Origin of the sequence: Bacillus sp. JUb11 (assembly GCF_024807925.1) — a bacterium.
GTDB lineage: Bacteria > Bacillota > Bacilli > Bacillales > Bacillaceae > Bacillus > Bacillus altitudinis.
This window is the reverse complement of the sequence record NZ_JANUEZ010000006.1, coordinates 1-56183: the sequence shown is the minus strand read 5'-3', so window position 1 is coordinate 56183 and position 56183 is coordinate 1. Positions and strand designations below refer to the sequence as shown.

Below are 56183 nucleotides of genomic sequence, written 5' to 3'. Positions count from 1 at the left end.
AGAAAGGGTACATGTTCTGATGTAAATAAGGGAAAAGGTTGCTTACGTGAAAGCAGCCTTTTTCAATTGAATATGAAATACATTCAAAATGGCAATTCACTACAGATTAAACGGTCTTTTGGCTGGTTAGTAAAGGAGAGTGAAGTTCAGTCCATCACCTCATGTTTGGTATAATACATACGAGCAGTAAGGTGAAAGGGGAACGAAATGAAAACGTTTGATCTATCACAAGAAGATATCGAATTAATAGACGAAGCAAAAAAGAAAATTATCAGTCTTTATGAAGATGACAAGCATCATGTAGGGGCAGCGATCCGCATGAAAACAGGAGAAATCATATCAGCTGTCCATATAGAAGCCTATATCGGACGGGTAACTGTTTGTGCAGAAGCCATTGCGATTGGTAGCGCTTTATCGAATGGATACAAAGATTTTGATACAATTGTTGCAGTGAGACACCCTTATTCAGATGAAGAAGATAGAAGAATTAGGGTAGTCAGCCCTTGCGGCATCTGCCGAGAGCTCATTTCAGACTTTGGACCAACGTGTTTTGTCATTCTTGATATGGATGGGAAGCTGGTCAAGGTGAAAATCGAAGAACTCATTCCGCTCAAATATACTCGAAGCTGATGCACCACATAAAGATAAAATAGGAAAAGGGATGTAGCAAACGTTACATGTGATCCTTGCTACATCCAAGATGACTGAAAAAGCGTTCAACAAAAGCGGCCCCATGTATGTTCTCCATATATTTCGTGTTAAAAATATACTGTTCCATTTGTTCAAGCTTCCGCAGACTCCGCACTAGTATTTTCCGATCATGGTCAGACAGAGTAGGATCATCATCTATCTTCTCTAAGGCCTTTTTCACACGTGCAGATACATGTTCAACATATAAATGGTGTTTGGATGCTGGCGGAATACATGCCGCTAGGTCACAGCCTATAAAACGAACACCATCAAGGGTGCAGTTTTCAAAATTGGCGATCAGCTTTTGTTTGCCATTTCCCTCAAACGTTATATCTATTAGCTTACCAGCAAAGGTACAATTGGCGATGTTCGCTGCCTGTAAAACACGGTCATTGAATCTACAATTAGAGAAAGTACAATCGATAAACGTAGCATTCTCCAATGTCATTCCCCTCATATCGCAGGAAGAAAATTCGCAATTGGTGAAGACGGCTTCGTTTTTGCCAATGCCCACAGAGCGCAAGTCTGAATGACTAAAAGTACAATGATCAATCGTACTACCGGCAAAAAATCTCGCATTCGTCAGATCACACGTATCAAATACAAGATGATCCAAGTGACAGCTCCAAAAAATAGGAGAACAAACATTTGAGTTGATGATCGTCGTTCTGCTGATTGTTTCGTTTTCATACCTGGCAACATCAGAAAATGTTTCGTTGTCTACTGATATACCAGACTCAAGTCTTCTCATCGCTATCACCCTATCATTTCTTCAGAATTTTTCACAATCATGATGTCCATTCAGCCAGTTCATTTTCTCTTAGCGCTTGTCTTTGACTCAAGATTATATCACAAAACGATATGCGTTTAATGGACCTTTTGTGATATGAGGAATGTCAGAATTCATATTAAAGATTTTCGCATTGATGTCTATTATGCCAAAGCTAGTGATTCGTTTAGCGTGCATATCGTGATATGTTTCAGCGGTTTCTTTTGTTTTGAATAAGTAGATTCCCTATCGGGGTCAGCTTGTATACATTCTTTGACTGAACACTAAGGTAAATCACAAAAACCTAAACAAAATCCACCGTCATAAACAATGGGTATTTGTTTAGGTTTTTTAGCGATTGAATCGTTTTCGAAGAACTAGGCATGAGACAGCGAATACTGCGAAAGCGCCCGCTGATCCAGCAGCAAACACCAGCTCAAATTGTTCTGGTTTCGGTTTGAATAACAAAGGGACTGAAAGAATGAGCGCAGCACCACTAAAGCTCAATCCTAATATCAACATGGCCAATAATTTATTCATAGAAACACCTCTTACACTTAGAGTGAGAACAATGGAGACCTACTGATCTAAGTATCATTGTTATGATTCGACAACCTTTAACCGTCCTAAATGGAGTGTATCATATGATGGTAGGAGATTGTTTTTTTTCATGAAAACACAATCGTACAACAAACAATTTTAAACGAACACTGTTCTTTACGAACGGTGTTCGTTATAATATAAATGAAATGAAATTTAAAACGCTTTCCACAAAGGGATGAGGAGATGCAGAAGATGACGTCATTATCTAAGAATCAAAAGCAAATCGCTATCATTGGAGGAGGACCTGGGGGACTAACACTTGCCTTAATTTTGCAAAATTACGGTATACAAACAACCATCTATGAACGGGAGATGCATGACAAGAGCCTTGAACGAGGGGGCTCACTGGATATTCACGAAGAAACAGGTCAAAAAACCTTAAAAGAAGCAGGAGTTTATGAGAAATTTCAAAGGAATGCCCGCTATGAAGGGGAAGATTTCCGATTACTTGATAAATCAGGAAGAATTTATTTAGATGAAGAAACGGAATCAGATCAAAAAGGTACTCGCCCGGAAATTGATCGTGGTGTGTTATGTGAACTACTATTAGAACAAATTGATGCTGAAACCATCAAATATGGATATAAACTAGAAAGGTGCGTTTCATTAGAAAGTGGTATGACCGAGCTTCATTTTGAAAACGGGGTTGTCGAAACAGTTGACCTTTTGATTGGGGCTGATGGTGCTTTTTCTCGTGTGCGTCCTCTGTTAACAGATATTGAGATTGAATACTCTGGGCTCACGATGCTAGAACTGAATGTCTTAAGCGTAGAGGAGAACCACCCTGATTTAGCTGAATTTAATAAACGAGGTAAGATGTTTGCTTTGGCAGACCACAAAGGACTGATTGGGCAGTTAAATGGAGATGGCCGAATCAAAGTGTATGCAAGCCTTATGGTAGAACGCAATTGGATCGAGACTTGTGGTATACCATTTCATCAAGCGAAAGAAGCAAAAGAACAATTATTAGCGTTATTTAGTGATTGGGATGATCAGCTGAAAAACTATATTCGTTATGCAGAAGATGCCATCATTCCAAGGCGAATTTATACGCTTCCTACCAGTTTTAAATGGAATCGTCATAAAGGAGTAACGCTTATCGGTGATGCAGCTCACGTCATGTCGCCATTCGCAGGCGAGGGTGTGAACATGGCGATGTTTGATGCAAGGGAGCTAGCACTTGCTATTGTCCGACATCCTCATCATATTGAAAAGGCGATTGAAGAATACGAAGACATGATGTATGAATATTCATCGGAAAAAGCGCATGAATCGGAGAATAGTTTAAAACTGTGTTTTTCAAAAGACGCTGCGGTCAAGCTTGCAGATATGATGAATTCTTTTCAAAAGGATGATGATTGATGCTCAATTTACTATTTTACTTTGACATGTTATAAAGAGAGTATGAACAATTCAAATCGTCGTATGATCAGTCGCCGGTCTCGGCCGGCTAAAGAACCCTTAAGCCGTGAGCTGATTGTGAAAACGGCCTATGAGCTTCTTAAGGAGCAAGGAATAGAGGGCATGAGTATGCGTAAGGTGGCTAAAGCATTGGATACGGGACCTGCATCCTTGTATGTCTACGTGAACAATGTTCAAGAACTCAGTGCTTACGTTTTGGATTATGGTCTCGGACAAATGGTTTATCCAGATTCAGAGGATGGCACATGGAAAGAACAGTTATTCGACATATTGCATACTTATTTCCTACTGCTATTCGAAAAACCGGGTCTCGCTGAAATTTCTCTTTCCACCATTCCACAAGGAACGAACTTTCTTCAGTTGACCGAACGTATTCTGGCTGCATTGCATGAAGGCGGGATCAAATCTACATCCGCAGCATGGGGAGTAGACCTATTGCTGTTATACGTATCTTCTGTAGCTTACGAAAAGGTCTCTTGGAAGAAACAAGGCTCTTCACAGATTTCAGACACAAAAAAAGCATTTCTTCAAGCAGACAAAATGCAGTTTCCTTTCATTCATCGTGTAAAAGAAGAAATGTTTGCAGGTGATACCGTATCAATGGAACGGTTCCGATGGGGAATTGACGTTATTTTGTATGGAATCCAGCAGGAAGACAATTAGAAAGGAGCATTAGCAAAAAGCAGTCAATGGCTGCTTTTTTTTATGTGGTGATTTTCATATTTGTGATCTTGTGAGCATTATAATATATAAATAAATCTATATATTGTTTTTATATATAAAAAATTATATAATCTAGTGGAATAAAAAAATGAGGTGCTTAGGCATGGAACATATTAAAAAGTTATTAGAGAGTTATATTCCTTTAGCAAAATCTACTGCAAAAATGTTTGGACCAAATTGTGAAGTGGTGATTCATGATTTAACGAATCCTCAAGCATCTGTCATGTTTACAGTAAATAACCATGTGACAGGAAGAGAAATCGGCCAATCATTTGATCATCTAGTCAAGACTGTATTACAATCAGAAGATTTTAAAGAAGATTATCTGGCTGGTTATACATTTGTAACAGAAGATAAGCGTACGATTCGTTCTTCGACTTCATTAATACGTGATTCAAAGCAAAAAGTGATCGGTGCTTTCTGTATCAATTTTGATGTTGAAGCACTGAATCAAATGCAGCAATTTATGGATACTTTTCTTACTACACAGGTGGAAGCTCAAGAGAAAGAAACAACATCAAATGATGATCTTGAAAATGTGGAAGAAATAGTAGATCAATTGATTCAACAAATCATTCAAAACAGTGTTCACCCAGTCATGAAACGTCATGAAAAAATTGAACTAATCAAATTTATGGATGAAAAGGGCATTTTTTTAATGAAAGGATCTGTTGAGAAGGTCGCATCTATGTTAGGTATTTCCAAAGTAACCGTCTATAGCTATTTGGATGAAATCAAAAATAAATCGAGGTAAGGAGTGTCAACATGGAAAGCATACTCGAGGTAGGAAATCTAAAATCAAACGGACACTATGCATTCGCAACCATTCATCAAAACACGGTCTATGTGTCGGGACAATTTGCCATCAATCCTGAAACGACAGAAAAAGAGTTCGGCCCCATTGAAAAAGAGACATTACAAGCGCTTAAGAATGTAGAGATGATTGTAGAGGCTGCTGGAAGTCAAAAAGAAAAGATTTTGCGCATGACATTATACATTTCAGATATTGAATTATGGGACAAAGTAGATGCGGTTTATACCGAATTTTTCGGTGAACATAAACCAGCACGTACGATTGTACCAACGAATGAATTACATTTTGGTTTCAAAATTGAAATGGATGCCATTGCATATATTTAGAATATTTTTTTGACCGCCCTATATAAAAAATTATATTTTATATAAAAAATTATTCAAAGGGGTAGATGATGAATGAATCAATTAATTTGTAACCATTGCGGGAAAAAATATGAGATGACACCAACTCTATGGAAATGTGATTGTGGTGGAGTATTAAATCTAGTGAAAGATACCCCGAAAATAGACGTCACAGCTTGGGATCACTATCCAAATTCATTATGGCGTTATGTTGAAACCATGCCATTTCCAAAAGATTCTAAGACGTGGGAAACTGTGACAATGGGCGAGGGCCAATCTCCTTTAATCGTTCTAGATCCTAATGAGCCAAACACTTATGTAAAAGTTGATTATATGATGCCGACACTATCATTTAAAGACCGTGGAGCAGCTGTGTTAATGACAAAAGCTAAGGAATTAGGGGTAACAAAAGTCATTGCTGATAGCAGCGGGAATGCAGGAACGGCAATTGCTGCGTATGCTGCGCGTTGTGGTATTGCCTGTGACATCTATCTAAGTGATCAAACATCACCTAAAAAAGTCGCTCAAATAAAAGCCCACGGAGCAACGATTAAAGAAATTCATGGTACACGAGAGGACATCGCAGCTGCGGCCCAAAAGGCAGTAGACGAGGAAAACGTTTTTTATGCAAGCCATGTCTATAACCCTTATTTTTTCGAAGGTACAAAAACATATGCCTATGAAATCTATGAGCAACTAAAAGGAGCACCGGATGCTTTAATCATTCCGGTTGGAAACGGCACTCTGCTGCTCGGTGCGTATTATGGCTTTAGAGAGTTATTCGAAAATGGTCTCATTCATAAAATACCGAAAATTATTGCCGTACAAGCAAAGAACTGCGCACCACTTGTGAAAGCTTTTCAACAGGCGGAGGAATCAGCAACACCTGTGACAAATAAAGGGACTGTAGCAGAAGGGATCGCTATTGCTGCCCCAGCGCGTTCTAAACAAATTTTAGAAGCTGTATACAAGACGAATGGTACGTTTATTGATATTGAAGAAGAAGAAATTATACATGCACGTTCTAAACTGAGTGAGAAAGGATTTTATGTCGAAGTGACATCTGCCATCAATTTTGCTTGCTACATGAAATATCAAAAGGAATCAGAAGAAACCATTATCATACCTCTTTGTGGGGCAGGGATTAAATCAAAATAACCTTAGGACTCTGGTAGAATAGAGCGTTGCGTGCCTCGTTGTCCTATTATAGGTTCAATCAGGAGTAATATTTGCGAAATGAATTTAGATGATATGGAGGGTTTTGGCGGGGACATACCATTTGAGAACTTTACAGATGACATCATTCCTTTGCTGAATCTTTCGGACTCTGATAGTTACTTAATGCTAGATGTTTGTAGGACCGTTGCAGTTAGATTACGTCAACTGATTCACAATTGGCCTGATGATGATATAGATAAGAAGAACGCTCTCTATCTGGCAGAAGGAATGGAGTTAGCGCATCAACAAAATGAGCAAATGGGATTGATATAAGATGAGAAGAAAGCTACTTTAGAAAGCGTGTTTAAACCGTAGTAGCTTTCTTTCCACTCTACCTAATTATTTTTCATTTGTTCCTCTCCCCAATAACATATCTCATCTAATACAGGCATCAGTGATAAACCCTTTTCAGATAAACTATATTCTACTTTTGGAGGCACTTGGGGATATTCTTTACGATGAATTAAGTGATCCGCTTCAAGCTCTTTTAGTGTATTGGTTAATGTTTTAAAAGAAATCGTTCCGAGCTTACGTTTCAGCTGATTATAGCGAACAGGACCATCGTTTGAATATAAAGCATACAGAACTGGCATTTTATATTTCCCACCAATTAATGACAAAGTATACCCAAAACCAGTATCTTTTAGCTCAGCTTTCGTCTGGAAGGACTCCTCATTCATTTTATACTCTCCTTTGGGTTAGTATCGCACTTTGATTACCGTACTTGTAGTATGTTATAGCACACAATAAAATGAATGTACATCAAAAAATGATGCAAAACTCAGAAAAAGGGTGAATGAATAATGAAAACGATTGTCTATGCACATCCTTGGGATGGAAGTTATAATCATGCCATTTTGACTTCCATAACAGAAAAATTAGAAACAAAGAAAGAACCGTTTCAAGTGATCGATTTATATAAAGATGGATTTAATCCTGTTTTTACAGCTGAAGAATTAAAACATTTTCATAAAGGAGAAACGCCTTATCCATTAGTGAAGGATTATCAAGAAAAATTAAAACAGTCAACAGAATTGGTATTTATATTCCCAGTCTGGTGGTGGGATCTACCTGCTATGTTAAAAGGATTTATTGATAAAGTGATGTTAAGCGGTTTCGCATTCATTGAAGATCAAAACACTGGTACTTTGAAAGGTTTATTGACAAATATAAAAAAAACAACCGTGATCTCAACATCTACAACAGATAAGGATTATATTGAATCGGAAGCTGGAAATGCCATTCAAAGCGTTTTTATTAACAGAACTCTAGCTGATTTGGGATTGAAAAATGAATCCACGAAATGGATTCATTTTTCTAGAGTGAACTTAACAACAGATGAAAAGAGAAAGCAATTTTTAAAAGAAATATCCCAGAATATTTGATTTACAGTACAACAAATAAGGCCCATCTTCTACGACCGATTTAATTTATTGAGAAGGTCGTAGAAGTTTTGAAATTTGAAAGAGGTGAGATTTAGACAAACAAAAGGATAGACTTGTACAAGAAGGTAAATGTAGATCCATTGTATGATCTGATAAACAATAGTCGTATAAGAATCCCACTATTTAAAGTAAAGCTTTATAACTTTAGAGCTACACGTTTCAGCAGACTCTTTATCACCAGTCATTTAAGCAACAACAAATCGTGCCTGCCTAATTGACCTCTTGCAGACAATTGATCATTGCTTTCTCCTCCAAATACCCCACTATTTAAATCCATACCATTTCTGTGTTTTTTTAATATTTCTTTTAGCACTGCCGGCTCAAGCAGATTGTTAACATCATTTTCATTAAAAATAATACTGACTCATACCATTTCTAAAGATAGGCAGGGTCTTAGTCACTAGCTCTTCTGATGAAATAAGTCTTCCATCCTTATTCCATGTGTATGCAGCTCCGTATATGCCCCAACTTAGCATAGTAGATAGGGTTGTTACCAATTGTTTATCCTCTAATTCAATGGTATTTTCAGTTCCTTTTAGCACAAGATCAGCTATTAGTTTCTGTAACTCCTCTTTAATTTTACTTTCTATAATAGTTCCTAAAGAATTATAACCTTTAGGGCATAGGTCGCTAATCTCTTTATGGTGATCACACATGGCTAGAAAAATATTTGCAATGACTTTTTCATTGAATCCATCGTGATCATTGAGTCTTTTTTTCAATTTGTCTGTAAATGTATTGGTGATTGTAGAATGTAACAAATCAAATTTATCGTCAAAGTGCGCATAAAATGTAGCGCGGTTAATAGTAGCCTTTTCTGTGATATCACGTACCGTTATATGGTTGAAATCTTTTTCACTAGCTAACGAAAGAAAAGAGTCTACAATCAACTGTCTTGTTCGAAGTATTCTCGGATCTTTTTTTGGCATAATCATTTTTTCTTCTCCTTTTAGGGTTCATCATCTTGTCTAAAAACGACAATACATATAGAAGTGTTGCGTAAACTACATATTGGCTATTTTGGTTATTGTTTATTATTCTTTTTCATCTTATCATCAATTATACAACGCGCGTTGCTTAAATAACACATGTTATTACGAAAGATTTTTGATCAAGGAAATCATTGTGATCATTCTGAATAACAAAAGGAGATAGACGACCATGAATATCACTATTTTTGGGGCAACTGGTGCAATCGGTCAACTTTTAACACAGTTTGCATTAGAAAACGGAGATTTCGTTACGGTATATGTTAGAAACCCTGAGAAAATCAAGCAAAAGCATTCGAATTTACGCATTGTAACGGGTGAACTAACGAACACATCAGCTATTGAAACGGCAGTTTCAGAAGCTGATGTCGTGATAAGCACCTTAGGTCCCGGCATTGATTTATCTCGAAAACAAAAAGGTACACCGATCGCCGACGGACATAACCGGATTGTCAAAGCGATGAAGAAGTTCACCAAAAAAAGGTTGATTACACTCGCGACGCCAGCCTTGCAATCTGAAGACGATAAGAAAAGCTTATCGACGATATTGCCAAGAATATTGCCTAAACTTCTCATGCCAAATGGTTATGCCGAAATGAAGAAGATAGGAGAACTGATTAAACAATCGAACCTGGATTGGACAGTCGTTCGAATCATTAATCCTAATATCAAATACAACGGGCAATCTTACGGTTATTCATTCGGCGATCAGCCAGCTAAAATGTCCGTATCTAGGGAAAATGTCGCTAAACTCATGTATGACGCTGCTAGGCAACCCCAATTAATCGGAAAAATGCCCATTGTTTATAATCATTAAATGAGCTTTTTGTATGAGGTTGTTGATTCAGCAGAAATTATAGGAATCATTTAGAGTCATACCAAAATATTGCGTGTGCATTCTTTTTATAAGTATTCAAAATCATAATCATAAAGGGGAAATGATCATGTCAAAAGTATTATTTGTTAAAGGAACACCTCAAAGTGAGGAACAATCAAGAAGTACGCAAGTTGCTAGAGCATTTATCAATGAATATAAGGAAGTAAATCCAACAGATGAAATAATAGAAGTAGATGTCTATTATGCAAATGTGCCATTAATCGATGCTGATTTTTTAACTGGACAAAAGAAGTTAAGAAGTGGGGAAGTGCTAACAGATGTTGAAGCACAAAAAATAGAAGCAGTGAATGCATTCACAAAACAATTTATGGAAGCAGATAAATACATCATTCAGTCTTCAATGTGGAATTTAGGAATCCAACCTTTATTAAAAGCCTATTTTGATACAATCATGAGTGCTGGAAAAACGTTTAAATATACATCAGAAGGTCCAGAAGGATTGATGAAAGGGAAAAAAGCAATCCATATTCATGGAATGGGAGGATTTTATTCACAAGCGATTGGAATGGAACATTCTGATTCTTACGTAAGAGGTGCGCTAAAGTTTGTTGGAATTGAAGTGGAACCAACGATTTTTGTTGAAGGTATTGACTATGATCCAACTAAAGAAGAAGAAATTGTTACTTCAACAATTGAAAAAGCAAAAGAGGTAGCACGAACGTTTTAAAAAAAGCATTGGTGGGATTAGTTAAAAAGATTTTAATTAACATCATCCCACCTCGCACGTTTAAAAGCGTAATAAAGAAGAATAGACAAAATACATTCATCAAAATCATAAAGGGGGAACATATGATGAAAGTAGAAATTTGGTCTGATTTTGTTTGCCCGTTTTGTTATATTGGCAAACGTCAATTTGAAATAGGGTTAGAACAGTTTGAACATAAAGAAGAGGTCGAAGTCGTATTTCGACATTTTCAATTAGATCCATATGCGAAAAAAAATACAGGAATGGATATCCATCAAGTATTATCCTCTAAGCATGGTGTCCCATATGAAAAAGCAAAAGTACTGAACAATCAATTGAAACAGAAAGCAAAAGAGGTTGGTTTAGATTATCAATTTGATACAATGATTCCTACGAATTCATATGATGCACTTCGTCTTTCTTATTATGCAAAAGAGAAAGGGAAGATTCGGGAGTTTATGGAGCGTATTTTGAAAGCTCATTTCACAGATTCACTAGATATCGGTGATCACGCAACACTTGCTCAACTTACAAGTGAAATAGGTCTTGATGGCAACGAAGCTTTGGATGTTTTATCAAATGATCAATATAGCGAGAATATCGCAACTGATAGAGCCGAGGGATCTAAAATTGGGATTCAGGGCGTGCCCTTTTACGTTGTGAATGATAAATATGTCATCTCAGGAGCACAACCTAGCGAAGTGTTTTTAGAAACATTACAACAGGTATGGAAAGAAGAGTACGCGAATCGTAAGGTTGAAGAGCATAAATTAGAGTCGTCGCTCGATGATTATTGTTCAGATGGAACATGTAAATTTTAATGGATATTCAAAAAAGATTCAGAAATCACAAAAGAATATTATAGTATATCAAGGCTCAGGTATTGTTGTTCTAATTCTTGCAGTAGTGCCAACATCACTTGACTTGTATTGAACCTAATTTATAGCTGCTTTAAATACCACTTTATTATGAATCATTTACTTCCAAAAAATCAAAGGGGTTTAGCGATATGAAAAATACAATTTTCCAAGGCACAATCGAGCATTCAGGATTTGTAGTACCCGATATCGAAGTAGCAGTTGAATTCTTCACTCATATTTTGGGTTTTGAAGTCTTGTTCCGGCCAGGACGGATGCAGTTTGAGGACGATAGTTTAAAAAGATACTTTGGGGTTCACGAACATTCAGTTGTAGAAGGGGCGGCATTTTTGCAATATGGCGGTAGAAAGATCGAACTGGTTCAATGGTCGACGCCAGATCAACAGAATGTTCACCTAAAACCCAGTGATATCGGTGTAGCCCATCTAGCTATTACAGTCACCGATATAGAAGAGGCTTTGAAATACTTTGCAGAACAGCCTGATGTTAAAGTTAGAGAGCTGAGTCCTCTTGGATTTTTCTATATCACAACTTCATGGGGAATGGAGATTCAAATAATGGAATTACCCCAAAAACCTTTATGACCTATCTAATTTTTACCAAGACAAGAACAAGGGCCCTTTAATTAGTTGAAACAATAACTGTATCTTTATTAATGGACCCTCTTTCTCCTTCTGATCAAAGGACACCAAGAAGGGTCCTTTCCATCTAGTTGACCTCTTGCAGGCAATTGATCATTGTTTTCTCCTCTTAATACCTCACTAATATCCTGCTTTCTTAAAATCCATATCATTTCTGTGCTTTTTGATGTCTCTTTTAGCTTTGGCAGCTCGAGCAAAGTGTTAACAGCAGAATGCCCAATGCCAACTACTGCAACTGTTTAATGCTGAAGAAGAGAAGTGGGCATTTTTCCAAAGGGTAAGAGGTGAAATTGGAGATCGATTGAAACAGTTTGCTGAGACTGGAAAATAGTGCTGCGTTTGAGTTGATTGAATATAAAATCTAATAATAAAGAGGATCAAGTCAAAGATTCTCTTTTTTTCATTAATTAATAGATAAGACATAACCATTGTAATGCCAAATCGAATCATTACAAAGAACGTTTTCTTTGTAATGACTTGGCGAAGAGCTACTAAACACGAGTTGGAAGAGAGATGTTATTTATAATATCAAAACTTAAACTTGATCTCTTTTAGTTTACATAATATATATTCTAGGAAGTTAAACAATAATTGAATTTTCTTTGTCTCATTATTAAGTATACTTATCTTATTGAGATAAAACAAAAAATGAAAATCCAACGGTTGATTCGTCAGAGTTTCATTCCTCTAAATGTTTTAAGATTTTTGCAGGATTCCCGCCAACAATCACATTTGACGGAACATCTTTTGTCACAACGGCTCCTGATGCAATGACAGCATGATCTCCGATTGTCACACCTGGATTGATAATGTCACCACCGCCAATCCATACATGATGTCCAATTGTGACTGGTTTTCCGAATTCAATACCTGTTTGACGTTCTTCTGGATTTAACGGATGTCCAGCTGTATATATATGTACATTCGGACCTAACAAACAATGATCTCCAATTGTAATCTTGCAAACATCTAATAACACTGCATCAAAATTCGCAAAAAAATGCTCACCAACCTCGATATTGTATCCATAATCACATTGTATTCTGCCTTCAAACACCACATCTTCTCCGCAAGCGCCTAAAAGCTCCTTTAAAATGGCCTTTCTCTGTGATGGCTCATTTGTTTGCTGATAGGCAAATGTCAATTGTCGCGCTTTTGCTCGATCTGCCATCAATGTGTGGTCATTTGGATGATAGTATTCTCCCTTGATCATCTTTTCTTTTTCTGTTTTCATGTTCATCTCCCTTTTGTTGAAAATTCATTCATCGTTTGAATGAATGCCTCGGTGAATTGTGTTGTCGTCTCATTTCCTCCTAAATCCTTCGTTTTCAAGTTCTTTTTTAAGGTCTCATCAAGAGTATGTTCGATCAGACTGGCTGTCTGTTTTAATCTTTCATCTTGATATTTCACATGTAGCCAGTTACAAAGCATTACTGTAGAAAGAATCATGCCCATTGGATTGGCGATATTTTGACCAGCTATATCAGGTGCTGAACCATGTGCCGCCTGTGCCATCGCTTGATTTTCGTTGCAATTTAATGAGGGTGCCATTCCTAAACTGCCGACTAGTTCTCCTGCAAGATCAGATAAAATGTCGCCAAACATATTTTCAGTCACAATCACATCAAAATCACCTGCACGTCTCACTAAATGAGCAGCCATCGCATCAATATGAATATCCTCAACCTCCACTTGTGGATATGCTTTCGCTACCTCTTGACATGTTCGTAAAAACAAGCCAGATCCTAATTTGATCACGTTCGCTTTATGAACAATCGTGACTTTCCGCCTCCTCTCCACTGCACGTTGAAAGGCTGCGTGGGCAATACGGGTAATTGCTTTTTTTGTAAACACACCTGTAGATATGGCGACATCTGGTGTAATCATCCACTCTCCTGTCCCCTGATACATATTCCGGTCTGGATAAAAGCCTTCTGTATTTTCTCGAAAAATGACAAGGTCGACACCACTGGCAACGCTTTTCACACCTGGCAACGATTGCGATGGACGAATATTTGCAAATAAATCAAATGTATGACGCAGTTCTCCACTTGGATTTCTTCTTTCTTTCAATTGATCAGGATATGAAGCTGAATCATGAGGTCCTAATATCCAGCCATGGCATTTTTTCAAGGCGGCTATAGTAGACGCTGGCACTGGATCTTGATGAGAATGAATGGCTTCAGCACCGATAGGACACTCTACAAATTCCACAAATGGTTCATTGAACTGTGCCAACGCTGTCTTTAAAATACGCATACTAGAATCAACAATTTCCGGTCCAATTCCGTCTCCCTTTAAAATACCTATTCGATATGACATATGTATCGCCCCTTTTGTCTTTATTCTATCAAAGAATGATGAAGTTGGAATATTTTCTTCATGATGATCCTCCCTCATGTTATTTACGAATCAAGAAGTCTCCTTTATAATCGAGTAGATTTGTTCTGTATGACTACATAGATATGAGGGATTAGATGAAATTAAAGTGGTATAAAGCGATTATTGTTATTTTTACGATGTCTGGGATCTCCATCTCCACTTGGTTTTCAAGAACACCAGAAGTGAGAGATTTATTGCAAGCAGATACAGGCACAATGGGACTCATTTTACTCGGCTTATCTGTAGGTTCCATTGTCGGGCTGATTCTTTCCAATGTATTCGTTCGCAAAAAAGGCGGCCGAGTGGCGATTGTGGTCAGCGCTTTTTTGATGTTTATTGGATTCTCAACCCTTGCAATCGGCGCGGCCATCTCTTCTACGCTGGTTGTCACTGCTGGTCTTTTTCTTTTTGGTTCAGGCTCAGGCATGTGCAATGTAGCCATGAACTTAGAAGGAACGGAGATTGAGTATCAGATCAAGAGAACGATCCTGCCGATTTTGCATGCTTCTTTCAGTATTGGAACGTTAATTGGTGCAGGTGCCGGAATACTCTTTATTTATTTAGGTGTGTCTGTCCTCATTCACCTTCTCACCATTGCACTCCTTTTCTTTCTCAGCATCCTGATTTGTACACGGTTTATTCCGCACGGGACAGGAAAAGATCCGGATAAGACGCAGACAGAATCAGTTGAGGCTTCTCAAACATCATGGCTGAACAAACGGACGATCTCATTAGCGATGATTGCCTTATGTCTCGCATTTGTAGAAGGTTCTGCAAATGATTGGATTCCACTAGCAATGGTTGATGGCTATCAGGTTTCTCATTCAATGAGTACGGTCATCTATGCATTATTTTTGTGCGGGATGATTAGTGGCAGATTACTGAGCGGACGTTTCATTGATCGCTTTGGCAGGGTGCTGTTGCTAAGAGTCGCGATCTTATCTGCTGCCGCCGGACTATTCTTGGTGATTTTAAAGATTTCACTCGTTGTGTGTATGATATCTATCTTTTTATGGGGACTTGGCGCGTCCTTAGGCTTCCCGCTAACCATTTCAGCAGCTGGTGATGATAGCCGCTATGCTGTCAAACGTGTCAGTATCGTCACTTTATCTGGGTATACAGCTTCTCTATCAGGGCCCCCTGTTTTAGGACTGCTCGCCAATCAAGTCGGTCTGCTTCATGCGTTTATTTTTGTTCTGTTTGCCATTTGTATTGCAGGAATCTTTACAAAAGCTGTTGCAAAACCGACATCAATACATTCTTTTTGAAAAGTGCCAGATCTTTGATCTCGGTACTTTTTTTAAATTTAATAAATAAAATTGAAACCTTTCATGAAGTGAAACAGTCCTATAGATGTCTTGATGTTTATCGCTTTTTTAAAGAGGGAAAGTAAAAAAATAAGACTTTTCAAATAACTGAAAACGTGGTAAGATCATGAAAATAAACAGGAAGGGGTGAGAAAAATGAAAAAAAATATGCTGTTAAAATTAGCAGTCTTATTCATAGCACTTGCAAGTTTTCATTTGTTCTCAATGCCTCATTCCGTTCAGGTATACCATCATGCAAAGGTGGTTGCTGATCAAGAATCACATGAAATGAAAATCGTTCAGACAGCAGGCGATGAAAAGAAACAAAAACATGTGAACGCAGTATTTGCGGCATTTACAGCACTGCTAGTCATTGGCAGTATGGCAGCTGGATTTGCACGCATCACTTATACTGATCGATTTGACCGGAAAAAGAAGCATTTACTTGCAGTGTTCTACCAGTCTTCGAATTTCCGAGTAGCTCGTGTTAACCCAACCATTTAAATCAAACAAAAATTGGGAGGTTTTACACGATGTTATTTTTCTTAAGAGTATTCATTCTAGGTCTATTCTCTGTCACTTCACTTTCTCTTTTCGTTTACCAAGGAATTGAAGTAGTGCATGCCATCACAAGCATGTTTGGCAATCACGAGAGTTAAATTGACCTCATCATAAAAAACCCCCTGCCTTACGCAGGGGGTTTTCGATTTGCTTATTTATTGTCATCTTGGTCAGATGCAGCAGGTGATAAAAGAACTTGAGTTACTTCTCCCTGCTCTTCCTCATCTAAAATAAACGATCCATTGCTATAACGATCATTTGCCCTTAGTGTGGAAATATCGAGCGGGATCGTGGCACCCTTTTCCGTATCAATCTCAAGTGTATCGTGCAGTGAAGCAGCAATCACAGCAACAATTCTGTGAGGGTTTTTCTTTAATTCTCTTAGCATGATCACTCCACGTTTTGCTCTTGATGTCTTATCAAATTCAGAGAGGTTCATCCGCTTCACAGCACCTCTTTGTGTCGTGAGAACAAGCACATTATTCTTCGGATCAATGATTTGTCCAGAGACCACCTCGTCTCCGTCCTTCAAATTGATGCCTTTCACACCAGCCGCTCTCGGACCGACCACACTCACTTCTTCTTCATCAAACCATAATCCATAGCCATTTTTCGTTGCAATAAACAATTCTTGCTGACCTGTTGTGACATGAACATCTACAAGTTCATCATCACCTTTTAAATTCAAGGCGACAAGCGGTTTTGAATAACGCTGCGCTTTATATTGGAGAAGCTCTGTTTTCTTCACCATACCGCCTTTTGTAAAGAACAGGAGATACGATGTTTCATCGAATTCTTTAATTGGGATCGCTTTTTGAATGGATTCATCGCGATCAATCGAAATAATATTCGTAATGTGCTGCCCCATGTCTTTCCAGCGTATATCTGGTAACTGATGAACTGGACAGTAAATGTAGCTCCCTTTATTCGTAAAGAGCAGAAGAACATCTGTTGTATTCATTTCAAACTGGTGAATCAGTCGGTCTGTATCCTTCATACCGAAGTCCTTACCGTTTGATGCAGCATATGAACGCTGGCTTGTCCGTTTGATGTATCCATCTTTTGTGACTGTGACGTACACGTCCTCTGATGCGATCATCACTTCAAGGTTAATCTTAATTTCTTCAATTTTTTCCTCAATGACGGATCGTCTTTCATCAGCATACGTCTTTTTCAACTTCTTCAAGTTGTTCGTAATGACTTTAAACAGCTTCTTCTCATTCGCTAAAATGTCTTCAAGCTCTGCAATTCGCACGTCAAGCTCTCTTGCTTCGTCTCTTAGTTGAGTGATATCTGTATTTGTTAAACGATATAACTGGAGAGAAACAATCGCTTCTGATTGAGCTTCTGTAAAATCATATTTCTCCATCAAATTGTTTTTCGCATCACGCTTATCATTAGACGAACGAATCGTCGCAATGACTTCATCTAAAATGGAAAGAGCTTTAATTAATCCATCTACAATATGATGACGTTCTTTTGCTTTTCGAAGCTCGTATGCTGAGCGGTTCGTCACCACTTCTTTTTGATGAGCAATATAAGCGTCTAGTACAGTTGTAAGCGTCATTAAAGTCGGTCTTCTGTTATGTATCGCAACCATATTAAAGTTATATGGGATTTGCAGATCAGAATTTTTATATAAGAAATTCAAGACACCATTCGCATCCGCTTCTTTTTTCAGCTCTACAACAATCCGAAGGCCGGTACGATCCGTCTCATCCCGAACTTCAGAAATTCCTTCTACTTTTCTTTCAATGCGGAACTCGTCCATCTTTTTGACAAGATTGGCCTTATTCACTTCATAAGGAATTTCTGTGATCACGATTTGCTGGCGTCCACCGCGGATGGTTTCAATCTCCGCTTTTCCGCGAATCATAATCTTTCCTTTTCCTGTTTCATATGCCTTCTTAATACCATCCACACCTTGGATGATCCCGCCTGTTGGGAAATCTGGCCCTTTGATGACTGTCATTAAATCTTCAACCGTACAATGCGGCTGTTCAATTCGCTTAATCACGCCATCAATCACTTCTCCTAGGTGGTGCGGCGGAATATCAGTCGCATAACCGGCTGAAATCCCTGTTGACCCGTTCACAAGAAGGTTGGGAAACATCGCTGGTAAGACAACAGGCTCTTTGCTTGTATCATCAAAGTTCGCGACAAATTCGACTGTCTCCTTGTCGAGGTCCTTTAAAAGCTCTGATGCAATTGCAGAAAGCCTTGCTTCCGTATAACGCATGGCAGCAGGAGGATCTCCGTCGATACTCCCGTTATTTCCATGCATCTCAATCAGCACGTTTCGCACTTTCCAATCCTGGCTCATTCTCACCATTGCTTCATAAACAGAAGAATCACCATGCGGATGATAGTTACCAATTACGTTACCGACTGTTTTGGCAGCTTTACGGAAGTTTTTATCTTGTGTATTTCCTTCTGCATACATCGCATATAAAATTCTTCGTTGTACAGGCTTTAATCCATCACGTGCATCTGGAAGTGCACGATCTTGGATAATATATTTACTATAGCGACCAAAACGGTCCCCAATCACTTCTTCTAACGGTAAATCATGAAATCGTTCTTGTTGTGCCATGTTTAAACCTCCTCAGCTAGCGACAAGTTTTCATTTTCAAGAATGTTGCTTTCCTCATCAAGTCCAAAGGCGACATTCTTTTCAATCCATTTACGGCGTGGTTCTACTTTGTCACCCATCAGTGTCGTGACGCGGCGCTCCACCCGTGCAGCATCATCGATCTTCACCCTGACAAGCGTTCTCGACTCTGGATTCATTGTCGTTTCCCATAGCTGGTCGGCATTCATTTCACCTAAACCTTTATAGCGCTGAATCGTATATCCTTTTCCAACTTTCTTTAGTACGTCATCCATTTCTTCATCAGACCAAGCATATTCAATGACTTCTTTCTTCCCTGAGCCTTTGCTAACTTTATATAAAGGCGGAAGAGCAATGAATACTTTGCCATGCTCAATCAGCGGCTTCATATAGCGGTAGAAGAATGTAAGCAATAGAACCTGAATATGCGCGCCATCTGTATCAGCATCTGTCATGATGACAATTTTGTCATAATTGATGTCTTCTACATTAAAATCGACACCAACCCCGCCGCCAATGGCATGGATAATGGTGTTGATTTCTTCGTTTTTGAAAATATCCGCAAGCTTTGCTTTCTCTGTATTAATGACCTTTCCTCGAAGCGGCAGCACCGCTTGGAATTTTCGATCACGTCCTTGCTTGGCTGATCCACCAGCAGAGTCGCCCTCTACTAGATACAGTTCATTTCTTGCCGGGTTTCTAGATTGAGCAGGTGTTAATTTTCCGCTGAGTGTTGCTTCAGATTTTTTCCGTTTCTTGCCGCTCCTTGCTTCTTCTCTTGCTTTTCTAGCCGCTTCTCTTGCCTGCTGCGCTTTAATCGCCTTTTTCACAAGCAGTGTCGCCGTTTCGCGGTTTTCTTCAAGGAAATAAGCCAATTTTTCAGAAATCACGGCATCAACAGCTGACCTTGCCTCACTCGTTCCAAGCTTTCCTTTTGTTTGCCCTTCAAATTGAAGAAGTTCTTCAGGAATTCTGACAGAAATAACAGCTGACAGACCTTCACGAATATCCGTACCTTCTAAATTTTTGTCTTTTTCTTTTAAAAGGGTCACTTTGCGTGCATATTCATTAAAGGCTCTCGTCATGGCCGTTTTTGCACCAGACTCATGCGTACCACCATCTTTGGTTCTTACGTTATTGACGAACGACAAAATATTTTCTGAATATCCGTCGTTAAATTGAAAGGCAAAATCGACTTCAATGGACTGATGTTCGCCTTCAAACGAAACGACTTCACTAAGTACATCCTTTTCCTCGTTTAAATAAGCAACGAACGCTTCAATACCTGTCTCATAATAAAAGGTTTCCTGCACATCATGGCGCTCATCAATCAGCTCTATTTTTAGCCCTTTTAATAAAAAGGCTGATTCTCTTAAACGCTCTGATAATGTATCAAAATTATAGGTGGTGACACTGAACATCGTTGGATCTGGCTTAAAATGAATCAGTGTACCGGTCTTTTTCGTTTTCCCGATTTTTTCAAGTGATGTGACTGGCTTTCCGCCATGTTCAAAGCGCTGGTGATAAATAAATCCATCGCGTTCTATCGTCACGGTGAGCCACTCTGAAAGTGCGTTCACAACGGACGCCCCAACTCCGTGAAGTCCACCACTTGTTTTATAACCGCCTTGACCAAATTTTCCGCCTGCGTGCAGGACCGTTAAAATGATTTCTGGTGTCGGTTTTCCAAGCTTATGCATACCAGTAGGCATTCCGCGCCCTTTATCTTGGACGGAAATGCTGTTATCTTTATGTATTTTGACAATGATATGATCTCCATGGCCCGCGAGCACTTCATCGACAGAGTTGTCTACAATCTCATAGACAAGGTGATGAAGACCGCGTGAATCCGTCGATCCAATATACATCCCTGGGCGTTTACGGACCGCTTCAAGCCCCTCTAGCACCTGAATAGAATCATCGTTATAATCTACTTGCTGCTTTTTAACCAAATGCTTAATCCCCTTTCACTAACAAACATAACCGGCTAATCATCAATGATCTCTCTAGATTTTAATGATGATCATGCTGCTCATTACTGTCCACTTTAATAAGCTGCATCATCACCATGCATGTGTGATTCAGCGATACATGCTCTTTTGCACGGTTATGAGAATGTTCTACATTCTGCAATCAGAACTAGAAGTCCATTATAAACAAGACTGTTTCATAAGCCAAATGCAATCATATGATGGTTTTAGCAAAACAGAACAAATGTTCTATATTTATCTTATCGCTCTTTTTCTCGATATGCAAGGTCACCGATAGGTCCCTGTCGCCTTATTTTATCGCTTTCTTCTAGAATCGCAAATATATTTCTGCAACAAAAAAGCAAAAATCCTTGAAAAACCAAGGATTTTTGACGATTTAATGAGTTTTTGTCATCGCATGAGCCACTTTGATACATAAGTCCATGATGGCGACCTTGCCATTTTCCTCAATCAGCCTTTTTGCCTCTTCATGATATACGCCTTGCTGCGCCCAAAAAACAGGTGCGTCTATTTCAAGAAATTCTTTCGCCACCTCAGGCAAAAACTCAGAACGTCTAAAGACATTGACGATATCAACAGGCTCTTTTATGTCTTTTAAAGAGGCGACCGCTTTTACCCCAAGTGCTTCATCAATCGTTGGATTGACAGGAATGATGTCATAACCGGCATCCTGCATGGCTTTTGAAACCATATATGACGTTCGGTGCGGCTGATCTGACAAACCTACAACTGCAATTCGCTTACTGCTTTTTAATATACGCCCAATTTCTTGTTTTGAAGGATGATTCATCCAGACACTCCTTTTCTTCTATTTTAGCGAATTTCTTGTTAAAAACAAAGCTGAATTCATCGGCCATCGTTTTTTTCAAAAAAAGATCGCCATGTTTTTCATAAGATCATGTTAAAATGTAAGACAAGAGGGAGAATATAAAGGAGTTATGCAGATGTTAATTGCTTTGATGTTTATTTTGGCTTATCTTCTCGGCAGTATTCCATCAGGTCTCATTGTCGGGAAAGCTGCAAAGGGAATCGATATCCGTGAACATGGCAGCGGGAACCTAGGTGCGACGAATGCATTCCGTACACTAGGTGTGAAAGCAGGGTCGATCGTTATCACCGCTGATATTTTAAAGGGGACTCTTGCTTCGGCTTTACCGTTTTTCATGCAACTGGACATTCATCCCTTATTAGCAGGAGTTGCTGCTGTTATCGGTCACAGCTTTCCTGTCTTTGCAAAATTTAAAGGGGGAAAAGCGGTCGCTACATCAGGCGGCGTGCTGTTATTTTATGCCCCGTTCTTATTTATCACGATGATCGCTGCTTTTTTCTTATTTTTATACATTAGTAAATATGTTTCATTATCATCTATGCTGACTGGGATCTACACATTCATTTACAGCATATTCACCCAAGATCTATTTTTAATTATTGTTGTTGCTGTTCTTGCTGGCTTTGTGATCTTCAGACACATCGCCAACCTCAAACGAATTCTCAACAAAACTGAACCGAAAATCAAATGGCTTTAGCCGTTTCATCAATTTAAATATGTGGTAAAAGTAAAGAAAAGCTGTTTTTGCATCCTGCATTTAAAAACAGCATGACTTCAAAAAGGGGCGATCACATTGAAATTAACGATAAAAGATGATGCACTCAATTGGTACAAGAATGAACTAGATTTAGAAAAAGGTGATCATGTTCGCTTTTTTGTCAGATATGGCGGGTGCAGTAATGTACAAAAAGGCTTTTCTCTCGGCGTCGCAAAAGATGAACCTCAAAATGCAGGCGCAACCGCTGAAGTAGAAGGCATTACTTTCTTCGTGGAAGAAAGTGATATTTGGTATTTTGACAACCATGATCTGCATATTGATTATAACGAGTCCGTGAAAGAACCAGAATTCCATTATGAATAAACAAAAAAGATACCTCATCCCTCGGGTATCTTTTTTGTTTATCACTCAATATAAAGTCCATACTCCTGAATGTTTCCTAACGACCGCTCTTTTTGCAAAATTCGTTTTTGCGAATCACCGATGAGATCAAAATGAGGAAAACCTTCGCGAACATGAATCCATTCTTTCTTTAATCCATGCTTTTGTCCCCAAGCGATTAATTGCTCCATATCCTGACAGGCTGCCTTTGTGACAGTATTCGCATGTGGAAAACGGTCATCAAGCCAATAGTGTGTCAAAAAGGCCACATTCCCTTGCCGAACAGCTGATTTCCAAGCATTCAAATCTTTTCTTTTAATTCCAAATGCCATGAATCAAACCTGCTTCTTGGACTGTTCGTATACGCTGTGCCATGCAGGGAAAGCTTTTCTAAATTGAATCGGTCTAAAGGTTTCTTTGTCCACACATATATGTGAGGTGGTCCCTGTAATAGCCGTTTGTCCATCAGGTTTTTGTATTTCATAGCCATACACTGTTTTCACGCCGTTATATTCTTCAATCCATGTGTGAACTGTAGCCGTTTCACCGTACAGTAGTGGTTTCTTATATTGAACCTGAAGATCGACAACAGGTGCAAGGACACCGTCTGCCTCTAACTGGGCATAGGAAAAGCCTAATTCTTTAATTAACGCTGTTCTGCCGACTTCCATCCAAATTAAATAGTTGGCATGATACACAATGCCCATTTGATCTGTTTCTGCATAACGGACTTCTATTTCTTTTTTAGATACATACACGTTTTCATCGCTCTCCTATCAAAACCTAACGTCTCTGACATTTTACCACATTCCAAATGGTTCTTCTAAAAAGAGGCAATAAAATAAACCAGGAATCCCTGGTTTATTCAGTGTAACCGCTCTTTCTTGCTGCTTCCTCGTCCTTTATTTCAGAACGCATTGCGTCAATACTTGTTCTACGGTTTTCATTTTTTTGCTTGATCATCTGCTTTTCTTCCTCTGTTGAAAGACCCATTGCTGCTTCAGATTCATCAATATTTTCAAGTGTGTTTTCGATCATATCCTGCAGCTTCTCAACATTGTCAGAACGATCATCTGGATTGGATTGATATGACTTGTCATTCATCATGCTTCCCTCCTATTATTCGCCCTTCGTCTGTATCACATCAGGCTGTTCATTCGATTTATTATGCATCTTTTTGCCTTTATTTCGTTTGTATGCTACAGGTTTTGTCCCTAAATGGTCTGGTGTAAACTGCGCTTGTTTATCATGCTCTCTACCCATCATTCATCCCTCCCTCTTCTTTAGGATGAACGAAAAAGGACAAATCATAACTTATTTCTGTCTAAAACGCTCTTCCAACTTTTCTTCAAGCTGGTTTAAAAATTCCTCATTGCTTAATAATTCTTTTTTATTTTCAAGCACAAGTTCTTCAAATGTACGGCGCTTTCTTCTTCTCATGTCTATCACCACCTCCACTCTGTTCATACCATTTTCGCCAAAACATTAAGAAAATAAGCAAAAAAGAGCTGAATCATTATAGATCCAGCTCTTTTTCAATTTCTTTTTTTGTGAGCATTTGATGCTTTACAGACAGGATACGCCCTTTTTCATCTAGTATGTATGTCGTCGGATAGGAAAGTACCTGATATCTCGCTTGAATCCCTTTTTGATCTAATAAAACAGGAAAACTGACCTTAAGTTCATCAATAAATGAGGCGACGTGATCCACACTCTTTTCAGTGTTCGTCAAATTCACCGCTAGTACCTCAACTTGGTCATTTTCACTTCTAATTGCATCTAGATCTGGCATTTCTGTTCGGCAAGGCTTACACCATGTCGCCCAAAAATTGAGGAGTACTTTTTTCCCTCGATAATCAGATAACGATGCCGTTTTGCCATCAAGGGTTTTGAGCTCAAAATCAGGGGCTTTGTCCCCTGTTTCAAGACCGATGGCAGGTTCTTTTGGTCCGAATACATTCCACGCAAGTAAACCAATCAACACAAGTAAAACAGCGCTTGCCATTCCTTTTTTCCACATGATTGATCCTCCACTATGTTAAAAAAGAAGAGAAAGCTGTCTAAGCGCCTTCTCTTCTTTGCTTTATTAGTTGCTTGCCAATTTTTCACGCAATACCATTTGAAGGATACCACCATGACGGTAGTAGTCAATTTCGACTTCACTGTCAAAGCGAACAATTACTTCAAATGTTTTCTCGTTGCCATCAGTATCAATTGCTTTTACAGTGACAAGATCACGCGGACGAACTGTTTCATCAACATCTACTTCAAATGTTTCTGTTCCTGTTAGTCCATAAGTTTCTGCACTTTCACCGTCTTTAAACTGTAAAGGAAGTACGCCCATGAAGACAAGGTTACTTCTGTGGATACGCTCAAAGCTTTCCGCTAGAACGAATTTAATTCCAAGAAGATTTGTTCCTTTTGCAGCCCAGTCACGTGAAGAACCCATACCGTAATCTTTACCTGCTAAGATCGCAAGACCAGTTCCATCTTCTTTATAACGCATGCATGCATCATAAATGGATGTCACTTCACCAGTTGGCCAGTACGTTGTATACCCGCCTTCTGTTCCTGGTGCGATTTGGTTTTTAATGCGGATGTTTGCAAAAGTACCTCTCATCATAACATGGTGGTTACCACGGCGAGATCCGTATGAGTTAAAGTCTCTAGGCGATACGCCTCTTTCTTGCAAGTATTTACCTGCAGGTGTGTCTTTACCAATCGCTCCAGCAGGAGAAATATGGTCTGTTGTGACAGAGTCACCGAACTTGGCAACGACGCGCAATCCTTTAAGCGGTTCAACTTTACCAGGTTCAACTGATAAGTTTTCGAAGAATGGCGGGTTTGCAATGTATGTGGAATCTTCATCCCATTTATACAATGCATCGTCCGTCGTTTTAATTTCATTCCAACGGTCATTGCTGTCAAATACAGTTTCATACTCTGAACGGAAGAGTTCAGGTGTAACTGTGCTTTTCACAACACTGTTGATTTCGTCCATTGATGGCCAAATGTCATTGAAATAAACGTTCTCACCATTTTTATCGACACCGATCGGATCTTTTGTTAAATCAATATTCACCGTACCAGCAAGTGCATACGCCACAACTAATGGTGGAGATGCAAGGTAGTTTCCTTTCACAAGCGGATGGATACGTCCTTCAAAGTTACGGTTACCTGATAAAACAGAAGTGATCAGCAGATCATTTTCAGAGACAGCATCCTCAATTTCTTGTGCAAGCGGTCCTGAGTTTCCGATACAAGTTGTACAGCCATACCCAACGATGTTAAATCCGAGGTCTCTTAAGTATGGAAGAAGTCCTGAGTTCACGAGGTATCCTGTTACAACCTTAGAACCTGGCGCTAGTGACGTTTTCACGTAGTTTGGCACCTTCATACCGAGCTCACTTGCTTTCTTCGCAACAAGACCTGCTCCGATTAAGACGTATGGGTTCGATGTATTCGTACAGCTCGTAATCGCTGCAATCGCAATTGCACCTGTCTTCATCACAGCTTTTTCACCATTTGCTAGATCAAATTCAATTTGTTTATCCAGCTCTGATTTTTCTAAGCCAAACCCTTGGTTACCAGCTGGGCTTTCAATGTGCTGATGGAACGTTTCTTTCATTTTAGAAAGTGGAATCAAATCTTGTGGACGCTTTGGACCAGATAAGTTTGATTCAATTTGAGAAAGATCAATTTCCACAACATCAGTAAAAATTGGCTCTTCTGCATCTGGCGTATAGAATAAGCCATTTGCGCGAGAATATTCTTCAACGATATTAATTTGCTCTTCATCACGTCCAGTAAGGCGAAGGTAAGCTAGCGCTTCCTCATCTACTGGGAAGAATCCGCAAGTAGCACCGTATTCAGGCGCCATGTTTGCAATCGTTGCACGATCCGCTAACGGCAGCTGTGCAACTCCTGGTCCGAAGAACTCAACGAATTTGTTCACTACGCCTTTTTCACGAAGTACTTGTGTCACTTTTAAGGCAAGGTCAGTTGCAGTCGTTCCGTTTGGAAGCTCTCCTACTAATTTAGCCCCAATGACTTCTGGCACTGGGAAGTAAGAAGGCTGACCAAGCATACCAGCTTCTGCTTCGATACCGCCAACGCCCCATCCAAGTACACCGATACCGTTAATCATTGTTGTATGTGAGTCAGTACCAACTAATGTATCTGGGTAAGTGATGATCTCGCCATCTTCTTCGATTGCATGAACAACACTTGCAAGATACTCTAAGTTCACTTGGTGAACGATCCCTGTTGCAGGCGGAACAGCTTGATAATTGTTAAACGCTTTCTTTGCCCAGCTAAGGAAGTTATAACGCTCTGCGTTACGTTCGAATTCTAAATCCATGTTAATGTTTAATGCATCTTCAGTTCCAGCTTTATCGACTTGTACAGAGTGGTCAATGACCAGGTCAACTGGAATTTCAGGGTTGATTTTATCTGGGTCTCCGCCCACATCTGCCATTGCTTTTCTTAAAGAAGCAAGGTCAACGACGGCTGGTACACCCGTGAAGTCTTGTAAAATAACACGAGAAGGTTTAAATGGAACATCAATTTCTTTTACCTCGGCAGTTCCCCATTTTGCCAAGTTCTCAACGTGTTCCTTTTTGATCACTCTACCGTCTACTTGGCGAAGCACTGATTCTAAAAGTACCTTAATGGAATAAGGCAGCTTAGAAACATTTCCGATTCCTTGTTTCTCTAGTGCTTCTAACGAATAATAGTGATACGTTTTCCCATTTGTCGAAAACGTTTTTCTAGATTGAAAAGCGTCTTGTTTAGCGACTTGCTGCTGTTTCGACATGTCCAAAATCCCCCTTTTGATGATCAAGATCAATTTCAATTCTCAGAAAAATCGTCGTATTTCACCACAATTTTCTCACAATTTCATCTTAAAACAAATTCATACATAAGTAAATAACAATGCTTTTATTAAATTCAATAAGTTTAGCTTATCATGAGGAAATGATTACTCTTCATAAACTGAGCAGCACGGGTTCATACTAATGCTGAGGTGATAGAACATGACAAAAAGAAAAGCAAATCATGTCATTGACGGCATGAACGCAGCCAAAAGCCAAGGAAATGGTGCAGGCTATATAGAAAATGATCAGCTCGTTTTAACAGAAGAACAAAAGCAAAACAATAAAAAGCGTAAAAAAAACCAATAAGAAAGGAGTGAGAAATGATGACGGACAAAAACACTGGGAAAGACATACGTCAAAACTCTCCTAAAGAGCATCAAGGCGGGCAACCTGAGCCACTATCAGGCAGTAAAAAAGTGAAAAATCGCAACCATACAAGACAAAAGCACAATTCACATCATGATATGTAAACATTCTCTCTTAAGCCCGTGACCAAACGGGATGTTTTAGGTCTTTCACACATTTCAGCTTTTATCATATGATTTATTATGAGATGTGATGGAGGAGTGTTTATGGAGAATGAAAAGCAAGTGAATTCCTCTGATTTTCTTGAAATAGATGATTGGCTGAATGTATTAATGGACGATCCTTTTGCATGGTATGACGAACAGCTCCCAATAGATCTTTATGAAACGAGCCGTGATTATATTATTGAGATCGACCTCTCCACCCTGTCGATCACTGATTTAAAACTGACCTTTTCCGGATGTGAGCTCATCCTCGCTTATTTGATTGATGAAAGAGAACAGCCGATTGAAAAAAGTGTCATGCTCCCTTTTTATTTGAATGACAAAGACATTGATACAGATTACGAAAACAGAATCATATCAATCAAAATCAAAAAGGATGCCCATCGTCAAGACGGAGCATTTTCCTTTCAAATGCCGCACTTCAAACATTAAGAGCCCGCCTGTATACAGGCGGGCTCTCTTCCGTTCGTTTCAAGTCAATACCTTGTGCGAACCACCATGGCCAAATAGTAGAGTCGCTATACAATAATGTATTCCTTTTCTACTAAATGGTTTGGGTCATTCTAGTAAATGGGCGCCTCTTGATCAAAAAAGGCGTTTATAGAGAAAAAACTCATACATTTTTGTTATTTTCTTCTACCTTCCCTTCATGTAAAATAGAGTAGAGAGAAGGGATATAGGGAGTGAGAACATGTTAAGCGGCTGGTTTTTGTGGTTCATTTTATTTTGGGGTACAGTGATGATTGGATTACTAGCAATCGGTGGCTTTTTTATGTTTCGCAAGTTTTTAAAACGATTGCCGAAAGAAGACGGGAAATCAGAGCTTGATTGGCAGGATGAATATATTCAAAAGAGCCTGCACCTATGGCGCGATGAAGACAAACAGCTATTAAATGAGCTAGTATTACCGGTTCCAGAGCTGTTTAGAGACGTCGCCAAAGAAAAAATCGCCGGTAAAATTGGCGAGCTGGCACTTAAAGAACAAGCGGCCAGCATTAATTTAGACTTAATCATTCGCGGCTATATTATCGCTACACCGAAGCGGGATCATAAATTTCTACTAAAGCGCCTTCAAGAAAAAAAGATCGACCATTCACCATATGAATCTTTATTAAAATAACCTCCTTTTTAAAAAGGAGGTTTAATTTATTTGGGCCTGCTGCAGATCTAATTGTTTAGACATCTTTCTAAACGACAAATACATCGCAATCCGCCAAGGGACAATCATGCCAAAGGCTAGAATCCAAAACATCCCGCTGAGCGCACCATAATCAATGGAAGAGCTTAAAATCGTCTTCATTCCGATACGAAGGACAAGAAGTCCAATGAGAATAAACACAAATGCTTTTGAACGCTTCAAATAGATTTCATTGCCTCTAATTTCAAATTTCGATGTTTTAATTAAAAAGATAGAGAAAAACATCCCTACAGTAATCGCCTCTAAAAATTCAGCTCCAGTTACTTGAAACATTGGCACAAAAAACATCAGTGCACCAGTGCTCATAAAGATAGGAGGTAAAATAATTTTTTTCGCGGTTGCAGGTTTTGCAGATGATTTAATGCGAATAAACATGACGGCTACCGCCATACATACCGCCACTATAGAAGAAATTATGATCATCATATCAAATCATTCCTTTATTCTTTAAGGTCAGCCTATGTATAATATACTCCAATTGACGAAAAAAAACCATTCGCCGCGACTGTAGAAAACGATTTCAAAAACCAGTAAATCCTCCAAATAATGATGAGAACATAATAATGATCCACGTCAGAAGATCAAAGAACAGCAAGATTCCTACCACGATCATAATAATCCCGCCAGTTTTCATAATGAGCTGCTGACGCTTTCTGATCCAAGCCATTTTTGTGATGAAAAAGGAAAGAACAAAAAATGGGATAGCAAAACCTAATACATACGCAATCATGTAGGTCACAGCGGACTCTGGCTTGTTGCTGGCAAGTGTGATGACAGCTGATAAAATCGGGCCGGTACATGGTGTCCAACCAGCTGCAAAACCCATTCCGATGAGAATCGATCCAAAAAAACCGGCTGGACGATTTTTAAACTGCAACCTCTTTTCTCCCATTAAAAAAGAAGGCTGAAATACACCAAGAATCATAAAGCCAAAGAAAATAATGAGAATGGCACCGATTTGACGAATCGCATCTTGATATTCAATGAAAAACTTCCCAACAAACGATGTCCCAAATCCAATGGCAATAAAAATGAGAGAGAACCCAATTAAAAAGAATAATGTATGAAGCAGACTTCTCCTTCTCAGCATCACCTTCTCAGATTTCACTTCATCTATACTAACGCCCGTAATATAGGATAAAAAGGCTGGATAAAGTGGCAGACAGCACGGTGAGATAAAAGAAAGAAACCCTGCTCCAAACGCTAAAAAGTAATTCAAATCTGACAAAAGAACACCCCCTTCTTACAATATACAATAAGAGATGACAAATTCATTTCATTTTTTTTACATCATCTCAATAAAGATGGTCTAATCTCTTAAAACCTTATATAATTTAATTTGACATCAAGATATCAAACCCTTTAAATTTGAAAATAAACCTTAAAATGGATATAATAGAACCGATTCTTTTTATCAAGATTTGCATGAAAGGAACATGACTTTGGTAAAAACATCATTATTAACTCAAATTGAAGAAAAAAGAGAAGAGTTGATGAAAGTTGTCTTGCATAATGGGATGACGTCAACAGTGACCATCGAACATAGCCAGCAGCTAGATCATCTCCTCTTACAATATCAACGACACTTACACTCAAACTCAGCCAACTAATGATATCTCAAGATAGAAACAAATGCCGCACGATTTTAGAAAAGTTGATATGTGTGACAATAAAAGAAACGAAAACCTCTGCTCACAGGGGTTTTTTGTTTTGTCTTTAACGGACGGTTCACGGCAAAATAAAAACCACTTTCCCTGCTTTATTCATGCAAGTACAGTGGTTTTATGCGTCTGATGAAGGTGACTTCAATAAAGAAAGGACATCGCTTGTCCAATCTTTAGGGACCATGTTCCATCTATGATCATAATAACGTACGTATTATTTCGCTTGGTTGTTCATGGCTTTCATCATTTGATTGATTTTCTTTTGGGACGGTTTCATGCCCATTTGCATCATCATCATTCGAAGCATTTGTTCATTAATTGGTGGATTCTTTTTCAAGTAGCTCATCATATACTTACGAGCAATAAAGAATCCGAGTGCAACTCCTGCAAGCAGTGCAACAACGCCTACAAGGATGACAACCCATAAATCCATAATTCTTCCTCCTTCATGTTGTCTCGTATAAAGTGTACTAAACAAAAGGCTATTATACAACATTTCACGTTCAATTTTATTTTTTTAAACAAAATTCATCACTTTTACCGGATTGAGCCACCCATGCTTCTTTGATCCAAAGTCCATAGCCAGGAAACAAGGACTAATTTTTCTGAGTACTTCAAAAAACACCGCTTCTGCCTCATAACTGCCTGTGGCAGACATTTGAATGTAACGGTCTTTTATAATGAATGCGGCTGTGCCTTTTCCATCTGGTAGCGATGCACTGTATATTGAGCCTATTTGTGTATAGTGAATGTTGGTTAAATTGTTCATTAAACGCTGGTGCATATGAAAAGCAGGGATTCGTTTCGTTACATAATCCACTTGCTTAACAAGCATGACTAATTCGTCATCACTGCGGTTCGTCCAGTGTAACGATTCAAACAAATGAAACAAAATAGATTCTCTACCAAAATAATGATGAGCAAACTCATCCTCAATCCAATAAATATAATAATGGCGTTCCATGTCTATCCCTTCCTTTCACATTTCGTCAATCTCGCTTATTGCTTGTATTATACAAAAATGTGAAAGAAAGAATTGTCTATATATGAAGCAAGAAGAAACTAGTTTTGTCAAAAAAACAAGAAAAAAGAAAAAAGTTTGCAGAGCATAGTGAAAAGCTCTGCAAACCGACTGCAAAAAAGCATGATGCTTGGAGACTGATTATTTATTCAGCTTTGCTTTTACGCGGCTCACCACGTTGCTGACAGTGAAACCGTATTTTTCAATAATGGTTTCGCCTGGAGCAGAAGCGCCAAATTTATCAATCGCAATCACATCGCCATCAAGGCCAGTGTAACGTTCCCAGCCAAGTGAAGCACCCATCTCGATTGCAACACGTGCTCTCACTGCTTTAGGAAGAACGGACTCTTTGTATTCGTCTGACTGCTCATCAAAGCGGTCCCATGCAGGTAAGCTCACGACAGAAACGCGAATGCCTTCTTTTTCAAGTGCTTTTTGCGCTTCAATGGCTAAACCTACTTCAGATCCTGAAGCAAGTAGAAGAGCTTCTGGATGTGCATCAGCTGCTTCAACGACGACATATCCACCTTTTTCTACGCCTTCATACGCCTTCTCTGGTGCTTGATCAATCGTTGGAAGGTTTTGACGAGTAAGAACAAGCGCTGTCGGTTTATTCGTTGAAGATACAGCAATTTTCCATGCTGCAGCTGTTTCGTTTCCATCAGCTGGACGAATCACAGAAAGGTTAGGCATCGCACGTAATGAAGCGAGCTGTTCAACTGGCTCATGCGTTGGTCCATCTTCCCCAACCGCAATGCTGTCATGCGTAAATACATAAGTGACAGGAAGTCCCATTAATGCAGCAAGACGAATGGCAGGTCTTAAGTAGTCAGAGAAAACAAAGAATGTTCCGCCGAATACTCGAAGTCCGCCGTGAAGTGCCATACCGTTTAATGCAGCACCCATTGCGAATTCTCTCACACCAAACCAAATGTTTCTGCCAGCGTAATTCTCTCTGCCAAAGTCAGTTGTATCTTTGATTGTTGTTTTATTAGATCCAGCAAGGTCAGCAGACCCGCCAATAAAGAATGGTACTTGTTTTGCAATGCCATTTAATACTTCTCCAGAAGAAGCACGAGAGGCAAGGCTTGAACCTGCTTCATAAACAGGAACCTCTTGATCCCAATTCTCAGGAAGTTTTCCTTCTATCGCAAGCTTCAGCTGAGCTGCTAGTTCTGGATATTCTTTTTCATATTGCTCAAACAGTTCATTCCACGCTGCTTCTTTTTTCTGTCCAGCGTCTTTTACAGCTGTTTTGAAATGATCGTACACTTCAGAAGGTACATGGAAATCTTCTTCAAACGTCCAAGAATAAGCTTCCTTCGTTAGCTTCGCTTCCTCACTGCCAAGCGGTGCACCGTGCACCCCAGACGTTCCCGCACGGTTTGGAGATCCGAAACCGATTGTCGTCTTCACTTCAATAAGTGTAGGTTTGTCTGTACTTTGTTTGGCTTTTTCAATGGCAGCCGTCACTTCGTCAATGTTATTGCCGTCTTTTACATAAAGAACTTCCCAATTCATCGCTTCAAAACGATTCTTCACATTTTCAGAGAAAGAACGATCGAGGTCGCCATCTAAAGAAATGTCATTTGAATCATAAAGAACAATTAAACGGCCTAAGCCTAAATGACCAGCAAGTGAAGCAGCTTCAGAGGAAATGCCCTCCATTAAGTCTCCATCTCCGCAAATGCTGTATGTATAGTGATCCACAACATTAAAGTTATCTTTGTTATACGTTTCTGCAAGATGTCTTTCTGCAAGTGCCATTCCAACAGCCATCGCAATCCCTTGTCCTAAAGGACCTGTTGTCGCATCTACACCCTCTGTATGTCCAAACTCAGGATGTCCAGGTGTTTTGCTTCCCCATTGGCGGAATTGTTTTAAATCTTCGATGCTCAGATTGTATCCGCTTAAATGAAGCATGCTATATAAAAGCATAGAGCCATGTCCCGCAGATAACACAAAACGGTCTCTGTTAAACCAATTTGGATTTTGCGGACTTACGTTTAAGTGATTCGTCCATAAAGCGTATGCCATTGGTGCAGCGCCCATCGGCATTCCAGGGTGACCGGAATTCGCTTTTTCAATTGCGTCTATGGAGAGAGTACGTATTGTTGCAATAGATTTCAATTCAATCGTTTCCATATAAATCCCCTTCCGTATCTTGTGTACACCATTATCATAAATCTACTGTCCTTTTTTCACAACTATTTCACGCCGAAAAAGAAGGATTTTGTCACATTTAGTTTATCGATCACCTAAAAACTTATGCAAATATGAAAAAAGATGAGAATATTCCTCCCATCTTTTCAAAAATAAAGAAATGATGACCTTTAATGAAGATTCTGGTCTCTTTCTCTTTTTAATTTTTCTGGTGTGACATCGTTTCCTTCTGGATCGACGATTTTCACGGTTTTGAGTGTATTTTTCATAGAAGAACGAAAAGCCTTTAAATATTCCTCTCTTAATTGCTTCTGTTCTGTTTTCTCAGCGTCCGACAAACCGGTCTCTTTCGACTTTTTTGAAAGCTCATTGATTCTTGCAAGCTGTTCTTTAGAAATCATGACAAACTCCTTTAAAACATTTTCTCTACATACTACTAAATATCAGTCATTTTTACAACAAATCACGCTTTAAGTTGCAAGCCCTTTTTCATATTCTTGGTACCTTCTATGGACGGTTGCTTTTGAAATGTCAAAACCAAGTGCCTGCAATGTCACTGCAATTTCAGCGAATGTCATGTTGTTTTTTCTTAATCGAACAATTTCAGAAATCGGTACTTCAATACGTTCGCGGCCAGGCGCCTGTTCTTGGTGTTTTAAATTTAGTTCGGGTTGATACCCTCGCTCAACAGCTTTTTTCATCCCACGCTTAATTTTCAAATTATGAATTTTACGCTGATACTCTTCTACAACGCCTACAATTTCAATGACCATCTCGTCTGCTTCTGAAAGCTCAAGCTCTCCTCTATGAAATACGCTGTACACCTTGACTTTTTCTTTAAACAGACAATGAAGAAGAGCGATTTTCGCCTGCCCTCTTCCAAGGCGTGTCTCATCTTGAATGAGAACAGCATCGATTTCTTCCTCTTTCAGCGCAGCCAGCATGTCAAAAACACCGTCACGATCAAGATCGTATCCACTCGCTTTTTCTTTAATCACTTTGACTACATTCATCTTGTGCGCTGCAGCTAAAGCAAGCAGTTCTTCTTCTTGTCTTTTAAGCGAGGTTTCTTGCTCTTCTTTGGCAGTACTTACTCTCGCATAAATGATTGCATTCATGTCTTCAATCGACCTTTCTACTGTACTGTTGCAAGTTGATATACGACTGGATGCTCTTTTTTAACTGGAATCACAAGGATATCTCCCGGCTGGATGTCAGTTGAAGCGAGATCATTGTGTTCAGTTACCCAGTCAATAAAAGCATTTTTATCGATTGATTTACTGTCGTTTACTTGATCAGCTAATCCCCAAAGAGTATCACCTGATTGAACCTCTATTTTAACATATTGATTTGGATCATTATGGCTAGTGACTGCAATAAGTGAGAGAAATATGCCAACGATGAATGAGAATAGCCCAATAAAAATAATAGATTCCTTTAACCTCATAATGTCATCTCTCCTAATAGAATGTGTGTTCGTTCTTTCTGACACTCATTATAAATACGAACAAACGTTTCTGTCAAACGTTTTTTTCGAACCTATGTTTGTACTGTTAGGAAAAACATGCTATAATTTCTTTAAAATTGACGTTTTGAGGTGCAAAAGATGACGAAGCTATCAAAAAGACAACTCGATATCCTGAAATTCATAAAAGAAGAAGTAAAAAGCAAGGGTTATCCCCCATCCGTTCGTGAAATTGGCGAAGCTGTCGGTCTAGCATCCAGCTCAACTGTCCATGGACATTTAGCTAGACTAGAAACGAAAGGTTTAATTAGAAGAGACCCAACGAAACCTAGAGCGATCGAAGTACTAGATGAAGAGGAAATGAATATTCCAAAAAGCGCTGTAATGAATGTTCCAGTCATCGGAAAAGTCACAGCAGGCTTGCCTATCACGGCTGTTGAGAATGTAGAAGAATATTTCCCACTTCCAGAAACTTTTGCAGCGCCAGATGAACAAGTATTTATGCTTGAAATTATGGGAGAAAGTATGATTGATGCAGGTATTTTGGACAAAGACTACGTCATTGTGCGTCAGCAAAGCACTGCCAACAATGGAGATATTGTGGTGGCTATGACAGAAGAAGATGAAGCAACAGTGAAACGTTTTTATAAGGAAGATACACACTTTAGATTACAGCCCGAGAATCCATCAATGGAACCGATTATTTTACAGAATGTGAGTATACTAGGTAAAGTGATTGGCGTATTTAGAAATATTCATTAAAAAAAGCCGGTATTTCATCAATTGCTGATGAGAGCCGGCTTTTTCTTTTATGAACAAGAATATGCAAGAATACTGGAGCTTGGGAACGAGCCAAATGTAAAGTTCGGCCATATGAAACCCGTTGTACGGCCAAAAGGCTGCGAGGAAAGAACATACATGAGAAATACTTGACCGTTTCTAAGGAACACAATGGTCCACCTTCTATTACATCCAGCTGCAAATTGAACCGTTTGCTGGCTTCCGCCTACACTCTGCCCCGCAATGAGCGGCTGCATACTTTGAGGCTGAGAGACTGCTTGTTGATATTGCGAGATGATATGCTGCGGCGGGGCTGGCGGGACCGATTGTCCTCCTGCACCTTGCCCAGTCCCTCCGAATGGCAAACCGGGAAATCCTCCAACTTGAGAAATAGGAAACGCCGGCATGCTTTGTACCTGCCGATCGTACAAGTACCCATTCCACGTACCTTCATATGGATTATACATACTAAACACCACTTTCTTAGACATTCATCACGACAGTATATGTCATACATAAAAAAAGAGTGTTGAGGAGACAAATAGAAATCTTTCCAAAAGACGTTTTATTCTTCTTTAGAACGGTTAAATACTAATGAGGAAGAAAAAAATAAAAAAATGAAAACTTTTTGTCTCCCTCAAACGTTATATATGTAGAAAGAAAAGAAATAAAAAACATTTAGATTTAATACTTGTAATATCTCTGTAACTATTGTAATATTTGTAACATAAGAAGTTTTCATTGAGAAAAGGAGGCAATCGCCTTGAAAAAATTATTTGTTTTATTAACCGCTATTATGCTTATGATCTCATTACAAACAACAACACTGGCCGCTTCCAAAAAATCAGCCGCTTTGACAAATAAAGAAGCGTTACATATTGCCCTTGATGCAAGAGAACACTTTTGGAGTGCGATGTCAGGCTACAACATTAAAGAGCATTCAGATTACAAATTAAAATCATTTACTTATAAAGATATGACTTACAACTACCTGTCTAAAACATTTGATACAAAGAAAAAACTAAACAGCTATCTATCTCAAGTTTTCACAAAAGATGCCATTACTCACGGTTTAAAAGACTATCAGTTCATCGTTCATAAAGGAAAAATGGCTGTGCCAGTTGGTGATGGAGACAATATGCTTAATTGGGATAAGGCAACACCTAAACTCGTCTCTAAGAAAAGTACAATCCGCACATACGAATTCACAGTTCCAACACTTGATGGACGCAAAGTAAAACGTACTGTCACTTTCGAGAAAGTACAAAAAGAGTGGAAAGTAACAAAAATTGACGCTGTGATCTAAATAAAAACCAGGTCGTTCACTAGGCCTGGTTTTTATATGGATGAAAATTCAGTCATACGATCTAAAGCGTGAGCAAGTGATGAAGCCGTTTGAAATTCATTAAAAGGAAGTCCAAGCTGTACAGCCGTTTGAGCAATTTCTGGTCTAATCCCTGAAATGGTCGTATCAACCCCAATTAACCGAAGTGACGTGACAAGATCAAAGATTTGATGTGCTACCATCGTATCAATGATGACGACACCTGATAAATCAATACATAAATGTTGAACACCTTTTTGCGAACACTGTTTTAATGTATTTTCTAAGATAATCTTTGCTCGCGCAGTGTCAATATCTCCAACTAAAGGCAATAAGGCAACATGACTTTTTAACACAATGACTGGGGAACTCAGCTCATAAATCATGTCTCTTTGTGCAACGAGTTTTTTGGTGGTATTTTTCACATATTGCTGAATAAAGACATGAATTGAAATGTTAAATGCCTCAGATATCAAATCATACCAATAAAATATTCGGTCAATGTCAATATCACCTTGATGCTGTTTTATAAACTCTTTTAAGTAATGAAGAACCACCCTTTGATTGGACATATATTCTCTCACGACGTAATCTAATGGCGTGTTCAAGTGCTTCGGATCACTTGCTAAGTCTTCAGACCATTTTTTAAATTTCGTATGTAAATACGTCTTGTCTTCAATAAGTGCGCGGATAAAATGCTGATAATAATCTTGATTTTGCCGTTTTAGCTCTGCTATGATGCTGGAATCTGTTGAACGATAAATGGATTCTGGATCATCATCCTCAATTGATTCATACCATGTTTCAGTCAGTTTCTCTGCATGTTGCATGAAAAAATCGTATAATGCACGGTTCTTTTCCATAAGCATATGTCCTTTCACATTTTCTACTTGTCAGTCTTTGTACCTGATGGATTGATTGTACCACTGAATCTTTTGTACCTGCTAGCTCGAATACGCTCCTGTTGAACAAAAAGAGCCCCTCTCAAGGAGCCTCTTGTCTATGTTTATTTAACAATAAATAAAATTCGTTTCCCGTCAGGATACCCGCTGATTTGATGCCCGACCCATGAACCAGCGCCTCTATTATCTGATGGACTGACATATTGAACGCTCGCCCCCTTTCCTCCTTCAAGACACACCGCCATCGGCCATTCATCCCGGTCAAAACCAGGTTTTGTGGGAATTCCTTTTAATGATTCTTGCCTGCGGGCATCTGCCCCATTTCGGTCAATGGTACACACGTCTGAGTGCCCTTTTCGAATAGCTTCTTGAATATGACTGCCTGTTTCAGGATACCGTTCCTTAGGAAATTGAATCACATGATCATAACGATCTGCTCCTTTTGCGGAACGATCCTCTCCAAAACCACCTAATAACGCACCCATCCAAATGACAAAACAAAGAACGACAGCAGCGATCCAGCCTTTTCTCATCTTCAAAAGCTTTGTGACCTCCTCATACTTTTGATGAAATGATGTTGACTTGAAGGGAATGAGTCATTTTTAATGTATGAGTGGCTGAGTGATGACATGTGAAAAACATGAGCTGAATCTTCCTGGATACTGATCCATAAGAAAAAACGAATGATCTCTTCATCATTCGCCTTGTTCTACTTAAGATATTTCATCTACCCTATATAATGTTTCGTTTTGTGAAGACATCTCGGATGGCATCCCCTCTTCAGCTGATGTGGATCGTTTATATTCTTCAGATGAGATGACTGTACCATGTGATTTAATCCAGCTAACCAATTTGCTGTTAGCTGATGACTGATTGTCTGGTAATAAAAAGTATTTCACCTTTCCTTGTTGAATAAGTGCTTTTAATTTGTTGACAGTCAAAATAGGATCTGTCCCATTAAAACCGCCTAAAGCCATGACATTCTCATCTTCATCAATGATATATGGCGCTGCGGTAACAGTCGTAAGCGTTGCAAATAAATACGTTTCACCTGTTTGATGAGCCTTTAAATAAGTGAGTAAGCCTTGATCGACACTAGATGTAAACATGTTCCCACCTCGTGAACTAGCCAGCTGTACACCTGCCTCTGGAAGAACAGCATTTCCACCATATATGATTGGGGTGGCGGACCAAAAACCTGGAAACAGTAACAGCGTTGTCAAAGCAGTGATGAGCAGTCGTTTCATGATCAATTGTTTTTCTCTGTACATCAGCAATAGGATAGCGATACTTGTTCCCGCAATGGCAATGGCATACATCCAAATACTACTGATTTGAGTCGTATAGTTACTCAAAATATACCCTTGGAAGATGGCTGTAACAGCGATTGCTGCTGGAAGCAAATACGCAGATATTCCTTTGTTTGCCTTAAATAACTCTCCCATCTTCTTAGCTCCTATGCCGCATAGTGCTGCAATAGGCGGGGCAAGCATAATGAGATAGTAATGGTGAAAGAAACCCGCAATACTAAAGAATCCGGCAGCAGGAATCAACCATGCTGTCCAAAACATCGTTTGTTTCCATTCATTTAATTGAGCTTTTCTCTCCTTCCACCAGCTGATGATCATCCCTAAAAGCCCAAACAAAGCAAACGGCAGCATCCAGCCGATTTGACCTGACAATGCAGATTGAAATAAACGAAATATACCGGGATTCCCAGTGCCATACATATTCATACTTTGTTGACCTACAGCACTTCCAGGCGGAGAACCACTACCTGAACCATGTTGAGGTGGCATCATTTGATTTGGGGATGGAGACGGCTGATTTCTGTTTGACTGATCCTCTGACGAATTTCCTAATCCAGAATTGTCTGGCATCATCATACCTGCTTGCTGGTTCATGTCACCAAAGGATTTCCCTGTCGTCTGACCAAGCAGCCGTTCCGTGCCGTTATACCCAAAGGCAAGTTCTAACACTGAATTTGTTTGGCTGCTTCCCACATAAGGGCGCTCACTTTCAGCTGTCATATCTACAGCAACTGCCCACGATAGAGATAAGCAGACTAATACGACGATCGAGCATAAAAGAGAGAAAATTTTCTTTTTTAACGGTACGCGAGCAGCAATGAAATAGTAGAAAATAAATGCTGGAACGACCATAAACGCTTGCAGCATCTTCATATTAAATCCTACAGCTACCAAAGCGAAGGCAACAAGAAGCCAGCTCAACTTCCCTCTTTTTACAGCACGCATCAAGAAATACGTACCCGCAAGTAATGTGAAGACGAGCATACTGTCGATATTGTTCGTTCTGCTCACAGCTGCGGCAATTGGCGTGAGAGCCATAACGGCCGCTGACACCCTTGCAGCACCTTGACCGAAAGCCGGTTTTATCATGAGATAAAGAAGAAGAACAGACCCCACTCCAGCAAGTGCCTGCGGCAATATCACACTCCATGTATGAAAGCCAAAAATAAGTGCACTGATGGTTTGAATCCATAAAACGACGGGTGGTTTATCAATTGATACGAATCCAGCTGCATCAAATGAGGCATAAAAAAAGTGATGGAAGCTTTTGGACATACTTTTGACTGCAGTTAAATAATATTGATTGGCACTGTCATTCTGCCAAATTTGATAAGTGTAGAGAAAAGCTGCAATCAATAAAATCAACAACAATATCATATCTATTTTTTTATTTTTCACTCATATCTCTTCTTTCTTTTTCATTTATTTCATTCAGCATAGCTTGTAAATATGAAATAGTGATGAACAAAAAAAGAAACTTTTCTGCATTTGACAATCAAAAAAGCCTGTCCCCTGTAAAGGAAACAAGCTGATTGTTCTATTTTTTATTGCGCCTTCGCATAGTTGATAAATTCAACAAAGGCAGCAGTCGCTTTTGGTCCGCCGTTGATCGTTCCGTTTGAATAACCCGCATTATGGACCCCGACGATTTGTTGGTTCTGATCTAGCATCGCAGAGCCAGAGTTTCCGCTAAATGTATCGATCGTATAGTATGCGAGATTCGTATCTTCTCTCGTGACTGGACCTGACATTTCCCATTGTGACACTTTGCCAGTCGATCTCATTTTATCACCTGGATATCCAGAAATTTTAATCGTTGTACCTGTTAGATTTGTCACTTGACGAATAGAGCGATAGCCGACCGTATTTCCAATGTTCGTATCTGTTTTAATGACGGCAAAATCATATTGACTCGCCCCCGTGTTGATATATCCGCTTGGTACATAGAATTCGGTCATGTTTGCTGAGCCGTTCACGGCCGTGCTGTCATTCATGCCTGGGTAGACAGACCCTTTTGCACTATAGCTTCTTGTGGCTGTATTGTAGACGCAGTGTCCGTTTGTCAATATTTTGTTTGGAGCAATGAGTGTTCCGGTGCAGCTAGACCCACCAAATGTAATATAAGCAATAGAGTTGTAGGGTGCTACTCTTGTATTCGTCACTTTTGTTCTACCATCGTCTCCAATGACTACTTTTGTTTGAAAGTCTTTTAAATATGTTGTGAGTGGTTTTACTTTTTCGCCAATAGTAGAAGAGAGATCATCCACTTTGTCAAAGGATGAGGGGGTTTTCATATCGTTGTGGAAGTCAGCTGAAGAAATCACCTTTCCGTCAGAAGTCACCATGTCATAATCAGACGTAAGTACTGAATCAGATGCTGCATGGGCAAAACTAGGCACACTTAAAGCACCAAAAACGAGTAGAGAAGGGATTAATTTTTTCACCTTTTTCATCATATTCCTCCTTTATGTCCTATATCAAAAATGATACGATTGTTTCATATTGGAGTAAATGAGAGAATATTCTTATTTTTTACAAAATATTTCATTTGTAAATTAGGTGTTTCGTATCTTCCAAATATTTATTCTAGCGATCTCTCTATGAAAAAAGAAAAACCGCCATTTTGGCGGTTTCAAGATTGTTGACGAAGGGCTAAAATGTGATTTATTTTAGCCCTTTGTCTTCTTTTCAACATGATCAGCTCCATACATCTTTTACATATCTGTTGTCATTGGCTAAAGATGTCAGCCATTGTTCAGCTGTTTCTTTCGCACACTGTTTCTCAGTCTGATACAGTTCAATAAGTGTTGCCTCGACATCTGGTGCCATGACCTTTCCATCCCCGCAAATATACAGGTAGGCGCCTTTGTCGAGCAATTCAATGAGCTTGGCTCCATCATTTTTAATGAAGTGCTGGACATACACTTTTTGCTCCTCGTAGCGAGAGTAAGCACGGTGGATGGTGACGACTCCTTTTTCTTGTGCAAGCTGCATTTCGTCATAATACAGATCATCTTCATGCGGGTGGCGGCAGCCAAAATAAAGATGGGCTTCACCTAACGACTTCCCTTCATTTTGCCATGCTTCCCTTGCCTGAATGAACCCTCTAAACGGGGCGATACCTGTTCCTGGTCCAATCATGATCATTGGTATTTCAGGAGAAGGCGGCAATTCGAATCCTGCTTGAGCTTCATGAAGGAAGCAGGCCACTTCATCTCCTTCTTGCAGTCCGCATAAATAGTTTGATGCGACGCCTGCGTATTCACCGCGTCCGCTCCATGATTTTCCTTTCACAACAGCTACTGTGATACTAAGCCTCTTTTCATCCACCTTTGGCGAACTGGAGATCGAGTAATAACGAGGCTTCAATCCTGGTAAAAGGGCTAAAAAATGATCAAATGGCAGTTCACATGCTTCGTATTGTTCTAGTAAATCCAGCATGGTCACACGCTTCTTTAATACAGCTTCTTGATAAATTTCTCCCGCCATTTGTTCAAGTTCAATACGATGAGGTGGGCATACCGTATATTTTGCAAGTTCTCTTAGCTGAGTACGTGTCACAGGCTCTTGCAGCTCTACATGTGACGCCAGCAATTCTCCGACTTGAATTGGCTGATTTAAAGGTAAATGACTTGCTTCTTTTTCCGAAGAGAGTATCATGTGCTGCTCTGGATCGAGCTTAAAACGATCGGTCACTCGCTGAACGAGTGTTGCACTATTTTTTGGCACGATTCCGATATGATCTCCTTCTTTATAGTGCTTGCCTTCAGGTAATTGAAGTTCGATATGCCTTGTTTGGCGGGTACTTCTTTCAGATTGTAATTCTTGATTTTTCAATACAACAGCTGAAAAGGCACCGTATGTTTTAGCAACAGGACGTTCCACTAGCTCATTCGTATATGCAATGGATAGGTTTGGCTTTTCTTGACGTTTCTCCTGCAAGGTTAATTTGAATTCTTTTGCAAGCTCATTGAAGACTGTCTTCTGGAATGTTTCTTTATCTTCATCCATATCACCGCCCGCATCGCCTTCACCAATATCCGTTACACGCTTCGCCCCTTTTCTTTCAAGTGCTTCATCAATCAGACGAGGAATACGCTGATACGTGCTCGCCCAATTTCGATCCCCGCACCCAAAGACTGCAAATGTCACGCTTGATAGATCTTGCTCCTCATCCTGCGTCACCCAATCCACAAACTGTTTCGCATGATCAGGCGGATGACCGTTGTATGAAGCCGTTACAATTAAAACTGCGCCTGACTCTGGTAACTTTCGAGTATAATCATCAAGCGGTGCCGTTGTCACGTCAAACCCTTTTGCTTTTCCGTCTTCAGCAAATTCGTTTGCCATCTGCTTTGCTGTGCCCAGATTTGATCCGTACAAGACCAATAGCGGTGTTCCATGACTCGCTATTTTCACTTCAGCAGATGCCGTGCTTTTTGTTGGTTCTTCTTTCGGAGGCGCCATAAAGAATTGCTGCTTTCTTGGCCGCACTTTGATTTTAAAATCATTCGGCTTAATCGTCAGAGATTCTTTTAAATCCAGTTCATACGACGTATGGTCAATCAATTCAAGGTTGTGCAGAACCATCGCCAGAACCATCGTGGCTTCATGAAGGGCAAATTGCATCCCAATACACGCACGCTGTCCATTTCCGAACGGTTTATAGGCATGCTGTGGAATCTTTTCAGGATGCATAAAACGTTCAGGCTTGAATTCTTCTGCATCCTCCCCCCAAACCGCTTGATCCCGATGTATTTTAGGAAGTAGCACACTGACACTTTGGTTTTTTTTGATCGGATATTTCCCTCCAATGACTGTATCCTCTTTCGCATAAAGAGAGAACGTAGGCGCCGTCGGCCAGAGGCGAAGTGCTTCATTTAAGACCATACGCGTATAACTTAGTTTTTGAACCTGCTTAAATGTCGGCAGTCCGCCTTGTAGCACGTCGTCTGCTTCTTGTACGGCTTTTTTTAATTTGTCTGGATTTTTTAGTAAAAAATAAATCGCAAATGACAACAACCCACTTGTTGTTTCATGACCTGCTATTAAGAAGGTAATGATTTGATAACGGATATTTTCATCTGACAGGCGTTCACCTGTTTCAGGATCCTTTGCATGTAGCATGAGAGAAAGTAAATCATTGCCCGTTTTATCTTGTTTTTTCCGTTCTTGAATAATGTCATCTACTAATTGCTTCATAAAATCAACATCTTGTTCAAATTCTTTTCTTCTTTTGATCATTAATTTATCTGCGACCGGCAATCTACTTGCTTGATCCATCGCTTCATTTAAGCCATTCAGCATGCTTTCAATAAATGGATGTTGATTTTCTTTGTAAAAGCTGTTAAATCGAAAATCAAAACCGCATAGCCCGATCGTATCTAAAGTGAGCTTTGTCATATCCTCTGCTACTTCAATTTCTTCATCACGGCCCGTTCTTTGCCATTTTTGTACAAGCTGTGTGGCAATATCGAGCATCATCTCATGATAGCCCTTCATGGCCTGCTGGCTAAACGCCGGCATCAAGATGTGATGAGCCTTTCTCCAATTCGGCTCTTCTGTCCAACTAGTGAATAACCCATCCCCTGAAAATGTTCTCACTTTATTGAGACTGCTTCCAATGAATTTATCAAAACGCCTCTCATCAAATACTTCTTTGGCAAGTTCATGGCTGGAAACAAAAATACTTGTTGCTTTTGAAAATTCAAACTGAAAGATCGGCCCTAATTCATCTGCCAGCCGCCAAAAGGTTTGAGAAAGCTCTCCTTTTTTGATATGAGGAATATTTTTTAAAGGTCCGTATGTTTTTGGTTTTGGAATGATTGATGTTTGTTGCATGTGCCCACTCCCTTTATTTCTTTATGATGCAACGCTAATGGCACGCCATAAGCATTGCTCAATATCTTCTAAAAATTCAATCGTTGGCTCAATTTCCTCTGCTAGAATCTGTTTATGAAGCTGAACGAACGCTCCAAATACAATGGATAAAATCGTTCTCCCTGAAAGATTTGGATGAATTCCATCCTTTTTGCCTTCTTCAAAAATATGAAATAGCTCATTTAATAGCTGCTGCATCTTCTCTTTACTTGTCTCATCTAAATAGTGTGAGCGTTTGTCAATTTCTAAGAAGTACAGACCACTTGGATTCTCTTTTGTAAAGAGCACTAAGCAGTAAAAGACATGTTTGAAATAAGCCCTGATACTTGCTTTAGGGTCTGGACTGTTTGTATTCACCTTGTCGATAAATGCAATCAGGCTTCGCTGGTATAAAATGTTCACAAGAGCCTCTTTACTATCAAAATAACGATAAATGGTTCCTGCTCCAACATTGGCTCTTTTCGAAATCATCGGCATCGTTGTACCGTCAAAACCCCGTTCAATAAATAAGTCCAGAGAAGCCTTCATAATCTGCTCCTGTTTATCAGTAGTTGCTGCGGGCATTTCATCCTCTCCTTTCGTTTTAATAGGAATGAATGTTCATTCCGCTTGATGTATATTATATTGATATTTTAAATTCTTCTATTTATACTTAAACATACTTATTTTTCTCCGTCACTACATTTTCTGAAAATAATAATAATTGAGAAATGATACCTAGATAGATGACATCCAAACGACTTATAAATATTGGCAGTTCTGTGACGCGTGGGTGTCGTCTGAACTATATGTTCATTCTTGGTCAATTGGAGAATGGATGTGATCGTCATATGTATCAATATATAAACTGCCATTACTTGAACGAACCGCATAAACAATGTCTTTTAAAGACAGCTGCCTTTTTTGAAGTTCTTCATAGATCCACTGCTCCGTTAATTGGTTTTCTTGAAGGTTTTTCAAAATGAGCTTTCCGTCCATAATGACTTCAATGGGCATGTAACGCTCTGCCTGCTTCCACAGGTTAAGATCTTTTCGCGTGACATAATCAAATGAAGGGTATTTTTTCACTGACATATGCCCATCTGTTTCAATCATTGCAAATTCAACTTCACTAATGTCAAACACATTCTTTTCTCTGAGCTGTTGATTTAAATAATCAAGTGTATACCTCATTCCTTTCATATTCTCTTCAAGGATTTTGCCATTTTGAATCACAAGCGTTGGTTTACCGGCCATAAAACCTCTCATCTTCCGGCTTCTTAAAGCAAGCAAAGAAATGACATAAATGATGATGACAAGTGACACAAAAGATATGGTTGTGTGATGAAGCGGAAGCGTAGTATTAAACGCCAGGTTCGCCGCAATTGAACCTAGACTGATCGCTGCAATGAAATCAAAAATATTCATTTGCGCAATGGTTTGCTTTCCAAGAAGACGGGCACCGCCGAATAAAATAGCAAAAGCAAATATGGTTCGAAGAATGACTTCAATATGATCTGGCATTTCAGCTTCCACCTTTCGATTTCATAAAAAAAAGCCTTTTCTTTAGAAAAGACTCTTTGTTAGACTATGCATTTATTCCGTCATTATTCAAATGGCCCGCTTCCGTTTGCTCAAATTGTGAACGCAGCTCAATGATTGAGCAGTTTCTCACGTTTACTGGATCTTGCTCAAGCAACCATGTATAAAATCTTGCTTGCTCTGCTGTTTGCAAAGCCTGCATATATTTTTGGGTGGAGCGCTTATCTGCAACACGCTGTTTAATGGATCGCATTTGCTTCCAAAATTGATAATAAGGAAGCTTTAACTTGGTCATAAAGCCGCTGTTATCCTCAATGACATAGCCTTCTTCTTTGATTGTGTCATCATGTGATACAGATTGATACCATTTATAGAAAGAGGTCCAATCATGAAACACTGCCACTTGCTGTTTGCACCGCATGCCAAGCTGTTCACTGAGCCTTTTCACTTCAGCAAATGGTTCTTTTTCATAGCTCAGCTGACGCTTCACGATATCAAGTAAAATGAGTTGATCATGATCATATGTGATAATATGCGGGTCTTTCTCTGACAAAATAACTTCAAATACAAGGGACACATGGTTGTCGCGTACGTATGATTTGATGTAATCGACCTGCACATCGTTAAAGGTCGCATAAAATAGCTCTTCGACCCAAGCAGCATGCTGATTTTGCTTCACATGTGACGTATACGATTTAGACGTAAACACCAGTTCATCTTTTATGTCGTTAAACCCAACCGTACCTAAGTATCCATTTGCTTTATCATAGACCGTCACAGGAAATTGAAGATGATTCACTAGATGCTGCATTCTGGTTTCAGGACGTTCATCAATATTAAAGAACTTATTATAACTTCTAGACACAATCTGCTTTGAAGTCATATTGATAAACAACCCTCTTGCTTTGACATTTATTTCATCCCATTGTCTTTCACTAAATGCTTTTTTCGTGAAATTAAAAGATGAAATATCGTGTGGCACCTTTAATTCCTGTACATATTCATGCTGATCTAAATGGGCTAAAAAATCATCCAGCGTCACATTGGGCTGAACAAAGACCGGTTGCTTGTTTTCAGAAGCTCTGTAGACAGGATTGTCAATTTCATGTGTCTCAATCCCGCCTGCTGTGATTTTTAACACACGCAGCTGTCCGCCAAATTCAACCTGACCTTCGAGATTATAAGATCTATCCGCCGCTTGGATAGGCAGTCTATATAAATTGCGATGACCATGAATTTGAATGATATCTAATCCAGAAGTGTTTTGGACAAATAAGTGGTCAATGTCATCTGAATATTCACCTACTCCGTGAATAAGCTGCTGCGCTGAGACATGCAGAAGCTCTTCTGGCAAATGGGCAAGCCCACCATGGGTGACAAGAAATGTCTGACCATGATACGTAAAATAGGTGAGCTGATGAAATGTTCTGACAAACTTCCTTAACTCTTTTAGGTCAAAACCTGCTTCCGCAATTTCAGGCGCAGTATGACGGTTAAACATATTACTTCTCACTTTTTCTTCATGTGCATATTTGTAAAGATGCTGATCATGATTTCCTTCAATGACGATCACATTGCGGCATTCTCTATGTGCCAGCATCCATTCTAAAACTTCCTTGTTTTCTATTCCTCTATCAAGCAAATCACCTGCAAAGATATAAAGCTCGTTTTCTTTCAAGTCTCCTTGCAAATAAGTATTTAGAGCTGTGTAACAGCCGTGAATATCACCGAATACGTGAATGGCCTCATACTGATCAAAAGACCTAGGCTGATAAGTCATAATGGCTGGATATTCCTCAGGCGTCAAAACGGTTACCCATGAAGGCACCTTCTCTGTCTTTAACCGTTCATTCATTTGATATAACACAGATTCCTTCACTACTTTGTGCGGCTCTCGACCGCGATTTTGCAGCAGGGATGTTTCAAGAGGCACTTGCGTAAAATCGACGACATACACTCTATAGCGGTATGAAGTAGCTAATGATTTATACTGCGAAATGGACTTACTTGTGACATGTGTTGCATCAATGACAGTAAAGTCTCCTCGTTCCATTCGGGCTGTGAGGAGTTCAAATAATAAAGACCAGACTTTATGATCATGTTTGCTTGAAATTTCCGGTTTCCCATTGACTGATAACTGCGGAGGCTGGGTTAACAGACGGATTTGATCCGCTGATAATGTATATGGTTCTAAGCCTTGTTCTTTGATCCAAGTTGATTTACCTGCACCTGGGAGACCTCGTAAAAGGACTAAAGTTCTCATAATGGTTCTCCTTTAATGAGTGATATTTTACCTATTATAGATAAATTATGGATAAATCTCAATCTTTTATTGATTATGGTAATATATAGATATAAGGAGGGTTACACATGCCTAATGAAGCGAATACTGCATTCAACATTGGGGATATCGTATTCCAAGTATTTTCTCTTCTATTCATTGCATTGATCGTGACCATCGTTGTCATCGCGATTCGAATGATAAGAAGAAAACAAGTGGAATTGAAGAAAGTCGAGGCTAGATTAAATAAAGTAATTGAAAAAAATCATTTAAAAAAGTAAAAATCCGGGAGTTAACCGGATTTTTTTGTTTTCATCACGATTCCTTGTCGCTGCTGCATCAAAAAGAAAAAGACACCTAAAAGGACAAGTAGACCACCGAACATTTGTAGCAGCGTGACTTTCTCTCCAAGCAGTAAAACAGCGAGTATCGTTGCCCCAACAGGTTCGCCTAGAATACTCATTGAAATAGTTGTCGCATTCACATAGGTTAACAGCCAGTTGTTAATGACATGGGACATGGTAGGGATAATGGCGAGCAGTAAGAAAATCCCCCATTCTTTACCCGAATAGCCTACAAAAGGCGTTTGCTGTATAAGGTTAAATAAAATTAAAAAAAGGCCGGCAAAACCAAATACACAAAAACTATAAATCCAATGAGATATCTTTCTCACAGCTTGTTGACCGATTAATAAATAACAAACAACAGCGATTACACTGAAAAAGGATAAAATGTCTCCTATAATGGCGTCTTGACTATGGCCGACATCCCCCCATCCGATCATGAGCGCACCAACAATCGCCGCACACATTGTGAAAATGGCTGACTTCGTTGTTCGTTCACGAAAAATGAGAAATCCGCCTAATAATGACACCATCGGCTGAAGTGCAATGATGATTGTAGAGCTCGCCACTGTGGTGAGCTTCAATGAGCCGAACCACAAAACAAAATGGAGCCCTAAAAAGAAACCTGACATACATAAGAAAAACCAGTCTCTTCGCTTTAACGAGACAAACTCTTTTTGACGCGGCAGAATAAACGGAAGCATCAAAACCGCCGCAAATATCATTCGATACATACTTAAAATAGCAGCAGGCGCACTTGACCACTTCACAATAATGGCCGAAAACGAAATCGCAATGATTGAGATCACAAGCGGCACCGCAATCGACTTCTTTGGAGCATTTGTCTTCATTTCCATTAGCAGCTTCCTTTACATCAGCAGTAGATGAGCTTCTCATCTTGTATGACGTCATCTTACTATGACTATTCGCCTAGAGGCAAGATGAATTTTAAGAATGTTTACATAAAAAAGGCTTTCTTCACGAAAGCCTCATTCATCATCTATTAATACATAAACAGCCCGCACCGGCCCATGAACACCAACCACTAAATTCATTTCAATATCGGCAGAATTACTTGGACCTGATATAAAATGAATGGCGCCTTTCGTCTGCTCTCCTTCTTCTACTAGGCGATGAAGAGCTGAAACAGCATGAATCATCCGCGGGACAATTGTGCTTTTTTCAATACATACGATATACATCATCGGTAAAAAATGAAGTGCTCTCCCTTGACCTTGATGGGAGGAAAGAACAACCGTTCCGGATTCTGCAAGTGTGTAATCGCTGAATACCACTGCATATTTCGCTTGTTCTGCCTGCCTTATATTTTCTTCTCTTGATGTATCTGCATTCCAGCTAGTGACTGAGATTCCTTCTTTCTGCAAGGCTTGAAACATAGGATGACATTTATATTGTGCAAAACGTCTATCGCTCGAAGTCATCACAGGACCTTCTCCATACTCTTTCATCAATAATCGTAACGTTGAGGGTGCTTCTTTTGGCGTTGTTTCTACCACTCTCGTATGAATTTGCTGACATTGCACCTTCAATTGCTCTATCAATTCTTCTTTCGATAGACCTTCATTTGTTTCCCAATTGACTCGATGCTTCCAAACCGGACGCCGAATAGATGCAGGCTTGGAGGAGCTTTTGCCTAATTGTTGCTGGATATGTGCTAAAAATGGATCTCGATGAGAAATGGTTCCTTTCATTGCCGCTCCTCCTTTTGTTTCTTTTTAAACCAATCCCGAAACCTTTCTTTGCTTGGCGCTGGGAGGTCACGAATTTCTGTCCAATTCTTTAAAGGACCCGCACCTTTTGAAATCTGTCCGTTTGAAGCCATACGTTTCAAGAGCACAGGGGCTGCTTTTGTTCCAAATCGATACATTCTAGGAGTGGATGCGCCCATTCCGAACATTTTCATTGCCATCATTTCCGCTTTAGGCGCTCTCCCCTCTTTTTCAACGATGACTTGTCGATGTTTGATTAATAATTCGTGAAGTGGAATTTTCACTGGACAAGCATCTGTACAGGCTGCGCATAAACTTGAGGCGAAAGGAAGCTCTTGGTAGTCGTCATATCCTCCAAGTAGCGGCGAAAGAACAGCGCCAATCGGACCCGGGTAAATTGAACCGTACGAATGACCGCCAACATGCCGGTAAACGGGGCACACATTGATACAGGCTGCACACCGAATACATTGCAAAACTGGCTGAAATTCCGTCCCTAATATATTTGACCGTCCGTTATCCACAATGACCAAATGAAACTCTTCTGGTCCATCTACCTCTCCTTCTCCTTTTGGTCCCATGACAGAGATATAGCTTGTTAACTTTTGACCGACTGCGCTTCTGCACAATAGACCGACAAGGACATCGAGCTCCTCCATCGTTGGTACAAGCCGCTCCATCCCCATGACTGCGATATGTGTCTTTGGAATGGACGTGACAAGATCCGCATTCCCTTCATTCGTCACAAGACAAATCGATCCTGTGTCAGCCACAGCAAAGTTACAGCCCGTCACACCAATATCTGCTTCAAGAAATTTTTCTCGTAACAAAGCTCTTACAAATTTGGTCATTTCTTCAGGAGTCTCTGACATATCATATCCAAGCTTTTCGTGAAAAACTTCCCGTATTTGTTCTTTCGTCATATGAAGGGCTGGTGCCACGATATGTGAAGGTGGTTCATGGTCATCAACTTGAAGAATATATTCTCCAAGATCGCTTTCAACTACCTCGCAGCCAATCTCTTCTAGCGCTTCATTCATTTCAATTTCTTCTGTGACCATTGATTTTGATTTCACGATCTTTTTTGCTGCTTTTTTTTGTGCGACATCTTGGATGTACGCCGATGCCTTTTCCTTTGTTTTTGCAAAAAACACATGACCTCCACGTCTACTCACGCTCTCACTTAATTGATATAAGTAGTCATCAAGGTGGGCAAGCGTATGCTGCCTGATGTCCTCTCCAAGTTCACGCCACTTTTCCCAGTTTCCAAGCTCTTCACTTGCAGTCATCCGCCTTTTATAGAGACGCTCCTGTGCCGAGGAAACAGCTCCTCTCATCACAGCGTCTTCTAATCCTTCGCCGATCCGCTCTTTAAAAGCCTTCTCTCCAATTTTCATACTCATGTGCCGTTCCCCCTCTTAGCTTCAGCGGCTATTCAACACTTCTGCGATATGCATCACTTTAACTGGCTTATGAAGACGATTCAGCCTTCCTCCGATATTGAGCAGACATCCACAGTCAGCACCGATGATATATTCAGCGCCTGCCTCCTCTATGCTTTGTACTTTTTCATCGACCATCTGCTCAGAAATGGGTGTCATTTTGATTGAAAAAGTTCCTCCAAATCCGCAGCAATTTTCAGCGCGAGGCAATGGTTCCATCACCAAATCTTTGACATTTGACAACAGTGTGAAAGGCGCTTCCTTAATTCTAAGCAGTCTCTTCATATGGCAGGAGGTATGATAGGTGGCTTTTCCTTTCAAACTCGCTCCTACATCTGTTACATGTAATATATCAACAATAAATTCCGTTAATTCATATGTTTTCGCAGCAAGTGCCTGAGCACGGGCGAACCACGCTCGGTCTTCTTTAAAAAGGTGCGGATATTCTAAAAACATGGCCTTACAAGAACCTGATGGTGTGACGACATATTCAGCTGATTCAAAGGCTTTCATCATATTTTTGGCCGCTTTGATTGTTTCTTTTGTATAGCCGCTGTTAAAGGCGGGCTGCCCGCAGCACACTTGTGCTTCAGGGAATTCCACTTCAACACCAAGCCGCTCTAATACCTCAACAGTCGCCTTTCCTACATGTGGCTGCATCGTGTCAATGATACAGGTGACAAATAAACTGACTCTCATCGGCGAACTTCCTTTCTTTTGTTGCACCTTGATTTATGTCTGGTCATCTGATGACTAAATAATGGACCTTCATTTCATTTTAATCCCAAATTTCTGAAATTTCAACGAACGGATTTGTCTAAAATTTGGACATCATGCTTGTGAAGGTACATGAAAAAACGCCCTTTTTACAGGGCGTTTGAGAACATTCATGTTTTTATTTCTTCATACTACCGAAGGAAGTGTCGTCATTCACACAAACCGCCTTCACTTCATGATTTTCTTTATGTGATGAATTCGTTTTTCAAAAGAAGGATGACTTTCACGCCATTCAGATTTTCTTTCATCATCTCCATCTTCTTCAATCAAATGACTTAATTTTATCAAAGTATTGAGATATAGAGTTTGATTCTCAAGATGGTGAACAGCAAAGCGATCCGCCTGAATCTCAAATAACCGACTCATTTTCTTTGGCAGCCACTCCGTCATAAATATCATGATCAATATCCCTGCTGGGAACAACAAAATATATTGCCACCAACCATTGGCAAGCATCACCTGTCTGGCATAATACATACTGATTCCCATAAGTAAGGTGACAATCATAGTGAGGTAAATGGTGAAATGCGCATGTTTTAATTTTACATGTCCCATTTCATGGAATAAGATCGCACGAATTTCCTCTGTATCAAACTTATCTAATAACCCTTCCGTCACATATAGATTGACTTTTCTTCTAAATGGAAGTTGAAATGAATATATCCAGGCATTCACATCATGTCGTGAGTCTTTTTTTACCCATATTTTTACCTTTTGGTTCGTTTGATGCTCAATATCTGTGCAAATATTTATGAATTCGTCCGTCCGTAAGACTTCATACTTATTTATCATTTTTTGAATGAATGAGTAACCCATAATAAATAAGATGACTAGGGCGAAATACCAAGCACAAAATAGAAAAAGATGATCCATAACCTTCGCTTGAAACGCCAAAGGCATGACTAAATAAGAGCCGAAATATATCAAGGATAATGTGATAGCACCAAATAAAACGGCTTGCTCCCTAACGTTCAGGAAGAATGAATTTCCTAAAGTGTCTTCATTTTCTCCTAAAACATCAGAAGAATCTTTTGTCATATACTCAAATGAACAAGCTGTCAATAAGACTGACAGGAAACTAGGCACAAGTATAGAGAGAATCATACTCAACACATAAGATCCTGTAACTGATAGCACGTATCCCATTAAAAAATAATAATTTAATCCCAAGGGAAGAAAAATGGCTAGAACAAAGGGAATGAATAATGTGAATAGGTTTTTCATCGATTCATGAAGGTTAAAAAGGAAAAATAACAAAGCGGGCAAAAGAATTCCCATTAAAGTCATGAATGTAACAAATGTGATGCTATACTTAAAGTTTGTGTTGATCTTAGTTGTTTCTGTTAGATTCTTTAGATTGTATGTAGAAAAGAAGGGATTTTGCGTTTCCTGTTCCATCATGATCGTATCATCATGGATAGGTACAAAACCTTTTCTTAGAAAAACCAATGCCTTATCATTCATTATTTTGTCTGTTTCAATCATACTGATTCCATTCGCAGATGGGATCTGTGTGAGATTTATGTTCTTTCCACTTAATTGAAGGGATGCTTCTGAAGGGCCATTGAAAGAACCGTCTTGATAGGTTAATAAAACGTCACCCTGATATAGCGAATGAGCAACGAATACTTTTGGGTTGCTCTCTTTGTTCGAATCAAGTAAAACAAATGGTGAAACAACGGCTGAACGAAAACCGAGTTCAATCATAATGACGATGATTGTGATCATACTGGCAGTCAAATAAGAGAGGAAGGCTTTGCGTAACATGTCATCACATCCTGCTGTTTAATAGGATTAAAACAAAATGAATATCTTGAATAATGTATTTCATAATAAAGTAAGCGTCATTCATTTGCTGGAATCATCTCATAAAATTCTAACATCTACATACAAGAATATGTACGACAAAATGGACATTACACCTATTTTTTCAAAATAACGGATCAACAAGGATAGAAAAAACGCCCTTTTACAGGGCGTTCAGATTGTAGAGAAACTCATGTTTTTCTACAATCTTTTTTATTTTCATCGTAATGATGATGGATGAGATTGAATGAAAAAGGCCTCCCACACAC

Annotated in this window: 64 protein-coding genes and 1 pseudogene; 26 read left to right on the top strand and 39 right to left on the bottom strand. The window is 39.4% G+C overall.

Going from position 1 to position 56183, the window contains the following annotated elements; translation table 11 throughout:
• Positions 1 to 207: 207 nt before the first annotated feature.
• The gene (locus tag M2369_RS12395; RefSeq protein WP_039167783.1) at positions 208 to 630 is read left to right on the top strand and encodes a cytidine deaminase; all 423 of its coding nucleotides are present in this window, start codon (positions 208 to 210) and stop codon (positions 628 to 630) included.
• 43 nt (positions 631 to 673) lie between these two features.
• Here M2369_RS12395 and M2369_RS12390 read toward each other — a convergent pair whose 3' ends face one another.
• The 3 genes from M2369_RS12390 to M2369_RS12380 all read right to left on the bottom strand — a co-directional run bounded on the left by M2369_RS12390 (position 674) and on the right by M2369_RS12380 (position 1999).
• Complete coding sequence (locus tag M2369_RS12390; RefSeq protein ID WP_039167780.1) at positions 674 to 1441, bottom strand: pentapeptide repeat-containing protein; 768 nt, start codon at positions 1439 to 1441, stop codon at positions 674 to 676.
• A gap of 93 nt (positions 1442 to 1534) precedes the next feature.
• Complete coding sequence (locus M2369_RS12385) at positions 1535 to 1702, bottom strand: YdhR family protein (protein WP_139241398.1); 168 nt, start codon at positions 1700 to 1702, stop codon at positions 1535 to 1537.
• Positions 1703 to 1810: 108 nt separating this feature from the next.
• Positions 1811 to 1999, bottom strand: a complete 189-nt coding sequence (locus M2369_RS12380) for a hypothetical protein (RefSeq protein ID WP_024719068.1) — start codon at positions 1997 to 1999, stop codon at positions 1811 to 1813.
• Positions 2000 to 2254: 255 nt separating this feature from the next.
• Here M2369_RS12380 and M2369_RS12375 point away from each other — a divergent pair, with 255 nt between their 5' ends.
• The 6 genes from M2369_RS12375 (at position 2255) to M2369_RS12350 (ending at position 6856) form a co-directional block, all read left to right on the top strand.
• Positions 2255 to 3424: an FAD-dependent oxidoreductase gene (locus tag M2369_RS12375; protein ID WP_259254427.1), complete on the top strand. Its 1170-nt coding sequence runs from the start codon at positions 2255 to 2257 to the stop codon at positions 3422 to 3424.
• 42 nt (positions 3425 to 3466) lie between these two features.
• The gene (locus tag M2369_RS12370; protein WP_396126112.1) at positions 3467 to 4147 is read left to right on the top strand and encodes a TetR/AcrR family transcriptional regulator; all 681 of its coding nucleotides are present in this window, start codon (positions 3467 to 3469) and stop codon (positions 4145 to 4147) included.
• A 163-nt stretch (positions 4148 to 4310) separates the two neighbouring features.
• Positions 4311 to 4961, top strand: coding sequence for a helix-turn-helix transcriptional regulator (locus tag M2369_RS12365; protein ID WP_046343659.1), 651 nt, complete (start codon positions 4311 to 4313; stop codon positions 4959 to 4961).
• 11 nt (positions 4962 to 4972) lie between these two features.
• On the top strand, positions 4973 to 5347 hold the full coding sequence (locus tag M2369_RS12360) for a RidA family protein (protein WP_017367342.1): 375 nt from the start codon (positions 4973 to 4975) through the stop codon (positions 5345 to 5347).
• Positions 5348 to 5419: 72 nt separating this feature from the next.
• Positions 5420 to 6523, top strand: a complete 1104-nt coding sequence (locus M2369_RS12355) for a threonine synthase (RefSeq protein WP_259254425.1) — start codon at positions 5420 to 5422, stop codon at positions 6521 to 6523.
• A gap of 78 nt (positions 6524 to 6601) precedes the next feature.
• Positions 6602 to 6856: a hypothetical protein gene (locus tag M2369_RS12350; RefSeq protein ID WP_259254424.1), complete on the top strand. Its 255-nt coding sequence runs from the start codon at positions 6602 to 6604 to the stop codon at positions 6854 to 6856.
• A gap of 62 nt (positions 6857 to 6918) precedes the next feature.
• Here M2369_RS12350 and M2369_RS12345 read toward each other — a convergent pair whose 3' ends face one another.
• Complete coding sequence (locus tag M2369_RS12345) at positions 6919 to 7263, bottom strand: winged helix-turn-helix transcriptional regulator (protein WP_017359567.1); 345 nt, start codon at positions 7261 to 7263, stop codon at positions 6919 to 6921.
• Between the two features lie 123 nt (positions 7264 to 7386).
• Here M2369_RS12345 and M2369_RS12340 point away from each other — a divergent pair, with 123 nt between their 5' ends.
• Positions 7387 to 7968 carry an NAD(P)H-dependent oxidoreductase gene (locus M2369_RS12340; protein ID WP_259254421.1) on the top strand — a complete coding sequence of 194 codons (582 nt, stop codon included), beginning with the start codon at positions 7387 to 7389 and terminating at the stop codon, positions 7966 to 7968.
• Between the two features lie 407 nt (positions 7969 to 8375).
• On the opposite strand, the gene M2369_RS12335 is transcribed toward M2369_RS12340, so the two are convergent.
• On the bottom strand, positions 8376 to 8963 hold the full coding sequence (locus tag M2369_RS12335; RefSeq protein ID WP_259254420.1) for a TetR/AcrR family transcriptional regulator: 588 nt from the start codon (positions 8961 to 8963) through the stop codon (positions 8376 to 8378).
• Between the two features lie 226 nt (positions 8964 to 9189).
• On the opposite strand from M2369_RS12335, the gene M2369_RS12330 reads away from it, so the two are divergent.
• The 5 genes and pseudogenes from M2369_RS12330 to M2369_RS12310 all read left to right on the top strand — a co-directional run.
• On the top strand, positions 9190 to 9834 hold the full coding sequence (locus tag M2369_RS12330; protein WP_113747409.1) for an NAD(P)-dependent oxidoreductase: 645 nt from the start codon (positions 9190 to 9192) through the stop codon (positions 9832 to 9834).
• 127 nt (positions 9835 to 9961) lie between these two features.
• Positions 9962 to 10582, top strand: coding sequence for an FMN-dependent NADH-azoreductase (locus M2369_RS12325; RefSeq protein WP_058337567.1), 621 nt, complete (start codon positions 9962 to 9964; stop codon positions 10580 to 10582).
• Between the two features lie 125 nt (positions 10583 to 10707).
• Positions 10708 to 11421 (top strand): DsbA family oxidoreductase, encoded by a 714-nt coding sequence (locus tag M2369_RS12320; protein ID WP_259254417.1) that lies wholly within the window; start codon positions 10708 to 10710, stop codon positions 11419 to 11421.
• A 188-nt stretch (positions 11422 to 11609) separates the two neighbouring features.
• Positions 11610 to 12062: a glyoxalase/bleomycin resistance/extradiol dioxygenase family protein gene (locus tag M2369_RS12315; RefSeq protein ID WP_058337569.1), complete on the top strand. Its 453-nt coding sequence runs from the start codon at positions 11610 to 11612 to the stop codon at positions 12060 to 12062.
• 304 nt (positions 12063 to 12366) lie between these two features.
• Positions 12367 to 12450 (top strand): annotated as a pseudogene (locus M2369_RS12310) (arsenate reductase); the annotation flags it as partial.
• Between the two features lie 348 nt (positions 12451 to 12798).
• Here M2369_RS12310 and M2369_RS12305 read toward each other — a convergent pair.
• The gene (locus M2369_RS12305; RefSeq protein ID WP_259254415.1) at positions 12799 to 13353 is read right to left on the bottom strand and encodes a sugar O-acetyltransferase; all 555 of its coding nucleotides are present in this window, start codon (positions 13351 to 13353) and stop codon (positions 12799 to 12801) included.
• Between the two features lie 2 nt (positions 13354 to 13355).
• Entirely contained in the window at positions 13356 to 14519 is a 1164-nt protein-coding gene (locus M2369_RS12300; RefSeq protein WP_259254414.1) for an isocitrate/isopropylmalate dehydrogenase family protein, read from the bottom strand.
• Between the two features lie 77 nt (positions 14520 to 14596).
• Here M2369_RS12300 and M2369_RS12295 point away from each other — a divergent pair, with 77 nt between their 5' ends.
• From M2369_RS12295 to M2369_RS12285, 3 genes are all read left to right on the top strand, one after another.
• The gene (locus M2369_RS12295) at positions 14597 to 15769 is read left to right on the top strand and encodes an MFS transporter (protein WP_259254413.1); all 1173 of its coding nucleotides are present in this window, start codon (positions 14597 to 14599) and stop codon (positions 15767 to 15769) included.
• Positions 15770 to 15964: 195 nt separating this feature from the next.
• The gene (locus M2369_RS12290) at positions 15965 to 16312 is read left to right on the top strand and encodes a hypothetical protein (protein WP_008343786.1); all 348 of its coding nucleotides are present in this window, start codon (positions 15965 to 15967) and stop codon (positions 16310 to 16312) included.
• Positions 16313 to 16341: 29 nt separating this feature from the next.
• Complete coding sequence (locus tag M2369_RS12285) at positions 16342 to 16467, top strand: hypothetical protein (RefSeq protein ID WP_008343787.1); 126 nt, start codon at positions 16342 to 16344, stop codon at positions 16465 to 16467.
• Positions 16468 to 16520: 53 nt separating this feature from the next.
• Here M2369_RS12285 and parC read toward each other — a convergent pair whose 3' ends face one another.
• From parC to M2369_RS12270, 3 genes are all read right to left on the bottom strand, one after another.
• Complete coding sequence (parC, locus tag M2369_RS12280; RefSeq protein ID WP_100325052.1) at positions 16521 to 18962, bottom strand: DNA topoisomerase IV subunit A; 2442 nt, start codon at positions 18960 to 18962, stop codon at positions 16521 to 16523.
• 2 nt (positions 18963 to 18964) lie between these two features.
• Positions 18965 to 20932, bottom strand: coding sequence for a DNA topoisomerase IV subunit B (gene parE, locus M2369_RS12275; RefSeq protein ID WP_007499323.1), 1968 nt, complete (start codon positions 20930 to 20932; stop codon positions 18965 to 18967).
• Between the two features lie 415 nt (positions 20933 to 21347).
• Entirely contained in the window at positions 21348 to 21761 is a 414-nt protein-coding gene (locus M2369_RS12270) for a CoA-binding protein (protein ID WP_007499324.1), read from the bottom strand.
• A gap of 154 nt (positions 21762 to 21915) precedes the next feature.
• Here M2369_RS12270 and plsY point away from each other — a divergent pair, with 154 nt between their 5' ends.
• Complete coding sequence (gene plsY, locus M2369_RS12265; protein WP_008343794.1) at positions 21916 to 22497, top strand: glycerol-3-phosphate 1-O-acyltransferase PlsY; 582 nt, start codon at positions 21916 to 21918, stop codon at positions 22495 to 22497.
• 96 nt (positions 22498 to 22593) lie between these two features.
• Positions 22594 to 22881, top strand: a complete 288-nt coding sequence (locus M2369_RS12260) for a HesB/YadR/YfhF family protein (RefSeq protein WP_008343795.1) — start codon at positions 22594 to 22596, stop codon at positions 22879 to 22881.
• A gap of 41 nt (positions 22882 to 22922) precedes the next feature.
• On the opposite strand, the gene M2369_RS12255 is transcribed toward M2369_RS12260, so the two are convergent.
• From M2369_RS12255 to acnA, 7 genes are all read right to left on the bottom strand, one after another.
• Entirely contained in the window at positions 22923 to 23231 is a 309-nt protein-coding gene (locus M2369_RS12255) for a hypothetical protein (RefSeq protein ID WP_024719080.1), read from the bottom strand.
• Between the two features lie 3 nt (positions 23232 to 23234).
• Positions 23235 to 23657, bottom strand: a complete 423-nt coding sequence (locus M2369_RS12250; RefSeq protein ID WP_008343800.1) for an acyl-CoA thioesterase — start codon at positions 23655 to 23657, stop codon at positions 23235 to 23237.
• Between the two features lie 103 nt (positions 23658 to 23760).
• Positions 23761 to 24003 (bottom strand): small acid-soluble spore protein Tlp, encoded by a 243-nt coding sequence (gene tlp / locus M2369_RS12245; protein WP_017359579.1) that lies wholly within the window; start codon positions 24001 to 24003, stop codon positions 23761 to 23763.
• Between the two features lie 15 nt (positions 24004 to 24018).
• Positions 24019 to 24162, bottom strand: coding sequence for an acid-soluble spore protein N (locus M2369_RS12240; RefSeq protein ID WP_008357830.1), 144 nt, complete (start codon positions 24160 to 24162; stop codon positions 24019 to 24021).
• Positions 24163 to 24213: 51 nt separating this feature from the next.
• Complete coding sequence (locus tag M2369_RS12235) at positions 24214 to 24339, bottom strand: FbpB family small basic protein (protein WP_003211002.1); 126 nt, start codon at positions 24337 to 24339, stop codon at positions 24214 to 24216.
• A 76-nt stretch (positions 24340 to 24415) separates the two neighbouring features.
• A complete protein-coding gene (locus M2369_RS12230; protein ID WP_008343807.1) occupies positions 24416 to 24919 on the bottom strand; it encodes a TlpA family protein disulfide reductase in 504 nt (167 codons plus the stop codon).
• Between the two features lie 66 nt (positions 24920 to 24985).
• Entirely contained in the window at positions 24986 to 27715 is a 2730-nt protein-coding gene (acnA, locus tag M2369_RS12225; RefSeq protein WP_039167737.1) for an aconitate hydratase AcnA, read from the bottom strand.
• Positions 27716 to 27935: 220 nt separating this feature from the next.
• Between acnA and sspO the strand changes: the two genes are divergently transcribed.
• From sspO to M2369_RS12205, 4 genes are all read left to right on the top strand, one after another.
• On the top strand, positions 27936 to 28082 hold the full coding sequence (gene sspO / locus M2369_RS12220; RefSeq protein ID WP_017359581.1) for a small acid-soluble spore protein O: 147 nt from the start codon (positions 27936 to 27938) through the stop codon (positions 28080 to 28082).
• Between the two features lie 17 nt (positions 28083 to 28099).
• Complete coding sequence (locus M2369_RS12215; RefSeq protein ID WP_058337579.1) at positions 28100 to 28246, top strand: small acid-soluble spore protein P; 147 nt, start codon at positions 28100 to 28102, stop codon at positions 28244 to 28246.
• A gap of 102 nt (positions 28247 to 28348) precedes the next feature.
• On the top strand, positions 28349 to 28738 hold the full coding sequence (locus M2369_RS12210; protein ID WP_025207398.1) for an Hsp20/alpha crystallin family protein: 390 nt from the start codon (positions 28349 to 28351) through the stop codon (positions 28736 to 28738).
• A gap of 259 nt (positions 28739 to 28997) precedes the next feature.
• Positions 28998 to 29426: a DUF2621 domain-containing protein gene (locus tag M2369_RS12205; RefSeq protein WP_007499335.1), complete on the top strand. Its 429-nt coding sequence runs from the start codon at positions 28998 to 29000 to the stop codon at positions 29424 to 29426.
• 21 nt (positions 29427 to 29447) lie between these two features.
• On the opposite strand, the gene M2369_RS12200 is transcribed toward M2369_RS12205, so the two are convergent.
• Together M2369_RS12200 and M2369_RS12195 are read right to left on the bottom strand one after the other, a co-directional pair.
• Entirely contained in the window at positions 29448 to 29930 is a 483-nt protein-coding gene (locus M2369_RS12200; RefSeq protein ID WP_056703240.1) for a CcdC family protein, read from the bottom strand.
• A gap of 94 nt (positions 29931 to 30024) precedes the next feature.
• Positions 30025 to 30732, bottom strand: a complete 708-nt coding sequence (locus M2369_RS12195) for a cytochrome c biogenesis CcdA family protein (protein ID WP_008343813.1) — start codon at positions 30730 to 30732, stop codon at positions 30025 to 30027.
• A 208-nt stretch (positions 30733 to 30940) separates the two neighbouring features.
• On the opposite strand from M2369_RS12195, the gene M2369_RS12190 reads away from it, so the two are divergent.
• Positions 30941 to 31114, top strand: coding sequence for an aspartyl-phosphate phosphatase Spo0E family protein (locus tag M2369_RS12190; RefSeq protein ID WP_369810454.1), 174 nt, complete (start codon positions 30941 to 30943; stop codon positions 31112 to 31114).
• 268 nt (positions 31115 to 31382) lie between these two features.
• Here the strand turns inward: M2369_RS12190 and M2369_RS12185 are convergent, their stop codons facing one another.
• The 6 genes from M2369_RS12185 to yneA all read right to left on the bottom strand — a co-directional run bounded on the left by M2369_RS12185 (position 31383) and on the right by yneA (position 35799).
• Positions 31383 to 31601 (bottom strand): YneF family protein, encoded by a 219-nt coding sequence (locus M2369_RS12185; protein ID WP_003212379.1) that lies wholly within the window; start codon positions 31599 to 31601, stop codon positions 31383 to 31385.
• A gap of 84 nt (positions 31602 to 31685) precedes the next feature.
• Positions 31686 to 32132, bottom strand: a complete 447-nt coding sequence (sirA, locus tag M2369_RS12180; protein ID WP_041507216.1) for a sporulation inhibitor of replication protein SirA — start codon at positions 32130 to 32132, stop codon at positions 31686 to 31688.
• Positions 32133 to 32330: 198 nt separating this feature from the next.
• Positions 32331 to 34334 (bottom strand): transketolase, encoded by a 2004-nt coding sequence (gene tkt, locus M2369_RS12175; RefSeq protein WP_259254391.1) that lies wholly within the window; start codon positions 34332 to 34334, stop codon positions 32331 to 32333.
• A 188-nt stretch (positions 34335 to 34522) separates the two neighbouring features.
• A complete protein-coding gene (locus M2369_RS12170; RefSeq protein ID WP_039167715.1) occupies positions 34523 to 34753 on the bottom strand; it encodes a DUF896 domain-containing protein in 231 nt (76 codons plus the stop codon).
• 69 nt (positions 34754 to 34822) lie between these two features.
• Entirely contained in the window at positions 34823 to 35470 is a 648-nt protein-coding gene (locus M2369_RS12165) for a YneB family resolvase-like protein (protein WP_017359583.1), read from the bottom strand.
• A gap of 17 nt (positions 35471 to 35487) precedes the next feature.
• Positions 35488 to 35799 (bottom strand): cell division suppressor protein YneA, encoded by a 312-nt coding sequence (yneA, locus tag M2369_RS12160; RefSeq protein ID WP_007499348.1) that lies wholly within the window; start codon positions 35797 to 35799, stop codon positions 35488 to 35490.
• 159 nt (positions 35800 to 35958) lie between these two features.
• Between yneA and lexA the strand changes: the two genes are divergently transcribed.
• Positions 35959 to 36579: a transcriptional repressor LexA gene (gene lexA, locus M2369_RS12155; protein WP_007499350.1), complete on the top strand. Its 621-nt coding sequence runs from the start codon at positions 35959 to 35961 to the stop codon at positions 36577 to 36579.
• 47 nt (positions 36580 to 36626) lie between these two features.
• Here lexA and M2369_RS12150 read toward each other — a convergent pair whose 3' ends face one another.
• Positions 36627 to 37064, bottom strand: coding sequence for a hypothetical protein (locus tag M2369_RS12150; RefSeq protein ID WP_057079489.1), 438 nt, complete (start codon positions 37062 to 37064; stop codon positions 36627 to 36629).
• 296 nt (positions 37065 to 37360) lie between these two features.
• Here M2369_RS12150 and M2369_RS12145 point away from each other — a divergent pair, with 296 nt between their 5' ends.
• A complete protein-coding gene (locus M2369_RS12145) occupies positions 37361 to 37903 on the top strand; it encodes an IseA DL-endopeptidase inhibitor family protein (RefSeq protein WP_024719089.1) in 543 nt (180 codons plus the stop codon).
• A gap of 32 nt (positions 37904 to 37935) precedes the next feature.
• Here M2369_RS12145 and M2369_RS12140 read toward each other — a convergent pair whose 3' ends face one another.
• From M2369_RS12140 to M2369_RS12105, 8 genes are all read right to left on the bottom strand, one after another.
• Entirely contained in the window at positions 37936 to 38784 is an 849-nt protein-coding gene (locus M2369_RS12140; RefSeq protein ID WP_017359585.1) for an STAS domain-containing protein, read from the bottom strand.
• Between the two features lie 143 nt (positions 38785 to 38927).
• Entirely contained in the window at positions 38928 to 39308 is a 381-nt protein-coding gene (locus M2369_RS12135; RefSeq protein WP_224559893.1) for a NucA/NucB deoxyribonuclease domain-containing protein, read from the bottom strand.
• Between the two features lie 228 nt (positions 39309 to 39536).
• Positions 39537 to 41531 carry a glycosyltransferase family 39 protein gene (locus tag M2369_RS12130; protein ID WP_259254387.1) on the bottom strand — a complete coding sequence of 665 codons (1995 nt, stop codon included), beginning with the start codon at positions 41529 to 41531 and terminating at the stop codon, positions 39537 to 39539.
• 146 nt (positions 41532 to 41677) lie between these two features.
• The gene (locus M2369_RS12125; RefSeq protein ID WP_045034804.1) at positions 41678 to 42586 is read right to left on the bottom strand and encodes a trypsin-like serine peptidase; all 909 of its coding nucleotides are present in this window, start codon (positions 42584 to 42586) and stop codon (positions 41678 to 41680) included.
• Positions 42587 to 42830: 244 nt separating this feature from the next.
• Positions 42831 to 45974 (bottom strand): bifunctional cytochrome P450/NADPH--P450 reductase, encoded by a 3144-nt coding sequence (locus M2369_RS12120; RefSeq protein ID WP_259254384.1) that lies wholly within the window; start codon positions 45972 to 45974, stop codon positions 42831 to 42833.
• Between the two features lie 21 nt (positions 45975 to 45995).
• A complete protein-coding gene (locus tag M2369_RS12115) occupies positions 45996 to 46577 on the bottom strand; it encodes a TetR/AcrR family transcriptional regulator (RefSeq protein WP_058213736.1) in 582 nt (193 codons plus the stop codon).
• Between the two features lie 228 nt (positions 46578 to 46805).
• Positions 46806 to 47516, bottom strand: coding sequence for a DUF421 domain-containing protein (locus M2369_RS12110; RefSeq protein ID WP_047946233.1), 711 nt, complete (start codon positions 47514 to 47516; stop codon positions 46806 to 46808).
• Positions 47517 to 47580: 64 nt separating this feature from the next.
• On the bottom strand, positions 47581 to 49797 hold the full coding sequence (locus M2369_RS12105) for an RNA ligase (protein WP_259254383.1): 2217 nt from the start codon (positions 49795 to 49797) through the stop codon (positions 47581 to 47583).
• A 107-nt stretch (positions 49798 to 49904) separates the two neighbouring features.
• Between M2369_RS12105 and M2369_RS12100 the strand changes: the two genes are divergently transcribed.
• A complete protein-coding gene (locus M2369_RS12100; protein WP_024719097.1) occupies positions 49905 to 50096 on the top strand; it encodes a hypothetical protein in 192 nt (63 codons plus the stop codon).
• 11 nt (positions 50097 to 50107) lie between these two features.
• On the opposite strand, the gene M2369_RS12095 is transcribed toward M2369_RS12100, so the two are convergent.
• The 5 genes from M2369_RS12095 to M2369_RS12075 form a co-directional block, all read right to left on the bottom strand.
• Entirely contained in the window at positions 50108 to 51016 is a 909-nt protein-coding gene (locus M2369_RS12095) for a DMT family transporter (protein WP_039167701.1), read from the bottom strand.
• A gap of 132 nt (positions 51017 to 51148) precedes the next feature.
• Positions 51149 to 51871 (bottom strand): LutC/YkgG family protein, encoded by a 723-nt coding sequence (locus M2369_RS12090; protein WP_110487535.1) that lies wholly within the window; start codon positions 51869 to 51871, stop codon positions 51149 to 51151.
• Complete coding sequence (locus tag M2369_RS12085) at positions 51868 to 53292, bottom strand: LutB/LldF family L-lactate oxidation iron-sulfur protein (protein ID WP_259254380.1); 1425 nt, start codon at positions 53290 to 53292, stop codon at positions 51868 to 51870. Before M2369_RS12085 ends, M2369_RS12090 begins: the two co-directional genes overlap by 4 nt.
• Positions 53293 to 53313: 21 nt before the next feature.
• Positions 53314 to 54030: a (Fe-S)-binding protein gene (locus M2369_RS12080; RefSeq protein ID WP_259254379.1), complete on the bottom strand. Its 717-nt coding sequence runs from the start codon at positions 54028 to 54030 to the stop codon at positions 53314 to 53316.
• 246 nt (positions 54031 to 54276) lie between these two features.
• Positions 54277 to 55836, bottom strand: a complete 1560-nt coding sequence (locus tag M2369_RS12075; RefSeq protein WP_259254378.1) for a M48 family metallopeptidase — start codon at positions 55834 to 55836, stop codon at positions 54277 to 54279.
• Positions 55837 to 56183 lie beyond the last annotated feature (347 nt).

Bases quoted from the DNA above. Each gene is read 5' to 3' on its own strand.
- M2369_RS12110 (WP_047946233.1), bottom strand. From the start codon at position 47,516: ATGCCAGATCATATTGAAGTCATTCTTCGAACCATATTTGCTTTTGCT.
- sspO (WP_017359581.1), top strand. From the start codon at position 27,936: ATGACAAAAAGAAAAGCAAATCATGTCATTGACGGCATGAACGCAGCC.
- M2369_RS12240 (WP_008357830.1), bottom strand. From the start codon at position 24,162: ATGGGTAGAGAGCATGATAAACAAGCGCAGTTTACACCAGACCATTTA.
- M2369_RS12075 (WP_259254378.1), bottom strand. From the start codon at position 55,836: ATGATCACAATCATCGTCATTATGATTGAACTCGGTTTTCGTTCAGCC.
- sirA (WP_041507216.1), bottom strand. From the start codon at position 32,132: ATGGAACGCCATTATTATATTTATTGGATTGAGGATGAGTTTGCTCAT.
- M2369_RS12370 (WP_396126112.1), top strand. From the start codon at position 3,467: ATGAACAATTCAAATCGTCGTATGATCAGTCGCCGGTCTCGGCCGGCT.
- M2369_RS12215 (WP_058337579.1), top strand. From the start codon at position 28,100: ATGACGGACAAAAACACTGGGAAAGACATACGTCAAAACTCTCCTAAA.
- M2369_RS12185 (WP_003212379.1), bottom strand. From the start codon at position 31,601: ATGGATTTATGGGTTGTCATCCTTGTAGGCGTTGTTGCACTGCTTGCA.
- M2369_RS12090 (WP_110487535.1), bottom strand. From the start codon at position 51,871: ATGAAAGGAACCATTTCTCATCGAGATCCATTTTTAGCACATATCCAG.
- M2369_RS12315 (WP_058337569.1), top strand. From the start codon at position 11,610: ATGAAAAATACAATTTTCCAAGGCACAATCGAGCATTCAGGATTTGTA.
- M2369_RS12345 (WP_017359567.1), bottom strand. From the start codon at position 7,263: ATGAATGAGGAGTCCTTCCAGACGAAAGCTGAGCTAAAAGATACTGGT.
- M2369_RS12095 (WP_039167701.1), bottom strand. From the start codon at position 51,016: ATGGAAATGAAGACAAATGCTCCAAAGAAGTCGATTGCGGTGCCGCTT.
- M2369_RS12190 (WP_369810454.1), top strand. From the start codon at position 30,941: ATGACTTTGGTAAAAACATCATTATTAACTCAAATTGAAGAAAAAAGA.
- M2369_RS12365 (WP_046343659.1), top strand. From the start codon at position 4,311: ATGGAACATATTAAAAAGTTATTAGAGAGTTATATTCCTTTAGCAAAA.
- parC (WP_100325052.1), bottom strand. From the start codon at position 18,962: ATGGCACAACAAGAACGATTTCATGATTTACCGTTAGAAGAAGTGATT.
- M2369_RS12330 (WP_113747409.1), top strand. From the start codon at position 9,190: ATGAATATCACTATTTTTGGGGCAACTGGTGCAATCGGTCAACTTTTA.
- M2369_RS12355 (WP_259254425.1), top strand. From the start codon at position 5,420: ATGAATCAATTAATTTGTAACCATTGCGGGAAAAAATATGAGATGACA.
- M2369_RS12170 (WP_039167715.1), bottom strand. From the start codon at position 34,753: ATGATTTCTAAAGAACAGCTTGCAAGAATCAATGAGCTTTCAAAAAAG.
- M2369_RS12340 (WP_259254421.1), top strand. From the start codon at position 7,387: ATGAAAACGATTGTCTATGCACATCCTTGGGATGGAAGTTATAATCAT.
- M2369_RS12255 (WP_024719080.1), bottom strand. From the start codon at position 23,231: ATGGCATTTGGAATTAAAAGAAAAGATTTGAATGCTTGGAAATCAGCT.
- M2369_RS12140 (WP_017359585.1), bottom strand. From the start codon at position 38,784: ATGGAAAAGAACCGTGCATTATACGATTTTTTCATGCAACATGCAGAG.
- M2369_RS12135 (WP_224559893.1), bottom strand. From the start codon at position 39,308: ATGGGTGCGTTATTAGGTGGTTTTGGAGAGGATCGTTCCGCAAAAGGA.
- M2369_RS12080 (WP_259254379.1), bottom strand. From the start codon at position 54,030: ATGAGAGTCAGTTTATTTGTCACCTGTATCATTGACACGATGCAGCCA.
- tkt (WP_259254391.1), bottom strand. From the start codon at position 34,334: ATGGAAACGATTGAATTGAAATCTATTGCAACAATACGTACTCTCTCC.
- M2369_RS12210 (WP_025207398.1), top strand. From the start codon at position 28,349: ATGGAGAATGAAAAGCAAGTGAATTCCTCTGATTTTCTTGAAATAGAT.
- M2369_RS12105 (WP_259254383.1), bottom strand. From the start codon at position 49,797: ATGAGAACTTTAGTCCTTTTACGAGGTCTCCCAGGTGCAGGTAAATCA.
- tlp (WP_017359579.1), bottom strand. From the start codon at position 24,003: ATGAATGACAAGTCATATCAATCCAATCCAGATGATCGTTCTGACAAT.
- M2369_RS12335 (WP_259254420.1), bottom strand. From the start codon at position 8,963: ATGATTATGCCAAAAAAAGATCCGAGAATACTTCGAACAAGACAGTTG.
- M2369_RS12360 (WP_017367342.1), top strand. From the start codon at position 4,973: ATGGAAAGCATACTCGAGGTAGGAAATCTAAAATCAAACGGACACTAT.
- M2369_RS12125 (WP_045034804.1), bottom strand. From the start codon at position 42,586: ATGAAAAAGGTGAAAAAATTAATCCCTTCTCTACTCGTTTTTGGTGCT.
- M2369_RS12205 (WP_007499335.1), top strand. From the start codon at position 28,998: ATGTTAAGCGGCTGGTTTTTGTGGTTCATTTTATTTTGGGGTACAGTG.
- M2369_RS12320 (WP_259254417.1), top strand. From the start codon at position 10,708: ATGAAAGTAGAAATTTGGTCTGATTTTGTTTGCCCGTTTTGTTATATT.
- M2369_RS12290 (WP_008343786.1), top strand. From the start codon at position 15,965: ATGAAAAAAAATATGCTGTTAAAATTAGCAGTCTTATTCATAGCACTT.
- M2369_RS12115 (WP_058213736.1), bottom strand. From the start codon at position 46,577: ATGCCCGCAGCAACTACTGATAAACAGGAGCAGATTATGAAGGCTTCT.
- M2369_RS12395 (WP_039167783.1), top strand. From the start codon at position 208: ATGAAAACGTTTGATCTATCACAAGAAGATATCGAATTAATAGACGAA.
- M2369_RS12300 (WP_259254414.1), bottom strand. From the start codon at position 14,519: ATGAGGGAGGATCATCATGAAGAAAATATTCCAACTTCATCATTCTTT.
- M2369_RS12270 (WP_007499324.1), bottom strand. From the start codon at position 21,761: ATGAATCATCCTTCAAAACAAGAAATTGGGCGTATATTAAAAAGCAGT.
- M2369_RS12230 (WP_008343807.1), bottom strand. From the start codon at position 24,919: ATGTGGAAAAAAGGAATGGCAAGCGCTGTTTTACTTGTGTTGATTGGT.
- M2369_RS12200 (WP_056703240.1), bottom strand. From the start codon at position 29,930: ATGATGATCATAATTTCTTCTATAGTGGCGGTATGTATGGCGGTAGCC.
- M2369_RS12100 (WP_024719097.1), top strand. From the start codon at position 49,905: ATGCCTAATGAAGCGAATACTGCATTCAACATTGGGGATATCGTATTC.
- M2369_RS12120 (WP_259254384.1), bottom strand. From the start codon at position 45,974: ATGCAACAAACATCAATCATTCCAAAACCAAAAACATACGGACCTTTA.
- plsY (WP_008343794.1), top strand. From the start codon at position 21,916: ATGTTAATTGCTTTGATGTTTATTTTGGCTTATCTTCTCGGCAGTATT.
- M2369_RS12295 (WP_259254413.1), top strand. From the start codon at position 14,597: ATGAAATTAAAGTGGTATAAAGCGATTATTGTTATTTTTACGATGTCT.
- M2369_RS12375 (WP_259254427.1), top strand. From the start codon at position 2,255: ATGACGTCATTATCTAAGAATCAAAAGCAAATCGCTATCATTGGAGGA.
- M2369_RS12380 (WP_024719068.1), bottom strand. From the start codon at position 1,999: ATGAATAAATTATTGGCCATGTTGATATTAGGATTGAGCTTTAGTGGT.
- M2369_RS12350 (WP_259254424.1), top strand. From the start codon at position 6,602: ATGAATTTAGATGATATGGAGGGTTTTGGCGGGGACATACCATTTGAG.
- M2369_RS12235 (WP_003211002.1), bottom strand. From the start codon at position 24,339: ATGAGAAGAAGAAAGCGCCGTACATTTGAAGAACTTGTGCTTGAAAAT.
- M2369_RS12165 (WP_017359583.1), bottom strand. From the start codon at position 35,470: ATGAATGCAATCATTTATGCGAGAGTAAGTACTGCCAAAGAAGAGCAA.
- M2369_RS12305 (WP_259254415.1), bottom strand. From the start codon at position 13,353: ATGAAAACAGAAAAAGAAAAGATGATCAAGGGAGAATACTATCATCCA.
- M2369_RS12325 (WP_058337567.1), top strand. From the start codon at position 9,962: ATGTCAAAAGTATTATTTGTTAAAGGAACACCTCAAAGTGAGGAACAA.
- M2369_RS12150 (WP_057079489.1), bottom strand. From the start codon at position 37,064: ATGTATAATCCATATGAAGGTACGTGGAATGGGTACTTGTACGATCGG.
- lexA (WP_007499350.1), top strand. From the start codon at position 35,959: ATGACGAAGCTATCAAAAAGACAACTCGATATCCTGAAATTCATAAAA.
- yneA (WP_007499348.1), bottom strand. From the start codon at position 35,799: ATGAGGTTAAAGGAATCTATTATTTTTATTGGGCTATTCTCATTCATC.
- M2369_RS12085 (WP_259254380.1), bottom strand. From the start codon at position 53,292: ATGAGTATGAAAATTGGAGAGAAGGCTTTTAAAGAGCGGATCGGCGAA.
- acnA (WP_039167737.1), bottom strand. From the start codon at position 27,715: ATGTCGAAACAGCAGCAAGTCGCTAAACAAGACGCTTTTCAATCTAGA.
- M2369_RS12390 (WP_039167780.1), bottom strand. From the start codon at position 1,441: ATGAGAAGACTTGAGTCTGGTATATCAGTAGACAACGAAACATTTTCT.
- M2369_RS12285 (WP_008343787.1), top strand. From the start codon at position 16,342: ATGTTATTTTTCTTAAGAGTATTCATTCTAGGTCTATTCTCTGTCACT.